A 57,671-nucleotide genomic window follows, 5' to 3' on the forward strand; every position below is an offset into this window, starting at 1 on the left:
ACCCGGCAGACCCTCGGCCACCGCACCCAACCCGGCCAGCACACCCTCACGGTCACCGACCACCACCGCCCGATGCTCGAACGCCGACCGCGTCGCCACCAGTGAGAACGCAGCATCACCCAGCACCAACCCCGGATCGGCACCCACATACGACGCCACCCGCCCCGCCTGCGCCCGCAACGCCTCCGCCGTACGACCCGACACCACCACCGGAACCACCGGCGACCCCAGCGCGACATCCGCCATCTCGGCATCCGGCGTCCGGTCCTGTACGGGCTCTTCGGCCGTGACCCGATCTTCCTCTGGCTCCTGTTCGAGGAGCACGTGCGCGTTGGTGCCGCTGATCCCGAACGACGACACCGCGGCCCGACGCGGACGGTCGGCCTCCGGCCATGACCGTGCCTCGGTCACCAGCTCGACCGCGCCCTCACTCCAGTCCACATGCGAGGACGGCTCGTCCACGTGCAGCGTCTTGGGCAGCGTCCCGTGCCGCATCGCCATGACCATCTTGATCACACCCGCGACACCGGCGGCCGCCTGCGTGTGACCGATGTTCGACTTGATCGACCCCAACAGCAACGGCCGATCCTCCGACCGATCCTGACCGTACGTCGCCAGCAAAGCCTGCGCCTCGATCGGGTCACCCAGCGTCGTCCCCGTACCGTGCGCCTCCACCGCGTCCACCTCGGACGCCGACAACCCAGCGCTCGCCAGCGCCTGACGGATCACCCGCTGCTGCGAGGGACCGTTCGGCGCCGTCAACCCGTTCGACGCACCATCCTGATTCACCGCAGAACCACGCACCACCGCCAGCACCCGATGACCGTTGCGCCGAGCATCCGACAACCGCTCCAGCACGAGGATGCCCACGCCCTCGGCCCACCCCACCCCATCGGCCGACTCCGCGAACGACCGACACCGCCCATCCACCGACAAACCCCGCTGCCGAGCGAACCCGATAAACGTGTTCGGCGTGGCCATCACCGTCACGCCACCGGCCAGCGCCAGTGAACACTCACCACCGCGTAGCGCCTGCGCGGCCAGGTGCAGCGCCACCAGCGACGACGAGCACGCGGTGTCCACCGTCACCGCCGGCCCCTCCAACCCCAGCGTGTACGACACCCGACCCGACGCCACACTCGGCGCCGTCCCCGTACTTTCGTAACCCTCGACGGCATCACGCTGAGCGATGCCCTCATCGGTCTGGTGCACCCGACCGGCCGCGTTGCCCAACGCCAGACCGTAATCGTTGTACATCAAACCGGTGAACACCCCGGTCCGACTCCCCCGCAACGACCCCGGCTCGATCCCGGCCCGCTCGACCGCCTCCCACGACGTCTCCAGCAGCAGTCGCTGCTGCGGATCCATCGCGAGAGCCTCACGCGGCGAGATCCCGAAGAGACTGGGATCAAACTCATCCGCATCATGCAAAAACCCACCATGACGCGTATACGACGTCCCCACCCGACCAGGATCCGGATCATAGATCCCCTCCAGATCCCACCCCCGATTCGTCGGGAACCCAGTGATCGCGTCAGTCTCCTCAACCACCAGACGCCACAAATCCTCCGGAGAAGACACCCCACCCGGATAACGACACGCCATCCCCACGATCACCACCGGATCGTCGGCCACCGACCGCACCACCGGCGAGAGCACATCCGCATCGGCCCGCTCACCGAGCAACTCACCCAGCAGGAACTCCGCCAGCCCAACCGGTGTCGGGTAATCGAAGACCAGCGTCGCCGGCAGGCGCAGCCCGGTCGCCGCGTTCAACCGATTGCGCAACTCCACCGCGGTCAGGCTGTCGAAGCCCAATTCCCGAAACTCCCGCCGAACATCCACCTTCTCTGGCGAGGCATGCCCCAGGACCACCGCCACCTGCGCCCGCACCGTCTCCACCATCAACCGCACCCGATCGGCCTCACCCAACCCGGCCAGCCGCCCCACCAGCGCACCGTCACCGACCATGACCGACGACGCCGCCGACCTGCGCGAGCCCCGCACCAGCCCGCGCAGCAGATGCGGCACCTCACCACCCACCCGCACCGCCGCCAGATCCAACCGCACCGGAACCACGGCAGGCCCGCCGGAACCGATCGCCGCCTCGAACAACACCACACCCTGCTCCGGCGTGATCGCCGACATCCCCGCACGCGTCAACCGACGCGCCTGAACCTCGTCCAACCCACCCGTCATCCCCGCGCCCTGCTCCCACGGACCCCACGCCAACGAACACCCCGCCAACCCCAGCCCCCGCCGATACTCCGCCAACGCGTCCAAGAACGCGTTGCCCGCCGCGTAATTGCCCTGCCCCGCCCCACCGAACGTCCCCGCCACCGACGAGAACACGATGAAACCGGCCAGATCCTCATCCTGGGTCAGCTCATGCAGATGCCACGCCGCATCCACCTTCGGCCGCAACACCACATCCAGATCCTCAGCCGACAACGACGGAATCGTCCCATCGGCCAGCACACCCGCAGTGTGAATCACCGCCGTCAACGGGTGTTCCTCCGGCACTTCGGCCAGCAACGCCGCCACCTGATCCCGATCGGCCACATCACACGCGACGACCTCGACCTCGACCCCATGCGCGATCAACTCCGCCCGCAACTCCACCGCCCCCGGAGCATCCAACCCCCGACGGCTGGTCAGCAGCAGACGACGCACCCCACGCTCGGCCACCACATGCCGCGCGAACAAACCCCCCAGACCACCCGTACCACCAGTGATCAACACCGTCCCCTCGGAATCCCAGACCCGCCCCTCACCCAAGCCGGAGACGGAACCGGACCCGAGATCAACGCCGCGCTCGGAGGCGGGCGTCACCCGCGCCAGGCGCGGCACCCGCACCTCACCCCTGCGCACCGCCACCTGCGGCTCACCCGAGGCCAGCACCCCCGCCAACACAGACGACGACAACTCATCGTCGATATCGACCAGCACGAACCGACCAGGATTCTCCACCTGCGCAGAACGCACCAACCCCCACACCGCCGCAGCCCCCAAATCCGCAACCACCTCACCCTCACCCGCGACCACCGCACCCCGCGACACCACCACCAACCGCGAACCCACACACCGCTCATCGGCCAACCACCCCTGCACCAACCCCAGAACACGAACGGTCAAAGCACGCACCGCCCCCACCACATCCCCGTCAGACCCCACCACGACGGTCACCACCTCCGGCACCACCTCCAGCGCCGCCAACTCCGCCACCGATGCCAGGTCAAAGGTCGGTTCGACCTGGTCAGGCCCGGTACCGGCCGCCGACACCTCAGACGACACCGTCCAGGTCAGCTGGAACAGCGAGTCCCGGTGCGGGGCACTACCGACGGCCGGCTGGCCGCCCGCGATCGGGCGCAGCAACAGTGAGCGCACCGACAGCACCGGCTCCCCTGCCGCGTCCACCGCGCTCAGCGACACCGCGCCGCCATCCGCCAGGACCAGCCGAACCCGTAGCACCGACGCCCCACCCGCGTGCAGACACACCCCACCCCACGAGAACGGCAACCGCACACCCTCTGAACCATCCAGATCGACGAAGGCCACCGCGTGCAACGCCGCATCCAGCAACGCCGGATGCAAGCCGAAGCCACCCGCATCGGCGACCTGCTCGGGCAGGCCGACCTCGGCGAACACCACACCGTCCGCGTCCTGCCAGGCTCCCCGCAACCCCTGGAACACCGGCCCATAACCCAGCCCGCCCTCGGCCAGCCGCTCGTACAACCCGCCCAGCTCGATCACCGACGCGCCCTTCGGCGGCCACACCCCGACGTCGAACCGCTCCCCGGTCTGGCCGTCGGACGCCAGCACACCACTCGCGTGCCGTACCCAGGCATCATGCTCACCGGCCCCCGCAGGCCGAGCATGAACACTCACCTCACGCCGACCCACCCCATCCGCAGCCCCCACCCGCACCTGCACCGCCACCGCATCGTCCTCACCCAGCACCAACGGCGCCACCAACGTCAACTCCTCCACCACCCCACACCCGACCTCATCCCCCGCCCGCACCACCAACTCCAAAAACCCCGTACCCGGGAAAATCACCATCCCGCCCACCACATGATCCGCCAACCACGGATGCGACCCCAACGAGACACGACCCGTCAACAACGCCTCATCACTATCGGCCAACCCCATGACCGCACCCAGCAGCGGGTGTCCCGCCACGACCTGTCCGAGACCTTCGGCGTCTCCGGCCCGTCTGCCACTCGGCCAGTACCACTGACGCTGGAAGGCGTACGTCGGCAGCTCTACCTGGCGGGCACCGGGGAACAAGGTCGGCCAGCTGACCGGCACCCCGCGTACGTGCAGCCCGGCCAGCGCCGCCACGATCGTCGCCTGCTCGCCCTGGCCCCCGCGCAGCGCCGACATCAATACCGGGTCGGAGTCCGAATATCCGTCCATGGTGACGCGACGGGTATCCGACTCCTCGGCGATCGCCCGCGAGCGAACCGTCTCCTCCGCGTCGGCGAGCGCGGTGAGGGTGTCGTCGGCCATCGCGGTGAGCACCCCGTCGGGGCCCAGCTCCAGATACGCCCGCACTCCCTGGCCGTGCAGGGTACGCACGCCGTCGGCGAAGCGGACCGCGCCACGGACCTGCTCCACCCAGTACTCCGGCGAGCACAACTGCTCGGCCGTGGCCTGCTCCCCGGTCAGGGTCGAGACCACCGGAATCCGCGGCGGGTCGTAGGTGAGCGTCCGGGCCAGCGTGCGGAAGTCCTCCAGCATCGGATCCATCAACGGCGAATGGAACGCGTGCGACACCCGCAACCGCTTCGTCCGCACCCCCCGCTCCTCCAGGGCGGCGGCCACCTCCAGCACCGCCTGCTCAACCCCGGAGACCACCACCGAGGACGGGCCGTTCACCGCCGCGACCGACACCTCCTTCTCCCGCCCGGCCAGCAGCTCGACGACCTCCTCCTCGGCGATCTGAACCGACACCATCGCCCCACCGGAGGGCAACCCCTGCATCAACCGCGCCCGACCCGCCACCAACGCACACGCATCCGCCAGCGACAACACCCCCGCCACATGAGCCGCCGCGATCTCCCCAACCGAATGACCGGTCAGCACATCCGGCCGGATTCCCCACGACGACACCAACCGGAACAACGCCGTCTCCACCGCGAACAACGCCGGCTGCGCCCACCCCGTCCGATCCAGCAACTCCGCCTCGACCGACCCCGGCTCGGCGAACAGCACCTCACGCAGCGACCCCTCAAGCAGCGGATCCAGCTCGGCGACCACCTCGTCCAACGCCGCCGCGAACACCGGGAACCGCTCGTACAGCTCCCGGCCCATCCCGGCGCGCTGGCTACCCTGGCCGGTGAACAACACCGCCAGCTTCAGCTCGCCCGCTGCCACGCCGCGCACCACACCCGCACCCGGCAGGTCCTCGGCCAGCGCACCCAACCCGGCGAGCACACCCTCACGGTCACCGACCACCACCGCCCGATGCTCGAACGCCGACCGCGTCGTCGCCAGCGAGAACGCAGCATCGGCCAGCCCCAGACCGGGCTCACCCTCCAGGAACGACGCCAACCGCCCGGCCTGCGCCCGCAACGCCTCCGCCGTACGACCCGACACCACCACCGGAGCCGTCTCAGCACCCGGCACCTGACCCGCTGTGCGAGCTTCGGCGGTTTCCGGGAGCTCCGGCCCCTGCTCGACGATCACGTGCGCGTTGGTGCCGCTGATCCCGAACGACGACACCGCGGCCCGACGTGAGCGGTCGGTCTCGGGCCACTCCGTCGGCTGGGTCAGCAGCTCCACCGCACCCGAGGACCAGTCCACATGCGACGAGGGCGCGTCCACGTGCAGTGTCCTGGGCAGCGTCCCGTGCCGCATCGCCATGACCATCTTGATCACACCCGCGACACCGGCGGCCGCCTGCGTGTGACCGATGTTCGACTTGATCGACCCCAACAGCAACGGCCGATCCTCCGACCGATCCTGACCGTACGTCGCCAGCAAAGCCTGCGCCTCGATCGGGTCACCCAGCGTCGTCCCCGTACCGTGCGCCTCCACCGCGTCCACCTCGGACGCCGACAACCCAGCGCTCGCCAGCGCCTGACGAATCACCCGCTGCTGAGACGGACCGTTCGGCGCCGTCAACCCGTTCGACGCACCATCCTGATTCACCGCAGAACCACGCACCACCGCCAGCACCCGATGACCATTACGCCGAGCATCCGACAACCGCTCCAGCACCAGCATGCCCACGCCCTCGGACCAGCCCGCACCGTCGGCGCTGTCGGAGAACGCCTTGCACCGTCCGTCGGCGGCCAGCCCTCCCTGGGCGCTGAAGTCGATGAACGAGGTCGGCGTGGCCATCACCGTCACGCCACCGGCCAGCGCCAGTGAACACTCACCCGAACGCAGCGCCTGCGCGGCCAGGTGCAGCGCCACCAGCGACGACGAGCACGCGGTGTCCACGGTCACCGCCGGCCCCTCCAGGCCGAGCGTGTAGGACAGGCGGCCGGTCGCGACACTACCGGCGCTACCCGTACCGGAGAAGCTCATCGCCTCCGGTGGCAACTCCACACCGGTCGCGTAGTCGTGGTACATGATCCCGGCGAACACGCCGGTACGGCTGCCGCGCAGCGAGAACGGGTCGATCCCGGCCCGCTCGACCGCCTCCCACGACGTCTCCAGCAACAACCGCTGCTGCGGATCCATCGCGAGAGCCTCACGCGGCGAGATCCCGAAGAACCCGGCATCGAACTCCCCGGCCTCGTGCAGGAACCCACCCTCACGCACATAACTGGTCCCCCGGCTCTCCCGATCCGGGTTGTACAACGTCCCGAGGTCCCAGCCGCGTGACGTCGGGAACCCGGTGATCGCGTCGGTCTCCTCGACCACCAGGCGCCACAAGTCCTCCGGAGAAGACACCCCACCCGGATAACGACACGCCATCCCCACGATCACCACCGGATCGTCGGCCACCGACCGCACCACCGGCGAGAGCACACCCACATCGGCCCGCTCACCGAGCAACTCACCCAGCAGGAACTCCGCCAGCCCAACCGGTGTCGGGTAATCGAAGACCAGCGTCGCCGGCAGGCGCAGCCCGGTCGCCGCGTTCAACCGATTGCGCAACTCCACCGCGGTCAGGCTGTCGAAGCCCAGCTCAAGGAACTCCCGCCGAACATCCACCGCCTCCGGCGAGGCATGCCCCAGGACCACCGCCACCTGCGCCCGCACCGTCTCCACCATCAACCGCACCCGATCGGCCTCACCCAACCCGGCCAGCCGCCCCACCAGCGCACCGTCACCGACCATGACCGACGACGCCGCCGATCTGCGCGAGCCCCGCACCAGCCCGCGCAGCAGATGCGGCACCTCACCACCCACCCGCACCGCCGCCAGATCCAACCGCGCGATCACCAGCGCCGGACGATCCGTCGCACTCACCGCGTCGAAGGACGCCAGTCCCTGCCCAGGCGAGAACGGCGCCATCCCGGAACGCGCCATCCGCCGCAGATCCACCTCATCCAACCCGCCTGTCATCCCCGCGTCCTGCGCCCACGGACCCCATGCCAACGAACGCCCGGCCAGCCCTCGCGCTCGCCGATGCTCCGCCAGCGCGTCCAAGAACGCGTTCGCCGCCGCGTAGTTGCCCTGCCCCGCCCCACCGAACGTCCCCGCCACCGACGAGAACACGATGAAATCGGCCAGATCCTCATCTTGGGTCAGCTCATGCAGATGCCACGCCGCATCCACCTTCGGCCGCAACACCGTGTCCAACCGCTCCGGTGTCAGCGACGGAATCGTCCCGTCATCCAGCACACCCGCGGTATGAATCACCGCCGTCAACGGGTGTTCCTCCGGCACCCCGGCCAGCAACGCCGCCACCTGATCCCGATCGGCCACATCACACGCCGCGATGGTGACCTCGACCCCATGCGCGATCAACTCCGCCCGCAACTCCACCGCACCCGGAGCATCCAACCCCCGACGGCTGGTCAGCAGCAGACGACGCACCCCACGCTCGGCCACCACATGCCGCGCGAACAAACCCCCCAGACCACCCGTACCACCAGTGATCAACACCGTCCCCTCGGAATCCCAGACCCGCCCCTCACCCAAATCAGAGTCAGCCCCGGAGCCGGACGACGCCGCCCGTACCAGCCGGGCAACCCACACCTCACCCCTGCGCACCGCCACCTGCGGCTCACCCGAGGCCAACACCCCCGCCAACACAGACGACGACAACTCATCGTCGATGTCCACCAGCACGAACCGACCAGGATTCTCCACCTGCGCAGAACGCACCAACCCCCACACCGCCGCAGCCCCCAAATCCGCAACCACCTCACCCTCACCCGCGACCACCGCACCCCGCGACACCACCACCAACCGCGAACCCACACACCGCTCATCGGCCAACCACCCCTGCACCAACCCCAGAACACGAACGGTCAAAGCACGCACCGCCCCCACCACATCCCCGTCAGACCCCACCACGACGGTCACCACCTCCGGCACCACCTCCAGCGCCGCCAACTCCGCCACCGGATCCGATGCCGGATCCAGGGACAGCTCGGCCGTACGACTGACGGAGCCGGACACCGAGGAGGTCGCCGTCTCCGGCCTCCGCACCCACTCCTGGTGGAACAGCGCGTCCCGCCCCAGCACCCGACCGTCGGCGACGGGGAGGTCCTCCGTCGATACCGGGCGCAGCAGCAGTGAGCGCACCGAGAGCACCGGCTCCCCGACCACGTCCACCGCGCTCAACGACAGCTCACCATCACCCACCCACGCCAACCGCACCCGCAGCACCGACGCCCCACCCGCGTGCAGACGCACCCCACCCCACGAGAACGGCAACCGCACACCCTCAAAACCATCCAGATCAGCAAAAGCCACCACATGCAACGCCGCGTCCAGCAACGCCGGATGCAAACCGAAACCACCCGCATCGGCAACCCGATCAGGCAACACCACCTCGGCGAACACCACACCGTCCTCGCCACGCCAGGCTCCCCGCAACCCCTGGAACACCGGCCCATAACCCAGCCCGCCCTCGGCCAGTCGCTCGTACAACCCATCCACCTCGAGCACCGACGCACCCTTCGGCGGCCACACCCCACCCTCGAAAGGCTCGAACCGCTCCCCGGCCTGGCCGTCGGACGCCAGCACGCCGATCGCGTGCCGTACCCAGGGTTCCTCGTCTCCGGCCTCCGCAGGGCGGGCGTGAATGCTCACCTCACACCGGCCTGACTCGTCCGGTGTCCTCACCCATACCTGCACCGCCACCGCGTCCCGTTCGCCGAGCACCAGCGGAGCGGTCAGGGTGAGTTCTTCGACCAGGTCACAGCCGACCTCATCACCGGCCCGTACCGCCAACTCCAGGAACCCGGTACCCGGGAAGATCACCGTCCCGCCCACCATGTGATCGGCCAGCCACGGATGCGACGTCAGCGAGACACGGCCGGTCAGCAACACCCCATCCGAACCGGCCACTCCCACAGCGGCTCCCAGCAGCGGATGGCTCGCAGCCGCGAGTCCCGCCGCCGTCACGTCTCCCATCTGCGAGCCGACGCCATCGGGCCAGAACCGTTCGCGCTGGAAGGCGTACGTCGGCAGATCCACTCGGGCGACCCGGGGAAGCGCCGCCGGCCAGTTCACCGGCACCCTGCGCACGTGCAGCGCGGCGAGCGCCATCATGATCGATTTTTGCTCGTCCTGGCCCCTACGCAGGGCCGGTACCAGCAGCACGTCCGGATCCGCCGCCGACCTCGCCTCCGCGCCGCTCGCCGATCCCGCGAACGCAGCCCCACGCGTTATCCCACCGGTGTTCGTGTCAGCGAGCGCGGTGAGGGTGTCGGCGGCCATCGCGGTGAGCACCCCGTCGGGGCCCAACTCCAGGTAGGCCCGAACCCCCTGGCCGTGCAGGGTACGGATGCCGTCGGCGAAGCGAACCGCGCCACGCACCTGTTCCACCCAGTACTCCGGCGAACACAACCGCTCCGCCGTCGCCGACTCCCCGGTCAACGTCGACACGATCGGGATCTCCGGCGGGCTGAAGGAGAGCGACCCGGCCACCGCGCGGAACTCCTCCAGCATCGGGTCCATCAGCGGGGAGTGGAACGCGTGCGACACCCGCAACCGCTTCGCCCTGATACCCCGCTCCTCCAGGGCGGCGGCCACCTCCAGCACCGCCTCCTCAACCCCGGAGACCACCACCGAGGACGGGCCGTTCACCGCCGCGACCGACACCTCCTTCTCCCGACCGGCCAGCAGCTCGACGACCTCCTCCTCAGAAGCCGCCACCGCCACCATCGCCCCACCCACAGGAAGCGCCTGCATCAACCGCGCCCGACCCGCCACCAGCACACACGCATCCGCCAGCGACAACACCCCCGCCACATGAGCCGCCGCGATCTCCCCAACCGAATGACCCGCCAGCACATCCGGCCGCACCCCCCACGACGACACCAACCGGAACAACGCCGTCTCCACCGCGAACAACGCCGGCTGCGCCCACCCCGTCCGATCCAGCAACCCCGCCTCCACCGACCCCGGCTCGGCGAACAACACCTCACGCAGCGACCCCTCAAGCAGCGGATCCAGCTCGGCGAACACCGCGTCCAACGCCGCCGCGAACACCGGGAAACGCTCATACAGCTCCCGGCCCATCCCGGCGCGCTGGCTGCCCTGACCGGTGAACAGGAACGCGACCTTGCCTCCGCTCCGCACCGAACCGGTCACCACGCCCGGATCCACCACCCCCCGCGCCAGCGCCGCCAGGCCTCCCACCAACTCCGCACGCCCGGCACCCACCACCACCGCCCGATGCTCGAACGCCGACCGAACCGTCGCCAGCGACACCCCCACCCCAGCCAACCTCGACCCGGACAAACCCTCCACGTGCGACAGCAACCGCTCCGCCTGCGCCCGCAACGCCACCTCACTACGCCCCGACACCACCCACGCGACAGCCCCGCCGTCGACCTCCTCACCACCGGCATCCACCGGTACCTCCACCGGCACCGGAGACTGCTCCAAGATCACATGCGCGTTGGTGCCGCTGATCCCGAACGACGACACCGCGGCCCGGCGCGACCGCTCCACCCGAGGCCACGCCCGTGCCTCGGTCACCAGTTCGACCGCGCCCTCGCTCCAGTCCACATGCGAGGACGGCTCGTCCGCATGCAGCGTGCGCGGCACCATGCCCTCGCGCATCGCCATGACCATCTTGATGATCCCCGCCACACCGGCGGCCGTCTGGGTGTGACCGATGTTCGACTTGATCGATCCCAGCAGCAGCGGCTCCGCAGTGTCGCGGCCCTGTCCGTAGGTGGACATCAGCGCCCGCGCCTCGATGGGATCGCCCAACCGCGTCCCGGTGCCGTGCGCCTCGACCACGTCGACATCCGACGCCGACAGTCCGGCGCTCGCCAGCGCCTGACGAATCACCCGCTGCTGCGAGGGACCGTTCGGCGCCGTCAACCCGTTCGACGCACCATCCTGATTCACCGCAGAACCACGCACCACCGCCAGCACCCGATGACCGTTGCGCCGAGCATCCGACAACCGCTCCAGCACCACCACCCCGACGCCCTCGGCCCACCCCACCCCATCGGCCGACTCCGCGAACGACCGACACCGCCCATCCACCGACAAACCCCGCTGCCGAGCGAACCCGATGAACGTGTTCGGCGTCGACATCACCGTCGCCCCGCCCGCCAACGCCAGCGAACAATCCCCAGACCGCAACGCCTGCGCCGCCAGGTGCACCGCCACCAGCGAGGAGGAGCACGCGGTGTCCACCGTCACCGCCGGCCCCTCCAACCCCAGCGTGTACGACACCCGACCCGACGCCACACTCGGCGCCGTCCCGGTGCCTTCGTAACCCTCGACGGCATCACGCTGGCCGAGACCTTCGACCACCTCGCCGACGGCCGCCTGGTGCACCCGACCGGCCGCGTTGCCCAACGCCAGACCGTAATCGTTGTACATCAAACCGGTGAACACCCCGGTCCGACTCCCCCGCAACGACCCCGGCTCGATCCCCGCCCGTTCCACCGCCTCCCACGACACCTCCAACAACAACCGCTGCTGCGGATCAACCGCCAACGCCTCACGCGGCGACATCCCAAAAAACCCAGGATCAAACTCATCCGCATCATGCAAAAACCCACCATGACGCGTATACGACGTCCCCACCCGACCAGGATCCGGATCATAGATCCCCTCCAGATCCCACCCCCGATTCGTCGGGAACCCAGTGATCGCGTCAGTCTCCTCAACCACCAGACGCCACAAATCCTCCGGAGAAGACACCCCACCCGGATAACGACACGCCATCCCCACGATCACCACCGGATCGTCGGCCACCGACCGCACCACCGGCGAGAGCACACCCACATCGACCTGCTCGGCGTCCACCGAGCCGAACAGCTCCCCGTGAAGGAACTCCGCCACGCCATACGAGGTCGGGTAGTCGAAGACGAGCGTCGCGGGCAGCGACAGCCCCGTCGCCGTGGCCAGCTGGTTGCGCAGTTCCACCGCGGCGAGCGAATCCAGCCCCATCGCGCTGAACGCCTGATCGGGCTCCACCGCATCCCCCGACGCGTACCCCAGCACCACCGCCACGTGCCGCCGTACCAGCTCCTCCAGCACCCGCCGGCGCTCGGCCGTGTCCAACCCGTCCAGGCGCCGCCGCAAGCCGTCTTCTCCGCCGCCACCTGCGGCCACCCGGATCGGCCGCCTCGCCGGTACCAGCCCGCGCAGCAACGCCGGTACCTCGCCGCCACGGCCCCGCATCACCTCCGTGTCCACCCGCAGCGGTACCGTCAACGCCGCGTCCGTCCGCACGCTCACGTCGAACAGCCGCACGCCCTCGGCCGCGGACAGCACGGGCAGCCCGAGCCTGGCCAGCCGGTCCCGGTCCGCGTCGGACAGCTCGGAGCTCATGCCGGTGGCCACATCCCACAGCCCGTACGCCAGCGACGTCGCCACCAGTCCTCGCGACCGTCGATGGGCCGCCAGCGCGTTCAGGAACACGTTCGCCGCCGCGTAGTTGCCCTGCCCCGCCGCCAGGACCAGCCCGCCGGCCGAGGACACCAGCGCGAACATCTCCAGCGGCAGATCCCTGGTCAGCTCGTGCAGATGCCAGGCGGCGTCCGCCTTCGGCCGCAGCACCGTCTCCAGCCGGTCTCGCGACAGCGCCTCCAGCACGCCGTTGTCCGCCGTTCCGGCCGCGTGCACCACACCCACCAGCGGGGCCGAGTCGGAAATCGACTCCACGACCCGTACCAGCGACTCCCGATCCCCGACGTCACACGCCACCACGCGAACCTCGGCGCCCAGCGCCGTCAGCTCCCGCACCAGCGTCTCGACGCCCTCCGCCGACGGCCCTCGCCGGCTCACCAGCAGCAGGGAACGCACGCCGTGATCGGTCACCAGACGACGAGCCAGCAACGCCCCCAATCCGCTCGTACCTCCCGTCACCAGCACCGTCCCCGCCGCCAACCCGGCGGAGCCGTCGGCCGGCTCGGCGGAGTCCGGGCCCGAGCCGTCGGCGGGCCGCTCAGGCCTGGCCATCCTGACCAGCCGGGGCACCAGGAACGTCTCCGACCGCACCGCGAGTTCCGGCTCGCCGGAGGCCACCGCCGCCCGCACCGCCGCGTCCCGTTCCTGGTCCTCCTGAAGATCCAGCAGCACGAAGCGCCCGGGGTGCTCGGCCTGCGCCGCCCGCACCAGTCCCCATACCGGCGCGACCGTCACATCCACGTCCGCGCCCTCGCTCACCGCCACCGCGCCCCTGGTCACCACCACCAGAGGTGCCGATCCCCGGCTCTCCCGCTCCAGCCACGCCTGCAGCGCCTCAAGCACGTCTCCGGTCACCGAGCGCACCACGTCCGGCGTCTCGCCGGTCGGCGGTGCCGCGCAGTCCACCACCGCGATCGAGTCATCGGCACCGACAGCCAGGCCGGACACGTCGGAGGCCTGGTCGGCGGCGAGCGCGGACCACTCCGTCACCCGCGCCGAACCGGCCGTGGGCATCTCGATCGGGTTCCACTCCACCAGGAACAGGGACCGCTCCCCTGCCGTGCCCAACTGCTCCGCCGACACCGGACGCCCCACCATCGATCCCGCCGACAGCACCGGTCGGCCGTTCTCGTCGGCCACGTCCAGGACCAGCGTGTGCTCGCCCGAATGCCGTACCCGCACCCGCAGCGTCGAGGCGCCCGCCGCGTGCAGCACCACCTGCCGCCACACGAACGGCAACACCGCCCGCCCGCCGCTCGCCACGCCCGAGGGATCGATGAGTGATACGTGCATCGCCGCGTCCAGCAGGGCCGGATGCACACCGAACCGCCCCGCCTCCGTGGCCATCCGCTCACCCAGCACGACCTCGGCGAACAGCTCCTCCCCTCGCCGCCACGCCGCGCGCAACGCCTGAAACGCCGGACCGTAGCCGTAGCCGACCTCGGCCAGCCGTTCGTAGGCCCCCGTCACGTCCACCTCGGCCGCCCCCGCCGGCGGCCACTGCACCAGATCGAATCCCGGCTCCTCCGCTCGCTCTGCGAGCACTCCCTGGGCGTGCAGCGTCCAGTCGCCGCCCTCTCGCCCGTCCGCCCGGGAATACACCCGGACCGCGCGCCTTCCGGCCTCACCGGGGCCGTCGACCACCACCTGGACCCGCACCCCACCGGTCTCCGGAAGCACCAGCGGCGCCTGCAGCGCCAGTTCCTCCAGCACCGCGCAGCCGACCTCGTCGCCCGCGCGGACCACCAGTTCCACGAATCCCGTTCCCGGCAGCAGCACCCGGCCCAGAACCTCGTGGTCGCGAATCCACGGGTGAGTCGACGCCGACATCCGCCCGGTCAGGACCACCCCGTCCGACTCCGGTGACACCATCACCGCTCCCAGCAGCGGGTGGAGCGCCGTCTCAAGCCCCAGACCCCGCGCGTCCCCGCCTCGCCTGCCGCTCGGCCAGAACCGCTCCTTCTGGAAGGCGTAGGTGGGCAACTGCACCCGGCGGGCGTCGGGGAGCACGGCCGGCCAGCTCACCGGTACTCCACGCACGTACAACCCGGCCAGCGCCGTCACGATCGTCTTCTGCTCGTCCTGGCCTCCGCGCAGTACCGACGCCAGCAGCGCGTCCGGACCGGAAGCGGTTCCGGCCTCCACGTCGGCGAGCGCTGCGAGGGTGTCGGACGCCATCGCGGTGAGCACACCATCGGGGCCGAGTTCCAGGTACGCCCGCACACCCTGCTCGTGCAGGGTACGGACGGCGTCGGCGAAGCGGACCGCGCCACGGACCTGCTCCACCCAGTACTCCGGCGAGCACAACTGCTCGGCCGTGGCCTGCTCCCCGGTCAGGGTCGAGACCACCGGAATCCGCGGCGGATCGTAGGTGAGCGACCCCGCCACCACCCGGAACTCCTCCAGCATCGGGTCCATCAACGGCGAGTGGAACGCGTGCGACACCCGCAACCGCTTCGCCCGGATCCCCCGCTCCTCCAGAGCGGCGGCCACCTCCAGCACCGCCTCCTCAACACCGGAGATCACCACCGAGAACGGGCCGTTCACGGCCGCGACCGACACCTCACCCTCGCGCCCGGCGAGCAACTCGGCGACCTGCTCCTCGGAGGCCCGCACCGAGACCATCGCCCCACCCGCGGGCAACGCCTGCATCAACCGCGCCCGGGCCGCCACCAGCGCACACGCGTCGGCGAGCGACAACACACCGGCCACATGGGCCGCAGTGATCTCCCCGACCGAATGCCCCGCCAGCACACCCGGCCGCACCCCCCACGAGGACACCAGCCGGAACAACGCGGTCTCCACCGCGAACAGCGCCGGCTGCGCCCACCCGGTCCGATCCAGCGCCTCAGCCTCAGCCGACCCCGGCTCGGCGAACAACACCTCACGCAACGACCGGCCACCCAGCCCTCCGGCCGATCCACGCTCCACCCCCTCAAGCAACGGATCCAGCTCCGCGATCACCGCGTCCAATGCCTGCGCGAACACCGGGAAACGGTCATACAGCTCCCGGCCCATCCCCGCCCGCTGACTGCCCTGGCCGGTGAACAGGAACGCCGGCTTCGGCTCCGGCCCGGCCACCCCGCGCACCACACCCGCACCCGGCAGGTCCTCGGCCAGCGCACCCAACCCGGCGAGCACGCCGTCACGGTCACCGACCACCACCGCCCGATGCTCGAACGCCGACCGCGTCGTCGCCAGCGAGAACGCCACATCGGCCAGGCCAAGATCAGGCTCACCCTCCAGGAACGACGCCAACCGCCCGGCCTGCGCCCGCAACGCCCCCGCAGAACGACCCGACACCAGCACCGGCACCGGCACCGCGCCCGGTTCGACCTCGCCTCGCGGAGCCTCCGGCTCCCGCCGCGCCTCGTCGGTTTCGGACTCGGGGAACTGCTCGATGATCACGTGCGCGTTGGTGCCACTGATCCCGAACGACGACACCGCGGCCCGGCGCGGACGGCCCGTCCGCGGCCATTCCACCGGCTCGGTCAGCAGCTGCACCGCGCCCGAGGCCCAGTCCACGTGCGAGGAAGGCTCGTCCACATGCAACGTCCGGGGCAGCACCCCGTGCCGCATCGCGAGCACCATCTTCATCACACCGGCCACGCCGGCCGCCGCCTGCGTGTGACCGATGTTCGACTTGATCGACCCCAGCAGCGCCGGCCGGTCCTCCGGCCGGTCCTGGCCGTAGGTCGCCAGCAGCGCCTGCGCCTCGATCGGGTCACCCAGCGTCGTACCGGTCCCGTGCCCCTCCACCGCGTCGACATCCGACGTCGAGAGCCCCGCTCCGGCCAGGGCCTGACGGATCACCCGCTGCTGAGACGGACCGTTCGGCGCGGTCAGACCGTTGGACGCGCCGTCCTGGTTCACCGCAGAGCCGCGCACCACCGCGAGCACCTCGTGGCCGTTGCGGCGCGCGTCCGACAGCCGCTCCAGCACCAGCACCCCGACACCCTCCGACCAGCCGACCCCGTCGGCCGAGTCGGCGAACGACCGGCACCGCCCGTCAGAGCTCAGACCGCCCTGGCGGGAGAAGTCGACGAAGGTGTCCGGGGTCGCCATCACCGTCACCCCACCGGCCAGCGCCAGCGAGCACTCACCCGAGCGCAGTGCCTGAGCCGCCAGATGCAACGCCACCAGCGACGACGAGCACGCGGTGTCCACCGTGACCGCCGGACCCTCCAGACCCAGCGTGTACGACACCCGCCCGGAGGTCACGCTGCCCGTGGTCCCGTTGACCACGATCCCGCGCAGTTCCTCCGGTGCGCCGTCTCCCGTCGACGGATAGTCGTGGTACATCATCCCGGCGAAGACACCGGCTCGACTGCCCTTCAGGGTGAGCGGGTCGATGCCCGCCCGTTCGACGGCCTCCCAGGAGGTCTCGAGCAGCAGTCGTTGCTGGGCGTCGATCGCCAGCGCCTCGCGCGGCGAGATCCCGAAGAACGGCGCGTCGAACTCGGCCGCGTCGTACAGGAATCCGCCCGCGCGGGCGAAGGACGTGTCGGGAAGCTCCCAGCCTCGGTCGGCGGGGAAGTCCGAGATGACGTCCCTGCCCTCGGTGACCAGTTCCCAGAGCTGTTCCGGAGAGGTGACGCCGCCCGGATAGCGGCAGGCCATGCCGACGATGACGATCGGGTCCCCGGTGAGGGGGGCCGTGACCTGCGCGGAGGGCGTGGGGGCCGCCTCGACGCCGTCGAGGCGCTCGCGGATGAAGCCGGTCACCGCCGTCGGGGTGGGCTGGTCGAACACCAGCGTGGCGGGCAGCCGGATGCCGGTCGCCTCGGTCAACCGGTTGCGCAGTTCCACCGAGGTGAGGGAGTCCAGGCCGAGGTCCTGGAAGGTGAGATGCGGCGAGATCGCGTCCGCCGAGGCGTGCCCCAGCACGGCGGCCACCTGACCGAGCACCAGCGTGGAGACGGCCTCGCCGAGTTCCTCTCCCGACAGGGCGCCGAGGGCGTCGGAGCCGGTGGAGGCGACGGCGGCCCGCCGGATGGGAGCGGGCACCAGGGCGCGGAAGACCTCCGGCACATGGCTCCGCGCCCGTAGTGCGGCCCGGTCCAACCGCGCCGCCACCGGCGCCGGCTCCGGGCTCGCCAGCGCGGCGTCGAGGAAGGCGAGCCCCTGCTCGCCGGACAGGGGGCGCAGTCCGACCCGTGCCATGCGCCGCATGTCCGTCTCGGTGAGGGCGGCGGTCATGCCAATGTCCTGCCGCCACGGCCCCCACCCGATCGACAGGCCCGCCAGTCCTCGGGCGGTGCGCTGCCGCACGAGGGCGTCGAGGAAGGCGTTCGCCGCGGTGTAGCTCGCCTGGCCTCCGTTGCCGAGCGTCCCGAACACCGAGGAGAACAGCACGAAGGCGGTCAGATCGAGATCGCGGGTGAGCTCGTGCAGGTGCCAGGCGCCGTCCGCCTTCGGCCGCAGCACGGTGTCCATCCGCTCGGGTGTCAGTGCCTCGACCAGCCCGTCGTCGAGCACGCCCGCGGCGTGGACCACCCCGGTGAGCGGGTGCTCCGGGGAGATCCCGGCGATCAGTTCGGCGAGGGCTTCGCGGTCGGACACGTCACAGGCGACGGCCGTGACCTCGGCCCCCAGGACGGTCAGCTCCGAGGTCAGTTCCGCGGCGCCCTCGGTGTCCATGCCGCGACGACCGACCAGTGTCAGGTGACGTACGCCGTGCTCGGTCACCAGGTGGCGGGCGACGAGCGCGCCCAGCCCGCTCAGGCCACCGGTGACGAGGACGGTGCCCCCGGTACGGAAGGTGGCCGGTGTGAGAGAGGCGGCGGCGCCGACCTCGACGAGTCTCGGCACCCGGAGCAGGCCGTCGCGTACCGCGATCTGCGGCTCGGTGGAGTCGAGCGCCGCGACCAGCGTCTCACCGGTCACCCGCTCGACGTCGAGGTCGAGCAGGAGGAACCGCCCCGGGTTCTCCGCCTGCGCCGAGCGCACCAGACCCCAGGCCGCCGCGGCGACGGGATCGGGCTCGGCCTCGGCGTCGACGGCAACCGCCCCACGCGTCACGAAGATCACGGGAGTGTCGGTGTGCTCGTCGCGCCCGCTCTCCCGCAGCCGGGCCAGGACCGCCGAGGTCACCGACCGTACGGCGGCCGGAACGTCGTCTTCGGCCGGTGTGATGACTTCGACCAGCGTCACGTCCGCGGCCGGGTCGGGCTCGTGTACGAGGTCCGCCGTCTGCCCGGCCGCGCGCAGGGCGGCGACGAGACCGCGTTCGTCGGAGCCGAGCACCGACCAGCGCCTCGCCGGATGGTCCTCGCTCCCGGATTCCGGTGCGAGCGGCCAGTCCAGTCGCAGCAGAGGTCCGCCGGTGCGCGTCGCGGGCCGCGCATCGTTCGGCCGGAGCGCGAGGGATCGTACCGAGGCGACCAGGCCGCCCTCGGCGTCGGCCACGACCAGCGTGATGGCGTCCGTACCGGTTCCGCTCATCCGGACGCGGAGCGTCGAGGCGCCGGACGCGTGCAGGGACACCCCGGCCCAGGCGAACGGGAGCAGCCCACCGTTCGCCTCGTCGATCCCGGTGAGGGACGCCACGTGCAGCGCGGCGTCGAGCAGGGCCGGGTGCAGCCCGTAAGAGCCCGCGTCGGCGGCGGGGCCTTCCGGCAGGGCGACCTCGGCGAACACGTCCCGGCCGGTACGCCAGACGGCGCGCACCCCCTGGAACGCGGGGCCGTAGGAGAAGCCCGCCTCCGCCCGCCGCTCGTAGAAACCGTCGAGGTCCATCGGGACGGCGTCGGCGGGGGGCCATTCACCCATGCCGGGGTCGGGGACGCCCGGCACGCCGGGAGTGAGCACGCCGGTGGCGTGCCGGGTCCAGGGTGCCTCCGGCTCGTCCACCGCCTGGGAGTACACGCCGATCGTCCGGGCTCCGTCGCCGTCGGCGGCGCTGAGCGCGACCTGCAGCCGCACGTCGCCCCGTTCGGGCAGCGTGAGTGGCGCGGTGAGGGTGAGTTCCTCCACCAGGCCGCATCCGACCTCGGCGGCCGCCCGCGTGGCCAACTCGACGAAGGCCGTGCCGGGGAACAGCACCCGTCCTGCCACCACGTGGTCGGACAGCCACGGGTGCGCGGCCGTCGAGACCAGACCGGTGAACAGGAACCCGCCGGTGTCGGGCAGTTCCACCGCCGCGCCGAGCAGCGGGTGTCGCGGCCGGTCCAACCCCGCCGAGGTGACGTCGCCCACGGTCGCCGAGGGGTCCGGCCAGTACCGCTCCCGCTGGAACGCGTACGTCGGCAGGTCCACCCGGCGAGCCGCGGTACCTGAGAACAGCTCCGGCCAGCGCACCGGCGTCCCGCGCACGTACAGCCGGGCGGCCGCCGCCAGTGCGGCGGCGGCCTCGCCGCGGTCCCTGCGCAGGATGGGGAACGCCTGCGGTTCCGGCGTCCCCGCAGGGTTCCGGCCGGTCTCCGGAGACGGGTTCCGGCCGGTGGCCGGGGCGAGGTTACGGCCGGCCTCCGGGGCGAGGTTCTGGTGGACGAGCGCCGACAGCCCGCCGTCGGGGCCGAGCTCCAGGAAGACCGTGGCCCCCGCCGCCGCGGCGGCGCGGATCGCGTCGGCGAAGCGCACCGGACGCGTGACGTGGTCCACCCAGTACTGCGGCGAGCACAGGTACGCGGCGTCGATGGGAGCGCCGGTCACGGTGGAGACGATGGCCCTCTTCGGCGGGTGGAAGGTCAGCTCTTCGGCGACCTCCCTGAACTCCGCCAGCATGGGCTCCATCAGCGGCGAGTGGAAGGCGTGGCTCACCCGCAGGCGCCTGGCCCCGTCGAAGCGCGCGGCGACGCGCAGGACGGCCTCCTCGGCTCCGGCGATCACGACGGAGGAGGGGCCGTTCACCGCGCCGATGACGGCCCCGTCCTCCAGCGCCGCCTCGACCTGCGCCTCGCCGGCCTGGACGGACACCATCGCCCCGCCTTCGGGCAGGCGCTGCATCAGCCGGCCCCTGGCGGCGACGAGCGTGCAGGCGTCGTCCAGCGACAGCACGCCTGCCACGTGGGCCACGGCGATCTCGCCGATCGAGTGCCCCACCAGCAGGTCGGGGGTCACGCCCCAGGACTCGACCAGGCGGAAGAGCGCCACCTCGATCGCGAAGAGCGCCGGTTGGGCGTACTCGGTGCGGTCCAGCGGCCCGGCGTCCGCGCCGAACATCACCTCGACAGGGGATCTCTCCAGCCTGCCGGCGAGCCGCGCGAACACCTCGTTGAGCGCGCGGGCGAAGACCGGGAAGCGGGCGGCGAGTTCGCGGCCCATTCCGATCCGCTGCGCACCCTGTCCCGCGAACAGCATCGCGAGCGAGCCGGGCGTGCCGGCGACGCCGCGGGCCACCTCGGTCACGCCGTCGGCTCCGGACAGCAGTACCGCCCGGTGGGCAAACTCCGAGCGGCCCGTCACCAGCGAGTACCCGATGTCGGCCGGATCGGCTCCGCTCTCGGCGGCGAAGGACGCCAGCCGGTCGATCTGGGCGCCGAGCGCGGCCTCGGTCTTGCCGGAGACCACCCAGGGCACCGGCGCGGGTGCCCCCGGTGTCGTGCTCGGTGTCGTGCTCGGTGTCGCGGCGGGCTCGGAGGGATCGGCCTGCCCGGGCGATCGCTCGGCGGAGGGGTCCGGCACCTGTTCGACGATCACGTGCGCGTTGGTGCCGCTGATACCGAACGACGACACCCCGGCCCGGCGGGGCCGCCCGGCCTCCGGCCATCCGGCGCGGTCGGTCACCAGCCCGACCGCGCCGGCCGACCAGTCCACGCGCGAGGTGGGGGCGTCGACGTGCAGCGTCCGCGGCACGATTCCCTGCCGCATGGCCATCACCATCTTGATCACGCCCGCGACCCCCGCGGCCGCCTGGGTGTGACCGATGTTCGACTTGATCGACCCGAGCAGCAGCGGCCGTTCCCTGTCCTGCCCGTACGTCGCCAGCAGGGCCTGCAGCTCGATCGGGTCGCCCAGTCTGGTGCCCGTGCCGTGCGCCTCCACCACGTCCACATCCGACGGGGAGAGCCCGGCGCCGGTGAGGGCCTGGCGGATCACCCGCTGCTGGGAGACACCGCTGGGAGCGGTCAGGCCGTTGGAGGCGCCGTCGGAGTTCACCGCGGATCCGCGGAGTACGGCGAGCACCCGGTGGCCGTTGCGGCGGGCGTCCGACAGGCGTTCCAGCACCAGCACGCCGGCGCCCTCGGCCCAGCCCGTGCCGTCCGCGGCGTCGGCGAACGCCTTGCACCGCCCGTCCGGGGAGAGGCCGCCCTGCTTGGCGAACTCCAGGAAGATGCCGGGCGTCGACATCACGGTGACTCCGCCCGCCAGCGCGAGCGAGCACTCCCCCGACCGCAGCCCCTGCGCGGCCAGGTGCAGGCCGACCAGCGACGACGAGCACGCGGTGTCCACCGTGATCGCGGGGCCCTCCAGCCCCAGGGTGTAGGCGACCCGGCCGGACAGGACGCTGGGCGAGGTGCCCGTCAGCGTGTAGCCTTCGGCGTCTCCTGACGCTTCGTGCATCCGGGCGCCGTAGTCCTGCGCCATCGCGCCGAGATACACGCCGGTGCGGGTGCCGTCCAGCGACGAGGGCGAGATCCCGGCACGCTCCACCGCCTCCCAGGTCACCTCCAGCGCCAGCCGCTGCTGCGGGTCCATCGCGAGCGCCTCGCGCGGCGAGATCCCGAAGAATCCGGCGTCGAAGTCTCCCGCGGCGTGGAGGAAGCCTCCGGGATGGTCCGCGGCGAGGGTTCCCATCCGCCAGCCGCGGTCGGCGGGCAGCGCGGACACGGCGTCCTCGCCGGTGTCGACGAGCCGCCACAGGCTTTCCGGGGAGTCGATACCGCCCGGGTAGCGGCAGGCCATCCCGATGATCGCGATGGGCTCACCGGCCGCGGGAGTTGAGGCCACCGGTTCCGGAGGCGGAGGTTCGGAACCGGTGGCGGCTGTGGACCCCAGGAACGCGGCGAGTCTCGCCGGCGTGGGGTGGTCGAAGAGGGCGGTGGCGGTCAGCGCCGGCCCGCCGTTCGTGTCGAGCCGGGTCGTGAGCTCGACGAGCATCGCGGAGTCGAAGCCGAGCTCCTTGAACGGCAGGCCGAGGTCGATCCCGTCGGGGTCGTAGGTGCCGAGGACCGCCGCGCAGGCGTCGCGGACCAGGTCCAGCGGGCCGCCGGAGCCGGGCCGCCGAACGGTGTCCGACTCCTTTGGCCCGTCCGAGTCGTCCGGCCTCGCGTCGTCCGTCGCCGCCGATCCCGCCCGCGGTGCCGTCCACTCCCGTTCCCTGCCGGACTCCTCCAGCCAGTGGCGGTCCCGCTGGAAGGCGTACGTCGGCAGCTCGACCCGGGAGGCGGCGGGCAGGAACCTCTCCCACTCGACCTCCACCCCGTTCGCGTAGAGCTCGGCGATCGAGGTCAGCACGCGGGAGATCCCCGCGTTGTGCCTCTGAAGGGTGCAGACGGCCACCGCCGGACGGCCGACGGCCCGCGCGCTCTCGTGGATGCTGCCGACCAGCACGGGGTTCGGGCTCACCTCGACGAAGAGACCGAACCCGTCGGCGAGCAGCCGCTCCACCGCGCCCTGGAAGTCGACCGGCCTGCGCAGGTTGCGGTACCAGTAGTCGCCGTCGAGCTCGGCGGTGTCGAGGGGGGCACCGGTCACCGTCGAGTAGAAGGCGATCGCCGAGCCGCGCGGCCGGATCGGCGCCAGCAGCGGTGCCAGGCGCTCCTCGATCTGCTCGACGACGGAGGAGTGCGAGGCGTAGTCGATGTTGACCCGGCCCATCCGCACCGTGTCCGCCCACTCGGCCGTCATCTCGGCCAGCGCCTCGTTGTCCCCGGACACCACCACGGAGGACGGGCTGTTCACGGCGCCGATGGACAGGCGGCCCGCCCAGCGGGCCAGCCGCTCCTCCACGACCTCCAGGGGAAGTCCCACCGAGACCATGCCGCTTCTGCCGGAGAGGACCTCGGTGATCAGCTTCGATCTGGCGGTCACGAGGTACGCGCCGTCCTCCAGTGACAGCGCGCCCGCGACGCACGCGGCGGCGACCTCCCCCTGCGAGTGGCCCACCACCGCGGCCGGTTCCACACCGTACGACCGCCACAGTGCCGCGAGGGAGACCATGATCGCCCACAGCACGGGCTGGATCACGTCGGCGCGCTCCCTGGGCGGGCCACCGGGCTCCCCCCGTACGACGCTCGTCAGCGACCAGTCGACGAACGGCGCCAGCGCCGCCTCGCATTCCGCCATGGCGGCGGCGAACGCCGGGGAGGAGTCGAGCAGCTCCGCCCCCATCCCGGCCCACTGCGATCCCTGACCGGGAAAGACGAAGACCTGCTGGCCGGGGCGTTGCCACACGCCGGCCAGCGGCGCGGTGTGCTGACCGAGGCCGAGGACGAGACGCATCTGATCGAGGCGCTCCACCCGGTCGGACAGCACGCCACCGGAAGCGGACTCGACCTCGGTCCTGCCGCGCACCACTCCCGGCGCGGAGCGCCCCTCCGACAGTGCGTCCAGCGCGTGGAGCAGCTGCTCGCGTCCGTCGCCGACGACGACCGCTCGATGGCGCAGACCGGCCCGCGTCGTGGCCAGCGAGAAGGCCACGTCGCCGGTCGAGAGGTCCTCCCGTTCCCTGACGTGGCGGGCGAGCCGCGCCGCCTGCGCCCGCAGCGCGCCCTCGGTGTGGCCGGACAGCGGCCAGGTCACCGGGGCCGGCGCCTCGGCGCCCTCGGGTACGGCGATCCCGCCCGCGGCCACCGGGGCCGGCGAGGTGCGCTCGGGGGCGGAGGTCAGCACGACGTGGCAGTTGGTGCCGCCGATACCGAACGAGGAGACGCCCGCGATGATCCGCCCGTCACCGTCACCGTCGTTCACCGGCCACGGCGTCGGAGAGCCCACCACCCGCAGGTTCCACTCGTCGAAGCGGATCGCGGGGTTCGGCCGCTCGAAGTTCAGGCTCGGCGGCAGCAGCCGGTGCTCGATGGCCAGCACGGTCTTGAGCAGCCCGACGATGCCGGCGGCGCCCTCCAGATGGCCGACGTTGGTCTTGGCCGATCCCACCCACAACGGCGCGTCCGAGCGGCCGGTACCGTGCACCGCGCCGAGCGCCGCGGCCTCGACGGGGTCGCCCACCCTGGTGCCGGTGCCGTGCAGCTCGACGTAGCCGACGCTCGCCGGGTCCACACCGGCGCGCCGGTACGCGGAGCGCAGCACCCGCTCCTGCGCCCGAGGGCTCGGGGTGGTGAGCGTCTCGCCGGAACCGTCGTTGTTCACCGCGCTGCCCGAGATGACGCAGTACACGTGGTCGCCGTCCGCGAGGGCGCGCGACAGCGGCTTGAGGAGGACGACGGCGCCGCCCTCGCCGCGGACGTAACCGTTCGCCCGCTCGTCGAAGGTGAAACACCTGCCGTCGGGGGACAGCGCGCCGAGTTCCGCGGCCGCCAGGGCGCTCTCCGCGGCGAGGTTGAGCTGGACCCCGCCCGCGAGGGCCATGTCCGACTCGCCGCTGCGGATGCTCTCGCAGGCGAGGTGCACCGCGACCAGCGATGACGACTGGCCGGTATCCACGGCCATGCTCGGGCCCGTCAGGGCGAGGAAGTGCGACACCCGGTTGGCGAGGATGCTGCGGTTGACGCCCGTGAGCGAGTGGTGGCCGATTCCCGCCGCGCCGTTCTGGCGGCTCAGCAACGCGTAGTCGTCGGCCATCACGCCGATGAACACGCCGACGTCGGTGCCGCGCAGGAGCGCGGGCGCGACACGCGCGTTCTCCAGCGCCTCCCAGCCGAGTTCCAGCATCAGCCGCTGCTGGGGGTCCATCGCACGGGCCTCACGGGGGGAGATCCCGAAGAATCCGGCGTCGAACCGGTCGACCGCGTCCAGGAAGGCACCGTGCTCGCCGGGACCCGGCTCGGTGTTCGCGCTCCAGCGGCCGGGTGGCACCGTGGACACGGCGCTCACTCCGTCGCGCAGCAGCCGCCAGAACTCCGCCGGACCTGGCGCGGAGGGCAACCGGCAGGACACTCCGACGATCGCGATGCGATCGTCCTCCGTGCCGGAGTCATGGTCAGGCATGAACTCGGGTCGATTCACGCACCGCTCCCCATACACGTCGTCATGCCGATACGCGGAGACTCGATTCGCCGCCCGGCGAGGGTGGGCGCTCGGATCACCGCGTTCGGCTCGTGGCCTCACGGCCAGCACGAACTATGCCGAGCACGGGCTGCGCGTTTCACTAGTTGTGCGGCCACCGCAGGTCAGGCGGCGCGAGAAGCCGGTGTGGGACGGACCGGCGCGGATCCTAGTGTTTTCACGAGTGCCGTCCGGGTTCTTCTTTGGTTGGCCCGGCACGTGCCCGGAGAGTCCCGCGTCGCGGCGGGGAAGGCGGGATTTTCTGAGCGCCTCCTATCGTCCCGTGCCAACGAGCCCGGCCGGCTGATGAGTGAGGAACCCCATGGCGTTCAGATATCAGGTTTCGAGACCGTACCTCGCAGGACGAGAGATGGAGTACCTCACCGAGGCCGTCAGCTCCGGCTGGATATCCTCGCAGGGCCCCTTCGTCAGGCGCTTCGAGGAGGAGTTCGCCCAGTACAACGGCGTCTCGTACGGCGTCGCGTGCTCCTCGGGAACGACCGCTCTCACCCTCGCGCTGCGGGCGCTCGGGATCGGCCCCGGCGACGAGGTCCTGGTGCCCGAGTTCACCATGGTGGCCACCGCGTGGGCGGTCACCTACACCGGCGCGGTGCCGGTGTTCGTGGACTGCGGCGACGACCTCAACATCGACGTCTCGCTGATCGAGTCCCGGATCACCCCCCGTACCAAGGTCATCATGCCGGTGCACGTCTACGGCCGGCGATGCGACATGGACGCGATCATGAAGCTGGCGCACGAGTACAACCTGAGGGTGGTGGAGGATTCGGCGGAGGCGCACGGCGTGCGTCCCGTGGGTGACATCGCATGCTTCTCGCTGTTCGCCAACAAGATCATCAGTGCCGGTGAGGGGGGTGTCTGCGTCACCAACAGCGAGCATCTCGCCCAGCAGATGGCCCACCTGCGCAGCATGGCCTTCAGCAAGGAACACGACTTCATCCACAAGAAGCTGGCCTACAACTTCCGCATGACGAACATGCAGGCCGCGGTCGCCCTCGCCCAGCTGGAGCAGATCGACGAGATCCTCGCCATCCGCAAGCGGATCGAGAACCACTACGACAGCGGGCTCGAAGGCATCGAGGGGCTCACCCTCATGCCGCCCCGCGACGTCCTGTGGATGTACGACATCCGGGCGGAGCGGCGGCAGGAGCTGCGGGAGTTCCTCACCGACGCGGGGATCGAGACCCGGCTGTTCTTCCAGCCCATGAGCCGTCAGCCGATGTACTTCAACCCCGACTGGCCGACGCTGAACGCCGCCCGTTTCGCGGCCGACGGGCTCTACCTGCCCACCGACCCCGGGCTGTCCGAGGCCGACCAGGACTTCGTGATCGAGAAGGTGCGAGAGTTCCATCTGGAGGGTCGGCACACGCGCATGTGACCCGTAGGCCGGTACGTCTCCGGGCCTTTGTCCGCCGGTCGCTCCGGACGTCGTCCGTCCCTGCGTCACCGCTCGTCCGTCCGTGCGTACACGTCACCGCTCGTCCGTCCGGCTCGTGCGTCCGCTCGTGTGTCGCCTCAGATGGCCGTCCGCCGGAACTCCGGCCACAGCTGCGGCCACGGGGCCCGCGGATCGTCGCACCGCCAGATGGGCGTGCCGCGCTCCAGGCCGAGACCGGTGTCCACGGTGCCCACCTGCCGCACGTCGCCGAAGTACGTTCGCAGCCGCTCGCCCTCGTCGCCGACGTACAGCACCGTACGGGTCCCCTCGGGAGGCATCCCGAAGTACCAGTAGCCACGGCTGCCGCTGTACGTTTTCGGCAGCCCACGCTCACCGCCGTAAAACTCGAGGGCGGCGGCCTGCCAGTAGACCCTGGTGATCACCACGGCGTCCCGCCGCTCGTCCGGCGGCAGTGTCCGGTACGCCCGGCTGACCGTGTCGGCGAACTCCGGCCAGCCGAACTGGCCGATCGTGATGAGGTCGACCCCGAGGTTCTCGCCGGCCTTGGGCTGCCGCACCCACTCCGCCGGCAGCACCGGTAGCCAGTAGAGGGACGGCAGCACCGACAGCGCGACGACCGGCCAGGTGGGCACCCAACGCCACCAGCGCGCCGGCCGGCGCCGCTGCAACTCGACCGCGGCCGCGGACCACAGCACGGGGAAGAGCCCGATCACGTAGTACCACCGGCCACCGGCCAGCCAGAAGACCAGGATCACCGTGACGGCGGCCACACCGTAGAACCGGTAGGGCCTGAGCAGCGGGGAGCGCAGGAGCCGCCACAGGCCGTACCAGGCGAGCACGGCCCCGACCAGCAGGCCGGGCTGGGCGAGCACGAGCGGGAGGAACAGCGCGCGGCCACCGTTCAGGCTCACCTCCTCCGACACCGTCCGGACCATCTCGAACTGCGGCCATCCGTTGGCGGCCTGCCACGCGAGTCCGGGAAGCATCGTGAGCAGGGTGATCGCGGCACCGGCCCACAGCAGCGGTCTGCGCGGCAGGTCCCGTGGCCCCACCGCGAGCGCGGCCACCGCCAGCGCGAGCCACAGCAGCGGGATGAGGAACTTGACCTGCAGGGCGACGGCCGTGGCGAGACCCGCCCACAGCAGCGGGCGGTCGTCGGACCGCCCCTCCTCACGCAGCCGGACCCAGCGGATCACCAGCCATGAGACCACCGCCCACAGGAAGCCGTCGAAGGCGTTCGTCGCGAGGAGGTGGCCGTTGACGACCATGCCGATGGCGGACACCGCGGCGGTCATCACCTGTGCCCGGCGCCGGCCGCCCAGCTCCCTCGCGATCTGGGTGGCGACGACGACCCCCAACGCCGTGATCACCGTCGCCGGAAGCCGCAGTGCGACCAGGGATCCGGGAAACAGCGTGTCCATCACGTGCGCGATCAGCGGGAGCAGCGGTGGCTGGTCGGCGTATCCCCAGCTCAGGCGCTCACCGGCCGCCATGAAGTACAGCTCGTCGGCGAAGTAGCCGTATCGGCCACTCGTCGCCAGCAGCAGCACCGCGACCGCCCCGGCGATGACCGACACGGGACCCCGGGCGAGAGGTGCGATCGTGTCCGGAGGCCGGGCGGCCTTCACTGTCGCCGCCCGCGCCCTCATCACCGGCTCGCCCATCCCTCACCCGTCCTGTTCTTCCTTGAACTACAACGCCCCACCGGGAAACGGTCAGGAAAGGGCGAACTCGGGCGAGTAGATGTCAAGCCAGCAATGCATGTCGACTATCTTGTCGAGCAGAAGCTTGTCCCCGTGCGATATCTTCGCCGAGTCCATTTCGACAATGGACTTCAGCCATTCTCGGTTGAACAGCGTGAACAGCGGGCTGTGGACGTCCGACAGCACCTCTTTGGCCTGAATCTGCAAAGTGCTCGAATAGCGGACGTCATGCATCATCGTCGGGTAACCACTCTTCACCCGATTGGCCACCGACGGCGGAAGCAGATCCTTCACGGCGTGCCTCAGCAGGCTCTTCTCCCTGCCGTCGAACGACTTGAGCTTCCAGGGCGTGTTGTAGACGTACTCGACGAGACGGTGATCACAGTAAGGAACCCGCACCTCAAGGCCGACCGCCATGGACAGACGGTCCTTACGGTCGAGCAGCATCCGCAGGAACCGGGTCAGATGCATGTGGAACATGACGCGCATCTGGCGCTCGACCCGCGAGGCGCTGTCGAGGTGATCGACGGCCGCCACCGCCGTCGAGTACTGATCCCCGAGGTAGCCTTCCAATCCCATGGCCTGCAGTGCCTCCGCCGTAAAAGGCATGACGGCAGAAGCACTGGGCTGCGAGTTGAGCACCGCTGCCATCCAGGGAAAGATGGGAAGTGCGCGCATGTCGTCGTGGAACCACCGGTAGCCGCCGAAGTTTTCGTCCGCCGCCTCGCCGGACAGGGCCACCGTCGATTCATTGCGTATTTCTCGAAACAGTCTGTACATCGAGATGTCCGACTCACCGAACGCGTTCGGCGTGTCCCGTGCCGTGATCACGGAGCGGCGAATGGTCGGATCGGCCAGATCATCCGCGCTCAGCACCACCTGCTGGTGTACCGGCTTGATCAGGTCGACCATGTCCTTGACGAACGGCGCGTCCGGGGTGCTCCGAAACACATCCGCCTTGAAACGGTCGACGTGATCGACGAAGTCGACCGAGAACGTACGTAGCCGATCACCGCTCGCGGCCAGCCTGGGCGACGCGAGACTGGCGATCGCGCTGGAGTCCAGCCCACCGGAGAGCAGAACGCACTGGGGCACGTCGGAGATCAGCTGTCGGCTGACGGTGTCGTTGAGCAACTGCCGCACTCGTTCGACCGTCTTCTTCTGGTCGTCGGTGTGCGGCGCCGTCTGGAGTCTCCAGTACGTCCTGTTGCGGATTCCGCTCGCCTGGACGGTGACGATCGTGCCCGGCTCGACCTCGTGCATCCCCTTCCAGATCGCCTGGCCCTGCCCGATTCCGGTCACCGCGGTGCGGATTCCGTCGAGGTCGATGGCCTTGCGAGCGAGCGGGTTGGCCAGAATCGCCTTCGGTTCCGATCCGAACAGCACACCGTCGCGAGTCGGGTAGTAGTAGAGCGGCTTCACCCCCAGCCGGTCACGGATCATGACGAGCTTCTGGTCACGGGAATCCCAGACGGCGAATGCGAACATCCCGTTGAGGTGGTCGGCGACGCCTTCCCCCCATTCGAGATAACCGTGCAACACGACCTCGGTGTCGCTCGCGGTGAGGAACCGGTGCCCTTTGGCCTGCAGTTCCTTGCGCAGCTCGATGAAGTTGTAGGCCTCGCCGCTGTACACCAGGACCACGGGACCGTTCGGCGTGGCGAACTCCATCGGCTGCACGCCACCGTCCAGGTCGATGACCGCCAATCTTCGATGACCGAGCGCGACGTGTCGTTGAAGCCATGTTCCGGAGGCGTCGGGCCCGCGCAGCGCCATGGTGGCGGTCATCGCGTCGATCGTGGGCTGCCGTTCGGTCAGATCCGCGTCATAGGACACCCAGCCGGTGATCCCGCACATAAAGGGTTCTCTCCTTGTCCGTCGAAGAAATCGACCGCGACTCTCATGAGCGGCCTGCCCGGTCCGGATCCCGGCAGATCACCGATGAAGGTCGAGGGAATGCCGGACACCTGGTCTTTTATCGGGGGCGGCCCATACCCGACACTTATTCTGTCGACTGGAGACCTGGGGCGACATCGGAGAGACATCATCGTCCACTTCCGCCCCGGTAATGCAGGTACCGGCTCCGGCACTCTACACAAACCTGATGCTATGAACGTTCGACTAGGAAAACGCCTAATGAACCCGAAAATTCGCCGCCACCTGTAATACGCCCCCGACCTGGGAGGACAGCGGCATTCTGGACCCGCGGACACGCCGACCCCAGGAAACGGACACCGCGCCACAGAAGGGTCGGGCGGGCCGTTAACATCCGACCACACACCGGAGGCAGGCGGCAGCGAGCATCCGCATCGACTTCACAAATCTAATGATTTCCGGGAATCGGCCACACCAGGATGTGCCGGACAGGAAATTCAAGATCGCTGCTCGGATCCGTCACACATGTCACCTCGGCAGCCGATCCAGGGAGGCAACCAAGGGTGAATCCGACTTCGACCGCCACCGGCCCGGCCCTTGAACGTCCGACTGTGACGCGATGCGCGCCCTCATAGCGACCGTCGGCTCCGAGGGGGACGTCCAGCCTTTTCTCGCCCTCGGAAAGCGCCTGCTCGCCGAGGGTCACGACGTCGTGTTCTCGGCCTCCGACAGCTACACCGCACGCGCCGACGTCGTCGGCGTTCCTTTCGTCGGCAGGCCGACCTGGAACGAGACGGAATTCCAGGCGAACTACCTCCGCATCATCAGCGAGAAGAACAAGCTGCGGCAACTGACCGTCGTGATCGAATTTCTGGCGCAGGAGCAGCGTGCCGCGATACCTCAGCTGATGGCGCTGGCCCGTGAGGCAGATGTCGTCATCCACTCACCGCTGGCCATCGGCGCGGTCGCCGCGGCACGCGCGGTCGGCACGCCCCACGTGAGCGTGCACCACACCTGGCCGCTGCGCCGAGCACGCGGGCACGGCCCGACCAATGTCGATCTCGGCCCCGTCGGCAACGCCCTCGCCTGGGCGGTCACCGGCGCAGGAGTCAGGCTCGCGACCGACAAGCTCCTCAACCACGTCGTCGCCGCGGCCGGCCTTCCCCCCTGGCGCGACATCCTCTTCGACGCGAGCCATTCGCGCCTGCTCAACCTCATCGCCATCAGCCCGCACACCCTTGAGCACGATCCGCTCTTCGGTCCCGCCTACCTCAACACGGGGTACTGGTTTCTCGACGAGCCGGACTACGTGCCCCCGGACGACCTCGCGGCGTTCGTGGCCGACGAGCCGCCGGTCGTGATCGGCTTCGGCTCGAACAACGGGTTCGACGCCAACGCGGTCACCGAGCAGCTGCTCGACGCGGTTCGCGGCCTGGGCCGGCGCGTCGTCCTGCTGTCCGGCTGGGCAGGGCTCGGAGACCAGGAGCTCCCGCCCCACGTCTTCTTGGCGGGCTTCGTCCCGCACGGGTGGCTCTATGCCCGCGCCGCGTGCGTCATCCATCACGGGGGTGCCGGCACGACCGCGGCGGCGTTCCGCGCCGGTATCCCGCAGGCGGTCGTGTGGCTTCAAGGCGATCAGCTCCACTGGGGAAGAAGGATCGCGCAGCTCGGCGTCGGGCCGTCTCCTCGTTCCCAGCACGCCCTCAAGGCCGGCTGGTTGCGGGGCGCGCTCGACAGCCTGCTCAACAACGGCGATATGGCCGCCCGTGCCCGGGCGCTGGGCACCGCGATCCGTGAGGAGGACGGAACGGGTATGGCGGTTCGCGCGATCGAGAAGGTGTTCGCGGCCGGGTGAGGATGGCCCCGGTGGCAGTCGCATCGCACCCGAAACCCGCGCGGCGAGGCGCATGACCTGGGCGCGGCCGTGCCGTCGGGGTGTTGCCGGGGTGCGGCGATCGAAGGCGTCGAGGGTGTCCGTGCGGCGGGCCGTCGGAGATCGCGTCACCGCGCGGGCTGGCCCTCACACCAACCCGCGAAGCGTCACCGGGACCTCCGGTCGCGATCCCTACGCGTCAAGGGACTCCCACCAGGATCGGTTCTCCTGGTACCAGGTAACGGCGTCCGCGAGGCCCTCCTTGAAATCGATCACGGGTTCGTACCCGATCTCCTCGGTGATCTTCCCGTGGTCCAGCGAGTACCGGTAGTCCTGGACGCGCCGGTCCGGCACGTAACGAACCCGGTCCCAGTCGGCACCTGACAGTTCGAGCAGAAGGCCGGTCAGTTCGCGGTTGGTGAGTTCGATCCCGCCGCCGATGTTGTAGATCTCACCGGCGCGGCCCTTGTCGAGGACCATGGAGATGCCGCGGCAGTGGTCGTCGACGTGCAGCCACTCGCGGACGGCGCTGCCGTCGCCGTGCAGGGTGAGGTCACGCCCCTGGAGCAGGCGGGTGACGAAGCGAGGGATGATCTTCTCCGGATACTGCCGGGGCCCGTAGTTGTTGGAGCATCGGGTGATCGAGAGGTCCAGCCCGTAGGTGCGCCAGTGCGATCGGGCGAGGCAGTCACTGGCCGCCTTCGACGCCGAGTACGGGTTGTTGGGCTCAAGCCGGAACCGTTCCGTCCACGACCCCTGCTCGATCGACCCGTACACCTCGTCGGTGGACACGTGCACGACCCGCTGGATCCCGTTCATCCCGCACTGTTCGAGAAGCCGGTGGGTGCCCATCACGTTGGCCCAGACGAACGGCTCCGCGTCGTCCACCGCCCTGTCGACGTGCGACTCGGCGGCGAAATGCACGACCGCGTCGTGCCCCGGCACGAGATCGGCGAGCAGTTCCCGATCGCAGATGTCACCGCGTACGAAGGTCAGCCTCGGATGTTCCTCGGGCAGGTTCTCCCTCCTGCCGGCGTAGGTCAGCTTGTCCAGAACGGTGATTCGGGTGTCCTCGTGGCCGGGATATCGGCCTTCCAGCATTGACCGAACGAAATGGGATCCGATGAACCCAGCTCCGCCAGTGACCAGGATTCGCATCTGATACTCCTTCATCCGCGTTACCTGCCTCGCCTCTGGCGGACAACTCGGACGGAAACACGGTGTCGGCGATCATGTGATTCCCCCAGATCAAGGGGTTTCGTTCAGGTGATTGTGCCTCAGCCGATCAGGTAATTCCCCTAGTGTTGTCGGACGTAGGCTCCGACCGCCGGCCGATCGAGGACTGGTCGTGAGCTGTCGAAACGCCTTCCGGTAGATCGAGCGCGGTGGCCACGGCGGCCGGGCGACCCGACAGCTGGAGGGAGAGAACGTTGATGGACACCACCAGCCGGTGCCTGGTGTGCGGGGCCGACCGCCTGGAGGAGGTGGTCTCGCTCACCCCGACTCCGCCCGCCAACGACATCGCGCCCACGGCCGAGCTGGCCCGATCCCAGGACCGATACCCGCTGGACCTCGTGCGCTGCGCCGGATGCGGTCTGGTCCAGCTGGTGGACGTCATTCCCCGGTCGGTGCTGTTCGCCGACTACCGGTACGCCACGGGTGCCGCTCCCGCCCTCGTCGACCACTGCCGTGCGCTGGCCACCCTGGTCACGGATCGGCTGGGGCTCGCCGCCGGGGCGAAGGTTCTGGAGATCGGCTCGAACGACGGCACGCAACTGAGCTTCTTCGGCGAGCGCGGCATGCGGGTGCTCGGCGTCGACCCGGCGGTAGAGGTGGGAACCTACGCCCAGGAGCACGGGGTTCCGACGCTGACCACCCATTTCGGTGTGGAGACGGTCGAGAGGATACTGGACGACATCGGACCCGTCGACGCGGTGCTGGGCAGTAACGTGCTCGCCCACGTCAACGACGTGAACGGAGTCCTCCGCGCGATCCGCATGCTCCTCAAACCGGGGGGCTGCGCCGTCATCGAGGTCGCGCACGTCCTGCCGATGGTCCAGCACGGTATCTTCGAGTTCGTCTACCACGAGCACCTTTCCTACTTCTCCCTGCACGTGCTGGCCCAGGCGGCCGAGGCGAACGGCCTCGCGGTGTTCGACGCCGAGCTCATCTCGACCCAGGGAGGCTCGCTGCGCTGCTGGATAGGCCGCGACGACGACGGCCGCTCCCCGAGCGCCGAGTTCGACCGGATCCTGTGGGCCGAGGTCGACGCGGGGGTGCCCGACGGCGGTTTCCTCGACGGCTTCGCGAACCGCGTCGACCGGGTCTGCACGACCCTCAACGACGTGCTGGGCGGCCTGTCGAAAACCGGCCGGCGGATCAGCGGGTACGGCGCGTCGGCGCGGGCCGTCACCCTCCTCTCCCAGGCGGGAGTGGGCGGCGAGATCGACTGGATCGTCGACGACAACCCGCGCAAGGTGGGCAAGTTCACGCCGGGCGACGGTATCCCCATCGTGGGCTCCGAGCGGCTCGTCGCGGGCTCGACCGACTACTGCGTGCTGTTCGCCTGGAACTTCGAGGCCAGTATCCGCGCACGGTCGGCGGCGTTCTCCGCGGCCGGCGGCTCGTTCGTCGTGCCGTTCCCCGAACTGTCCATCAGGTGAGGCCGATCCTGCTGGTCCGGCACATCGCATGACGATCGTCTGGAGGAGTTGACGTGCACGTCCTGGTCACCGGAGGTCTGGGCTATCTCGGCCGTGCGCTCACCCCCGGGCTTCTCGCCGCCGGTCACCAGGTCACCGTCCTGACCAGGGGCCACCCGGACGCGGAGCGGCCCGCCGACGTCGGCCTGGTGCAAGGCGATGTCCGCGACCGCGGCCGCATCCGGGAGATCGTCGCCGCCGGACGCTTCGACGCGGTGTGCCACCTCGCCGCGGTGTCCCGGGGGCGGGACTCGTTCGCCGACCCGCTGACGTATTACGACGTGAACGTGGCCGGTACCCTCAACCTCCTCATGGCGCTCGACGACATCCGCGAATCGGTGCCGCCGGTTCGTTTCGTGTTCGCGTCGACCGACAAGGTCTACGGTTCGCGGCACGTCGGCGCCCTGGGCGAGGATGTGGAGCCCCATCCGGAAAGTCCCTACGCGGCATCGAAGGTCGGGGCGGAGCAGCTCGTCGCGGCGTACGCCGCCACCGGAGCGATCGGCGCGGTCACGCTGCGGTGCTTCAACATCGCCGGAGCGGCCGACGGGCGCGCCGACACCGACACCGCGCGCATCATCCCGAACATATTCCGCGCGCTCACCGGCGAGTCGCCGTACGTCACCCTCAACGGCGACGGGTCCGCGGTCCGCGACTTCGTCCACATCCTCGACGTGGCGGCGGCGGTACGGCTCTCCCTCGCCGCCGTGAAGGCGGGCGAGCACCGCGTCTACAACATAGGGAGCGGCACCGCGTCCAGCATGGCGCAGGTCGTGGCGACGGCGGAAGCCGTGACCGGGCTTCCGGTACCGGTCAGAAAGGCGCCGCCCAAGCCGGAACCGCAGATCCTCACGGCCGACAACGGCCGCGCCGTGAAAGAGCTCGGATGGCTTCCCGAGCGATCGGGCCTTACCGAGATGGTCGCCGAGGCGTGGAGCGCCTGGAACGCCTGACGATCGGCTGCGCGGTCGAGGCCCGCCGTTCGCGACGGGCCGACGCGGCTACGCCCCGAGTTCCCTGGCGATCTCCTCGTTCACCGCCTGCTGGTGCCTGGTGAGGAAGAAGTGACCGCCGGAGAACACCCTGATACGGAAACGCCCCGAGGTGTGCCGGCTCCAGGACTCCGCCTCCTCGACGGTCGTCCTCGGGTCGGCGTCACCGGTCAGCACGGTGATCGAACCACTCATGCTCTGCTCCGGATCTCCGCGATAGGTCTCGATCGCGCGGTAGTCACCTCGCAGCGCGGGCAATGCCATCCGCAGGATCTCCTCGTCGCCGAGCAGCCCGGCGTCCGTGCCGTTCAGCAGCTTGAGCTCGGCGATGATGCCGTCGTCGTCGCGCCGGTGCACCGACTCGTCCCGATAGGTGGACGGTCCTCGGCGCCCCGAGGCGATCAGCGTGTGGGGCGCGTTGACACCCTTGCGCTCCAGCCGGCAGGCCACCTCGAAGCCGATCACCGACCCCATGCTGTGGCCGAAGAAGACCGTCGGCTTCTCCGACAGTGTGATCAGCTCGTCGACGATCCGATCCGCCAGGGTGCCGATGTCGGTGATGCACGGCTCCCGCAACCGATCCTGCCGCCCGGGGTACTGGATGGCCACCACATCGGCACCCGGCGAGAACCTGGCCGAGGCCGGACGGAAGAAGCTGGCCGATCCGCCCGCGTGCGGGAAGAACACCAGGCGCTTACCCGCCCCCGCTGCCGGATGGTAGCGACGGACCCATGCGGTGCTGACGTCGTCCGCGATACTCACGATCCGTTGACCCCTTCATCTCGCCGAATAGCACTCGGACCAGTGAAGCCCATCGCGACTCACAAAAACACTAGAAGCCGGGCCGGTGGGTCTCGCCCCGAGGCCGCCGACCTGTCTTCAGGCCACGAACTCCGGTGATTTCCTGGTCTTTCGACATTTACTCTCACCACTGGCCGTCGCTGCGCGCCGCCGCCGAGTCGCGCCGCCAGGTCGATCGGCTGGCCACCGTCCGGGTGCGCCGGGTACGCGCCGTACAGAGGATGTCATGGACGCAGACAGCGGAGACCCTCGGGGTCAGCAGGCAGGCGGCATACCAGCGCCTCGGATGGAGAAGGTACTGCGCGGGCGGGTGCGCCTCGGCAGCCTGGGCAGGTGGAACGCGTGGCGGCCGCTGTTCGACCTGGTCCGGCCGCACAAACGCGTGCTGCTGCTGGGTGGCGTGTTCACCCTGGTGGGGAGCTCCGCCGGGCTGGCGATGCCGATCCTCGCCAAGAGCGTGATCGACGCTTTCGGAGAGGGTGGCGACCTCGCCGGCCCGATCCTCTGGCTGTCGGTGGCGGTCCTGCTGGCGGCCCTGCTCCTGGGGGCGGGTCGCTTCCTGCTCGAGCGGATGGGCGAGGGAATCGTGCTGACCTCGCGCATGAGCCTCGTCGACCGCATCCTGCGGCTCAGAGTGGCCGACGTGGACCGGCTCAAGCCGGGAGACCTGCTCTCCCGGGTCAACTCCGACACCACGCTGCTGCGCGCCGTCTGCACGGACGCGCTGGCCAGCTCGGTGAACGCGATCTTCATGTTCCTGGGCGCGGTGGTGCTGATGGCCGTCATCGACGGCCTGCTCCTCATGGTCACGCTCGCGGTGGTCGCCCTGATCGGCCTCATAGCGGCGTCGATCGTGCCGCGCATCGGCCGGGCGTCGCTTCAGGCCCAGGTCGCCCTGGGCGAGATGAGCTCCATACTCGACCGCGCGCTCCAGGCGTTCCGCACGGTCAAGGCCAGCGGGGCCGAGGCACGCGAGATCGCGGTGGTGGGCGTCGCGGCCTCCGAGGCACGTGACCGCGGTGTGGCCGCCGCCGCGTGGACCTCGGTCACGAGCGTCGGCACCTGGATGGCCACCCAGCTGGCGTTCCTCGCCGTGCTCGGAGTGGGCGGCGCGCGCGTCGCCGGCGGGGCGTTGGAGATCTCTTCGCTGGTCGCGTTCCTTCTCTACATGTTCTACCTGGTCTCCCCGATCGGGACGCTGATCGAGAACCTCACCCAGATGCAGAACGGCCTGGCCGCGATAATCCGTATCCGGGAGATCTCCGAGCTTCCGTCCGAGCCGCCCGTCCCCGAGACGCGGGAGCCGGAGAGCACCGACCCCGTCGGCCTCGTCTTCAGCGGCGTGGTCTTCCGGTACGGCGAAAACCGGTCGATCGTCCACGACCAGGTGGACTTCGAGGTGCCCGCGGGTGGCATGACCGCCCTGGTCGGCCCATCGGGAGCCGGCAAGTCCACGGTGTTCGGGCTCATCGAACGGTTCTACGAACCACAGGCCGGGAGGATCCTCATCGACGGCCGGGACATCCGCGAATGGCCACTGAGCGAGCTGCGCGCCTCGCTCGGCTACGTGGAGCAGGACGCCCCCGTCCTCGCCGGCACGTTCCGGGAGAACCTCGTCTTCGGAGCGCCCGGCGCCACCGAGGAGGAGATCGCCCACGCCGTGGCCCGCACCCGCCTGGACGATCTGGTCGCCCGCCTGCCCGAAGGCCTCGACACACCTGTCGGCCACCGCGGCGTCCTGCTCTCCGGCGGGGAACGCCAGCGAGTGGCCATCGCGAGGGCGCTGCTTCGCAAACCCCGTTTGCTGCTGCTCGACGAGGCCACCTCGCAGCTCGACGCCGTGAACGAGCTGCGCCTGCGCGAGGTGGTGGCCGAGGTGGCGCGGGAGACCACGGTCCTGGTCATCGCCCATCGGCTCTCCACCGTCACCGGCGCCAACCGGATCATCCTCATGGAGGCGGGCCGGGTCCGCGCCTACGGCACCCATGACGAGTTGGTCGACGCCGACGACCTCTACCGTGAGCTCGCCGCGACCCAGTTCCTCGTCACGTCCTGATGCTCCGGGCAGCCGGCGCGGCATTCGTGGCGACAGCCGTGAGGTCGCTCCGGTGGGGCGCTCGAACCTTCGATCGTGAGATCCGCCGACCGTGCTCTCCCCGTCGCGACGGGGAGAGCACGGATCATGACGGTGTCGGCCCGTGCGCGGGAACGTTCATGTCGAGCGCGGTGCCCTCGGTCCAGGGTTCCGGCCGGGTCAGGAACACCGAGTCGCCGTCAGTGCCCTCCTGCATCCGCACCCACCGCCGCATGGCGGCCTGGGTGACCGGTGACGACATGCTCATCAACGCGGCGACGGCCTCCTGGTTGAGACTGGCCCGGGCCGAGAGGGAAGGGGCGTCATTGAAGATCCGCTTCTGCAGGGCCACGGCCTTCCGCGGTCGCCTGGCATAGCGTTCCGCCATCCGCTGTACCGTGTCCAGCAGGTCCTCGGCCGGCACCACCCGGTTCACCAGGCCCAGCTCCAGAGCCTCCTGCGGCGTGTAGAAACGCGCTTCGAGCATCATCTCCAGAGCCCGGGACGGCCCGACGAGCTGGACGAGCCGCTGCCCGCCCAGGGAGGTGTTCAGCCCCAGCGACAGTTCGGGCAGGCTGAAACCGGCACCGCGGTCAGCGGACACGCGCATGTCGAAGAAGACCGACATCTCCAGGCCACCGCCGCCGCACGGCCCGTTCACCGCGGCGATCCACACCGCCGGGGAGTGCATCAGTCGCAGCGCCATGTCATGGAACCGGGTCACCGCGAGCAGTCCTTTGAGCGAGGAACGGGCGATCAGACGTTCACCCGCCCGGCCCGTCATGGCCCGCACACTCCGGTACAGGTTCTGAGCGACCGCGCGGGAGATCTCCGGCGTGCCGTCCGCCTGCGAAGAGATGTCGGCTATGTCGAAGTGCGTGATGAACCGGCCGGGGCGCGCGCCGGTGACGACGACCGCGCCGACCGAGACGTCGTGCTCCACCGCCTCGACGAGCCGGATGAAGTCCCGTTGCATCGGCAGGGTCATGTAGTTGAACGGCGGAGCGTCCACCCGCGCCGTCAGCACCCGACCCGACTGCTCAAGCCGCAACGTGGACAGTTCGAGACCTACCGCGCCTTCCACAGGCCCCCGATCCGTCTGTTCTTCACCGGACATCCCTCAACCTGCCCATCGGAGCCAGCCGTCGACCAGGCGGGCCGTGTCCTCCGCCTTCTCGGCGAGCATCGAGAAGTGGTTCGCCTCGATCGTCCGTACGGTGTGCGACGGGTCGAACGGTGTCGCCCGCCAGTAATCCGATTCAGGTTCGACCTCGGAGAACGGCTCCGTGCACTGCACGAACAGCACGGGCGCTCTCACATCGGCCAGTTCGATACCGTGCGTAATGGCAGACCAGTGCCCCATCGCGGAAAGTCGCGCGGTGTTGAACCCGCCGAAAACCGTCTCCATCTGCATGATGTACTGCAGCACCTGCTCGGACAGCATCTGCGAATCGCCACCCGCGCGGGGATGGAAGGAGTCCATCATCACCACCGCCTCCGGGGAGATCCCCGACTTCTCCAGCACACCGGCCGCGCCGTAAGCGAGGATGCCGCCGGCCGAATGACCGACGAGCACGAACGGTTCCCCCTCACTGGCCTGCACGATGCTTTCCGCGATACTCCCGAGGGCGACATCGATCGTGGCGGGAAGGCCCTCACCGAGGGCGTAGCCGAGCAGGGGAAGCGCCGAGACGTGCCTTTCCCCGCGGAAGTGCGCGGCGAACCGCGCGTACTGGTGAACGCCACCGGTCACCGTGGACGAACTCACGCAGATCAAGCGGGGCGGCGCCGCACCACCGGCCAACGTCACCGGCCGGGGTGTTTCCTTCGGGTCGACAGGCGCCTCGTACGTGGGCCGGGCCCTCGCCACGGCATACAGCAGTCCGAACGCCTCCTGCGTCTTCCCGGAGCGGAAGGCGCCGCGGAACAACTCCGCCAAGGTGTCGTTCACCTGGCCCGTCGTCGAGGTGGTGGTCGCCGTACCGTCGTTCGTCCGGTTGAGGAGCTCATGCCGCAGCCAGTGGGCGAGACCGGCGGAGTTCTTGTTCTCGAACACCGCCATCAACGGGAATTCCCAGCCGATCGCCCTGACAAGGGAGTTACGCAATTCGGTCGCGCTGAACGAGTCGAAGCCCAGCTCGAAGAAATCACGTTCGAGATCGACGGCCGCGGAGTCGCCGTGGCCGAGAACGGCGGCCGCGTGGCGCTGCACCAGTTCCCGCAACACCTCGTGCTGCTGCGCTTCTCCAAGCCCCCGCAACCGCTCCCGGGCGGTGTCCGCCTCGGGGGTCGACTCGGAATCGGCCGGCCCCATCACCGCGGCCAGCCCTGTCTCCGCCAGGTTCCCGGTGGGCGAACCGGTTCCGCCGAGCCAGTAACGCCGTCGCTGGAAGGCATAGGTGGGCAGGTCGATCCGGCGCCCGCCAGGCGGCAGCACCGAGCGCCAGTCGACGGGAACCCCGCGCACGTACAGCTCGGCCAGCGCAACCGTGGCCGCCATATGCTCGTCCCGGTCCTTACGCAGCACCGGCACCAGCACCGTGTCCGACCGATGCCGGTTGGCGGGCGAGTCGGCGAGCGCGGCGAGGGTCTCGCCGGCCATCGCGGCCAGCACCCCGTCGGGGCCCAGTTCCAGATACGCCCGCACGCCCTGGTGGTGCAGGGCTCGCACGCCGTCGGCGAAACGAACCGCGCCGCGGACCTGGTCGACCCAGTAGTCGGGCGAGCACAGCTGCTCGGCCGTGGCCACCTCGCCGGTCACGTTCGAGACGACCGGGATTCGCGGCGCGCTGTAGGTCAGCGTGCGGGCCAGGGCACGGAAGTCCTCCAGCATCGGATCCATCAACGGTGAATGGAACGCGTGCGACACCCGCAACCGCTTCGTCCGCACCCCCCGATCCTCCAGCACCGCGGCGATCCCGAGAACCGGCTCCTCCGCGCCGGAGATCACCACCGAGGCGGGACCGTTCACCGCCGCGATCGACACCTCACCCTCATGTCCCACCAGCAGAGCGGCGACCTCCTCCTCGGAGGTCCTCACCGACACCATCGCCCCACCGGCAGGAAGTGCCTGCATCAACCGAGCCCGGCCCGCCACCAGCGCACACGCGTCGGCGAGCGACAGCACCCCGGCCACATGCGCCGCCGCGATCTCCCCGATCGAATGCCCCGCCAGCACACCTGGCCGCAGCCCCCAGGACTCCACCAACCGGAACAGTGCCGTCTCCACCGCGAACAACGCGGGCTGCGCCCACCCCGTCCGATCCAGCAACTCCGCCTCGGCCGACCCCGGCTCGGCGAACAGCACCTCCCGCAACGAACAACCCCGGTGGTGCCCCGCCCGCTCAGCCTGCTCGCGTTCCCGGTCGAACCTCTCCAGCAGCGGCTCCAGCTCGGTGAACACCTCGTCCAGCGCCTGCGCGAACACCGGGAACCGCCCATACAGCTCCCGGCCCATCCCCGCCCGCTGACTCCCCTGACCGGTGAACAACACCGCCAGCCTCGGCTCCACCCCCGCCACCCCGCGCACCACACCCGCACCCGGCAGATCCTCGGCGACAGCCCGCAGGCCGGCCAGCGCACCATCACGACTCTCGGCCAGCACCACCGCCCGATGCTCGAACGCCGACCGCGTCGCCACCAGCGAGAAACCCATGTCCACCTGGTCCAGCTCGCGGTGCGCACTCACCTGCGCCGCCAGCCGTCGCGCCTGCTCACGCAGCGCCTCGTCACTTCTGGCCGACACCACCCAGGGCACCACACCCGTCGGCGTCCGGTCCCGCACCCCCGGCTCTGCCTGCGGCACCTCCGGCTCCTGCTCGATGATCAGGTGAACGTTGGTGCCGCTGATCCCGAACGACGACACACCCGCCCGGCGCGGACGACCCGTCTTCGGCCACTCGACCTGCTCGGTCAGCAGCTCCACCGCGCCCGCCGACCAGTCCACGTGCGACGACGGCGCGTCCACGTGCAACGTTCTGGGAAGCACCCCGTGCCGCATCGCGAGCACCATCTTGATCACACCGGCCACACCCGCCGCGCCCTGCGTGTGGCCGATGTTCGACTTGATCGATCCCAGCAGCAGCGGACGACCGGCTTCACGGTTCTGGCCGTAGGTGGCGAGCAGCGCCTGCGCCTCGATCGGGTCACCCAGCCTGGTACCGGTCCCGTGCGCCTCCACCGCGTCCACCTCGGCGGCGGTCAGCCCGGCACCGGCCAGTGCCTGGCGGATCACCCGCTGCTGCGAAGGGCCGTTCGGCGCGGTCAGACCGTTGGAGGCGCCGTCCTGGTTGATCGCCGACCCGCGCACCACCGCGAGCACCTGATGACCGTTGCGGCGCGCGTCCGACAACCGCTCCAGCAACAGCACACCGACACCCTCGGACCAGCCGGTGCCGTCCGCGCTGTCGGAGAACGCCTTGCACCGCCCGTCGGGCGCCATCCCGCCGTCCACTCCGAAGCCAAGGAACCCGAGCGGGGTGGCTATCACCTTGACACCGCCTGCCAGCGCCAGGCTGCACTCGCCCGAGCGCAACGCCTGCGCCGCCAGGTGTATGGCGACCAGGGACGACGAGCACGCGGTGTCGATCGTCATCGTCGGGCCCTCCAGGCCCAGGACGTAGGACAGGCGGCCCGACAGCACACTGGCCGCCGTACCGGTGAGAATGTAGTTCCGCACCTCTTCCCCGGCTTCCAGGCACAGGTTCCCGTAGTCCTGGCCGTTGGTGCCCACGAAGACGCCGGTGGAGCTGCCCTTGAGCGAGGCCGGGTCGATCCCGGCCCGCTCGACCGCCTCCCACGTCGTCTCCAGCAGCAGCCGCTGCTGCGGGTCCATCGCGAGCGCCTCACGCGGCGTGATCCTGAAGAATCCAGGATCGAACTCCGTCACATCCGACAGGAACCCGCCCTGACACTCCGCGCCCAGCATCGATATCGTCTCCACATCCCAGCCCCGATCGACCGGGTGTGTAGAGATCGCGTCCTGCCCCTCGGACAGCAACCGCCACAGATCCTCAGGAGAGGCGACTTCACCTGGAAAGCGGCACGCCATCGACACGACCGCTATCGGCTCGTGCCTGCCCGACTCCACCTCTTCGAGCCGCCGGCGGGTCTCGTGCAAATCGGCGGTGACCCACTTCAGGTACTCGACGAGCTTTCGGTCTTCGGACATGAGAGTGGCCCTTCACATTGTTCAGACGAGGGCTCGGATCACAGATCTTTCGAGCGCCCCAGTTCGTTGTCGATGAAGCTGAGGATTTCCTCGGTACTCGCCGATTCGAGCATGTCGGCGACGGCGACTTCGCCGTTTTCCGTGCCGCTCTCGCTCACCCTCGCCAGCAGGTGCCGCAGCCGGGTCGAGATGCCGTTCCTGGTGCGATCGTCGAGTGCGTTGCCGGGAAGACCGGAAAGAGAGGTCTCGAACCGGTCGAGGTCGGCCAGCAACGACAGTTCTACCGCGGCGTTCGCTCCGGGCGCGATCTCCTCCAGGAGGTGTTCGGCGAGGCTGGCCGGGGTCGGGTAGTCGAAGATGAGGGTCGCGGTCAGCCGCAGCCCGGTGGCCACGTTGAGCCGGTTGCGCAGTTCCATGGTGGTGAGGGAGTCGAAGCCCAGCTCGCGGAACTCTCGTCCGGGCTGGATCGCGTCCACCGACTCGTGTCCCAGCACCACCGCCGCCTGCGTCCGCACCAGGTCCATCATCAGTCGTACCTGCTCGGTGTGCTCCAGGCCGGCGAGCCGCTTCACCAGCTCCGCTTCCCCGCCCGCCACAGCCGAGACCGCCGAACGACGCCCCGCGCGGACCAGGCCCCGCATCAGATGCGGCACCTCGCCCACCGCCCGCAGCACCGGCAGCTCCAACCGCACCGGCACCACCATCGCCCGGCCCGACGCGGTGGCGGCCTCGAACGCCGCGAGGCCCTGCTCGGCCGAGAGCGCCGGCATCCCCGGCCGGTTGATCCGCCGCATCTCGACCGCACTCAACGTGCCGGTCATTCCCGCGTCCTGAGCCCACGCGCCCCACGCCAGCGACAACCCCGCCAGTCCTTCGGCCCGGCGCACCTGAGCCAGCGCGTCCAAGAACACATTGCCCGCCGCGTAGTTGCCCTGACCAGGCGCTCCCAGCACACCGGCGAACGAGGAGAACAGGACGAACGCCGCGAGGTTCGTGTTCCGAGTGAGTTCGTGCAGATGCCAGGCCGCGTCGACCTTCGGCCGCAGCACCGCCCCCAGCCCCTCGGCCGTCAGCGACGGAATCGTGCCGTCGGCCAGCACACCGGCGGTGTGAATCACCGCGGTCAGCGGGTGCTCGGCATCGATCCCGGCCAGCAGCTCCGCCACCTGATCCCGGTCGGCCACGTCACAGGCGGCGACCGTGACCTCGACTCCATGCGCGATCAACTCCGCCTGCAACTCCACCGCGCCCGGAGCATCCAGGCCCCTGCGGCTGGTCAGCAGCAGATGACGCACCCCACGCTCGGCCACCACATGCCACGCGAACAACGCACCCAGACCACCGGTACCACCGGTGATCAACACCGTCCCCTGCGGGTCCCAGACCCGGCTCGCCGCTCCCTCCGTGTCAGAGCCGGGCACCACCCGCGCCAGGCGCGGTACCCACACCTCACCATCGCGCACCACCGCCTGCGATTCACCCGAGGAAAACGCCTCGGCCAGCACCGCCGGCAATCCGGACAGCGAGGATTCCCGGTCATCGACGTCGACCAGCGCGAACCGGCCCGGTTCCTCAGACTGCGCGCTGCGGACCAGACCCCACGTCCCAGCAGCCGGAAGATCGGCCACCACCTCACCGTCGGTCGCGACCGCGCCCCGGGTGAGGAACACCAGGCGCGAATCGGCGAACCGCTCATCGGCCAACCACTGCTGCAGCAGGTGCAGCACGTGAGTCGTCAGCGCATGCGCCGACTCCACCATCCCGACCGCCGGATCCGAGAGCGCCTCCACCATCACCACGGCCGGGACCGGCCCCGCCTCGGCCAGCGCGGACAGATCCGCATACACCGGCACCGCGTCCCCGGCCTCGCGCAACGCCGCCGCCACACCCAGCGCGTCCACGCCGAGCACCGCCACCGACATCGACGCCTGCTCCGCCTGCGCCACAGCACCCACCGGCGCCCACTCCACCCCGAACAACGACTCCCAGCCCGCACCCACACCCTCGGAGAGACCCAGCTGCTCGATCGCGACCGGCCGCAACACCACGTTGCGCGCCGACACCACCGGCCCACCGGCAACATCCACCGCGCTCAACGACACCGCATCCGGCCCCGTCTTGACCAACCGCACCCGCAACACCGACGCCCCACCCGCGTGCAAACACACCTGCTCCCACGCAGACGGCAGCACACCACTCTCGGAACCGTCCAGATCAGCGAAGGCCACCGCGTGCAGCGCCGCGTCCAGCAGCGCCGGATGCATCCCGAACGAGCCCGCGCTCGGGGCCGCCTGTTCGGGCAGCCTCACCTCGGCGAACACCTCACCGTCGGCACCGCGCCAAAGCTCGCGCAACCCCTGGAATGCCGGACCGTAGGCGAAACCGTCCTCGGCCAGTTCCTCGTACAGCCCCTCCAGCTCGATCGCGGACGCCCCCGCAGGCGGCCACTCCGCCGCCTCGAACGGCACGACCTCCGCCACTCCGGTCGCGAGCGTGCCGGTGGCGTACCGCGTCCACGCCACCTCCTCGGCCGCCCCCGCCGAACGGGCATACACGCTCACACTCCGACGATCCGACTCCTCCTTGGCCTCCACCCATACCTGCACCATGACCGCGTCCCGCTCGTCCAGCACCAATGGCGCGTCCAGGGTCAGCTCCTCGACCACCTCGCAGCCGACCTGGTCCCCGGCACGTACCGCCAGCTCCACGAACGCCGAACCCGGCACCACCACCGAACCCGCCACCACGTGATCGGCCAGCCACGGATGCGACGAGAGCGACAACCGACCCGTCAGCACCACCCCGTCGGAGTTGGCCAGCGGCATCGCGGCGCCCAGCAACGGGTGATCCGTCGCGGCCAGACCCGCCGCCGCCACATTCCCTATGTCGGAACCGAGGTTGTCGGGCCAGAACCGCTGGTGCTCGAAGGGATAGGTCGGCAGGTCGACCCGGCGCCCACCCGGCAGCACCGAGCGCCAGTCCACCGGCACCCCGTGCACATGCAACTCGGCCAGCGCCGCCATCACCGCCACATGCTCATCGCGGCCCTTGCGCAGCACCGGCACCAGCACCGTGGGCAACTCATGCGCATGCGTCTCCGGTTCGGTCGCGATGATGTCCTGGGCCATAGCGGTCAGCGCCCCGTCGGGGCCCAGCTCCAGATACGCCCGCACGCCCTGCGCGCGCAGAGTGCTCACGCCGTCGGCGAAGCGAACCGCGCCACGGACCTGGTCCACCCAGTAGTCCGGCGAGCACAACTGCTCGGCCGTGGCCGCCCGCCCGGTCAGGGTCGACACGATCGGAGTCCTCGGCGCCCCGTAGGTGAGCCCGCTCGCCAGCGTGCGGAAGTCCTCCAGCATCGGATCCATCAACGGCGAATGGAACGCATGCGACACCCGCAACCGCTTCGTCCGCACCCCCCGCTCCTCCAGGGCAGCGGCGATGTCGAGGACCGGCTGCTCAGCACCGGAGATCACCACCGATGCCGGGCCGTTCACCGCCGCGACCGAGACCTCCTTCTCCCGCCCGGCGAGCAGCTCGGCGACCGCCTCCTCGGAGGTCTGCACCGCCACCATCGCCCCACCGGCAGGAAGCGCCTGCATCAACCGCGCCCGGCCCGCCACCAGCGCGCACGCGTCCTTCAAGGACAGCACCCCCGCCACATGAGCAGCGGTGATCTCCCCGATCGAATGACCGGCCAGCACATCCGGCCGGATTCCCCACGAGGAGACCAGCCGGAACAGCGCCGTCTCCACCGCGAACAGCGCCGGCTGCGCCCACCCGGTCCGATCCAGCGCCTCCGCCTCCGCCGACCCCGGCTCGGCGAACAACACCTCACGCAACGACCCCTCAAGCAGCGGATCCAGCTCCGCGATCACCTCGTCCAACGCCGTCGCGAACACCGGGAAACGGTCATACAACTCCCGGCCCATCCCCGCCCGCTGGCTACCCTGACCGGTGAACAACACCGCCAACTGCGGCTCGCCCACGGCCACCCCGCGCACCACGCCCGCACCCGCACGGTCCTCGGCCAGCCCTGCCAGCCCAGCCAGCACACCCTCACGACCATCGGCCAGCACCACCGCCCGATGCTCGAACGCCGACCGCGTCGTCGCCAGCGAGAACGCCGCATCCGCCAGCCCCAGACCAGGCTCACCCCCCAAGAGGGACACCAACCGCCCGGCCTGCGCCCGCAACGCCTGCCCCGTCTTCGCCGACACCAACACCGGCACCACACCCGCGACTACCTCGCCCTGCGAAACCTCTCCGGACTCCGGCACCTCCGGCCCCTGTTCGAGGATCACGTGCGCGTTGGTGCCACTGATCCCGAACGACGACACACCCGCCCGGCGCGGACGACCCGTCTTCGGCCACTCGGCCGACTCGGTCAGCAGCTTCACCGCACCCGCCGACCAGTCCACATGCGAGGAAGGAGTATCGATATGGAGCGTCTTGGGCAGCACACCGTGCCGCATCGCGAGCACCATCTTGATCACACCGACCACACCCGACGCCGCCTGCGCGTGACCAAGGTTCGACTTGATCGCACCTATCAGCAGCGGCCGGTCCTCGTCCCGGTCCTGGCCGTACGTCGCGAGCAGCGCCTGTGCCTCGATCGGGTCACCCAGAACCGTGCCGGTCCCGTGCGCCTCCACCGCGTCCACCTCGGACGCCGACAAACCGGCGCTGATCAGCGCCTGGCGGATCACCCGTCGCTGCGAGGGACCGTTCGGCGCGGTCAGACCGTTGGACGCACCGTCCTGGTTCACCGCAGAGCCACGCATCACCGCGAGCACCTGGTGGCCGTTGCGGCGCGCGTCCGACAACCGCTCAAGCACCAGCATGCCCACACCCTCGGACCAGCTGGTGCCGTCCGCACTGTCGGAGAACGCCTTGCACCGACCATCGGGCGCCACCCCGCTGCCTTGCATGCCGAAGCCGACCAGCACCATCGGCGACGTCATCACCGTGATACCGCCGGCCAGCGCGAGCGAGCACTCCCCCGACCGCAGCGCCTGCGCCGCAAGGTGCAATGTCACCAGCGACGACGAACACGCGGTGTCCACCGACACCGCAGGACCCTCCAGGCCCAGCGTGTACGACAGGCGGCCCGACAGCACACTGGCCGCCACACCGGTGACGCCGTTGCCCTGCGCGTCCGCCGGAGAACTCATGATCACGCTCATGTAGTCCTGACCGTTGGTGCCCACGAACACCCCGGTGGAACTGCCCTTCAGCGAGGCCGGGTCGATCCCGGCCCGCTCGACCGCCTCCCACGTCGTCTCCAGCAGCAGCCGCTGCTGCGGGTCCATCGCGAGCGCCTCACGCGGCGAGATCCCGAAGAACCCCGCGTCGAACCCCGCCACATCCGACAGGAACCCACCCTCGGACCCGACACCCACCGCTGACATCGACTCCAGGTCCCAACCCCGATCAGCCGGGACCTGCGAGATCGCGTCCTCGCCCTCGACCAGCAACCGCCACAGATCCTCGGGAGAGTCGACCCCACCTGGGTAACGGCACGCCATCGACACGATCGCGATCGGTTCCTGCCTGCCCGACTCCACCTCTTCGAGCCGCCGACGGGTCTCATGCAAATCGGCGGTGACCCATTTCAAGTACTCGACGAGCTTCCGGTCTTCGGACATGAGAGTGGCCCTTCACATTGTTCAGACGCGGGCTCGAATCACAGATCTTTCGAGCGGCCCAGTTCGTTGTCGATGAAGCTGAGGATTTCCTCGGTACTCGCCGATTCGAGCATGCCGGCGACAGCGATTTCACTAGTTTCCGTACCGCTCTCGCTCACCTTCACCAGCAGGTGCCGCAACCGGGTCGAGATACCGTTCCGGGCGAGATCGTCGAGTGTGTAGCCGGAAAGAGAGGTCTCGAACCGGTCGAGATCGGCCAGCAACGACAGCTCTACCGCGGTGTTCGTTCCGGGCGCGATTTCCGCCAAAAGGTGTTCGGCGAGGCTCACGGGGGTGGGGCAATCGAAGATGAGGGTGGCGGGCAGCCGCAGTCCGGTAGCGGCGTTGAGGCGGTTGCGCAGCTCCACCGCGGTGAGGGAGTCGAAGCCCAGCTCACGGAACTCCCGCCGCGCCTGGACGGTCTCCGCCGACTCGTGCCCCAGCACCGCCGCCGCCTGCGCCCGCACCAACTCCACCACCAGCCGAACCTGCTCGGCCTCACCCAACCCCGCCAACCGCCGCAACAGCTCCGAATCCTTACCCGCGAGGACGGAAACCGCCGACCGACGGCCCGCACGAACCAGACCACGCATCAGATGCGGCACCTCTGGGAACGTGCGCAGCACCGAGAGATCCAGTCGCACCGCCACCACCGCCGTCCGACCCGACGCGGTGGCCGCCTCGAACGCCGCGAGTCCCTGCTCGGCCGAGAGCGCCGGCATCCCCGCCCGCGCCATCCTGCGCAGGTCGACCGCGCCCAGCGTGCCGGTCATCCCGGTCTCCTGCTCCCACAGGCCCCACGCCAGCGACAACCCCGCCAGCCCCTCGGCCCGACGCGCCTGGGCCAGCGCGTCGAGGAACGCGTTCGCCGCCGCGTAGTTACCCTGACCCGCGTTGCCCATCACTCCGGCGAACGAAGAGAACATCACAAATCCGGCCAGGTCCAGGCCCTGGGTGAACTCGTGTAGATACCAGGCGGCGTCGACCTTGGGCCGCAGCACCGCATCCAGACCCTCCGAAGTGAGCGACGGAATCGTCCCGTCATCCAGCACACCGGCGGTGTGAATCACCGCGGTCAGCGGATGATCGGCATCCACCCCGGCCAGCAGGGCCGCCACCGCGTCCCGATCGGCCATGTCGCACGCCGCGACCGTGACCTCGACACCGTGCGCGATCAACTCCGCCTGCAACTCCACCGCACCCGGAGCGTCCAACCCCCGACGGCTGGTCAGCAGCAGATGACGCACCCCACGCTCGGCCACCACATGCCGGGCGAACAACGCACCCAGACCACCGGTACCACCGGTGACCAGGACGGTTCCCTCCGGATCCCAGACCCGGCCCACCTCGTCGCCAACGTCAGATCCTGGCGCCACCCGCGCCAGGCGCGGAACCCGCACCTCACCCTCGCGCACCGCCACCTGCGGCTCACCCGAGGCCAACACCCCGGGCAGTGCATCGAGCAGGACCGACAGCGAGGACTCCTGATCATCCACGTCGACCAGCGAGAACCGGCCCGGGTTCTCCGACTGAGCACTGCGGACAAGGCCCCACACCCCAGCGGCCGAGAGATCGGCCACCACTTCGCCATCGTCGGTCGCGACCGCGCCCCTGGTGACGAAAACCAGGCGCGAGTCGGCGTACCGGTCCTCGGCCAGCCACCGCTGCAGCAGGTCCAGAACATGGGCGGTCAGTGCATGCGCCGACTCCACCACCCCTGCCGCCGGGTCGGAGGCCACTTCCATCAGCACCACACTCGGCACCGGGCCCGCCTGGGCCAGCGCGGGCAGATCCGCATGCACCGGCACCACGTCCCCGACCGCCCGCAAGGCGGGGGCAAGACCCAGGACGTCCAAGCCGAGCACCGCCACCGGTATCGACACCGGCACCTCGTCGGTCTGCGACAGGCCGCTCGCGGCAGGCCACTCCACCCGGAACAGCGCGTCCTGCCTGACTCCGCGAGGGTCGGAGCCGGCCAAGTGCTCGGCGGCCATCGGCCGGAGTACCACCGACCGAGCCGACAGCACCGGCGCTCCGGTCGCATCCATCGCGTTCAGCGAGACCGCATCGCCGCCCGTCCTGGCCAGCCGCACCCGCAGCACCGAGGCACCGGCCGCGTGCAGGCACACCCCACCCCATGACAACGGCAGGCGGCCACCCGCGACATCATCCAACCCCGCGAACGGCACAATATGCAGCGACGCGTCCAGCAGCGCCGGATGCAACCCGAACGAATCCGCATCACCGGCCTGCTCAGGCAATCTCACCTCGGCGAACAGCTCGTCATCGCGTCGCCAGGCCGCCCGCAGCCCCTGGAACACCGGGCCATAGCCCAAGCCCTCCCCCGCCAGCTCTTCATACAGCCCCGCCAGCTCGATCACAGCCGCGTCGGCCGGCGGCCACACCGCCACATCGAACGGCTCGGCAGGCGAAGCATCCGTGGCAAGCGTGCCAGTGGCGTGCCGCACCCACGGCACCTCCTCGGCCGCGTCCGCCGACCGCGAGTACACACTCACCGACCGGCTGCCCGACTCCTCCGCAGCCCCCACCCACACCTGCACCGCCACCGCGTCGTCCTCGCCCAGCACCAGCGGCGCGGTCAGCGTCAACTCCTCGACCACCTCGCAGCCGACCTGGTCACCGGCCCGCACCGCCAGCTCCACGAACGCGGTGCCCGGTACCACCACTGAGCCCGCCACCATGTAGTCGGCCAGCCACGGCTGCGCACTCACCGACAACCGCCCGGTCAGCACCACCCCGTCCGAGTCGGCCCGAGGCATCACCGCACCCAGCAACGGATGATCCGTAGCGGCCAGGCCCAGCACGCGGGCATCACCGCTCTGCTTGGCGTTCGGCCAGAACCGCTGGTGCTGGAAGGCGTAGGTGGGCAGATCCACCCGCCGACCACCGGGCAGCACCTGCTGCCAGTCCACCTTCACGCCCCGGACGAACAGCTCCGCGGCCGACGTCAGCACCCGGTCCAAGCCGCCGTCCTCGCGGCGCAACGTCCCGGCGATCACGGTGACGCTGTCGGTCTCGTCCACACACTCGCCGATACCGACCGTCAGCACCGGATGCGGACTCACCTCCACGAACACCCGATACCGCTGCTCCAGCAACTCTCCTATCGCCGGAGCGAAGCCCACCGTGCGCCGCAGATTCTCACACCAGTACCCGGCCTCCAGCTCCGGACCCTCCAGCCACTGACCGGTCACCGTCGACAGCATCGGCACCCGCACCGACTGCGGCACCACCCCCGCCAGAACCTGCGCCAGCTCCTCGCCGATCAAATCGACCTGCGCCGAATGCGAGGCGTAATCCACCGCGATCCGCCGCACCCGCACATCCTCAGCAGCCAACCGCTCGACCAGCCCTTCGACCGCCGCGACCTCACCGGCCACCACCACCGAGTTCGGACCGTTCACCGCCGCCACCGAGATCCGCCCGTCCCACGCCGCCACCCGCTCCGCGACCTGCTCGACCGGCAGCGCGACCGACGCCATCGCCCCCAACCCCGCCAACCGCTCACCGATCAAACGACTACGCAACGCCACCACCCGCGCGCCGTCGGACAACGACAACCCACCCGCCACCACCGCCGCCGCGATCTCACCCTGCGAATGACCCACCACCGCATCCGCACGAACCCCCAACGACTCCCACACCGCCGCCAACGACACCATCACCGCAAACGACACCGGCTGCACCACATCCACCCGATCCAGCGACGGAGCCCCCTCCACCTGCCGCACCACATCCAGCAACGACCACTCCACGAACGGCTCCAACGCCGCCGCACACTCGGCCATCCGAGCCGCGAACACCCCCGACTCCTCCAACAACCGCGCACCCATGCCCACCCACTGCGCCCCCTGACCCGGGAACACCCACACCGACTTCCCAACCACATCGGCCACACCGGACACCACACCCGCCGTGGGCTCACCGGAAGCCACCGCACCCAACCCCGCCAGCAGACCCTTGCGATCCTCACCCACCACCACCGCACGGTGCTCGAACACCGACCGCGACCCCACCAGCGACGACCCCACATCCACCGGGTCAAGCTCACCGGCCGCCCGCACGTGCGTCAGCAATCGCCCGGCCTGCGCCCGCAGTGCCTCCTCGGTCTTCGCCGACACCACCCACGGCACCACGCCCGCTGCCGGAGCTCGATCCTTGCCACGCGACTCCGTTTCAGGAGCCTCCGGCCCCTGCTCCAAGATCACGTGCGCGTTGGTGCCGCTGATCCCGAACGACGACACACCAGCCCGACGCGGACGACCCGTCTGCGGCCACTCCACCTGCTCGGTCAGCAGCTCCACCGCGCCCGCCGACCAGTCCACATGCGACGACGGCTCGTCCACGTGCAACGTCCGAGGCAGCACCCCATGACGCAGAGCCATCACCATCTTGATCACACCGGCCACACCCGCAGCCGCCTGCGTGTGACCGAGGTTCGACTTGATCGACCCCAGCAGCAGCGGCCGGTCCTCGTCCCGATCCTGACCATAGGTCGCCAGCAACGCCTGCGCCTCGATCGGGTCGCCCAGCGTCGTCCCCGTACCGTGGCCCTCGACCGCGTCCACCTCGGACACCGAGAGCCCGGCCCCGGCCAACGCCTGACGGATCACCCGCTGCTGGGAGGGACCGTTCGGCGCCGTCAACCCGTTCGACGCACCGTCCTGGTTCACCGCAGAACCACGCACCACCGCGAGCACCCGGTGGCCGTTGCGGCGCGCGTCCGACAGCCGCTCCAGCACCAGCATGCCCACACCCTCGGAGTAGTTGGTGCCGTCCGCGGTGTCGGCGAAGGACTTGCACCGCCCATCTCCTGCCAGTCCACCCTGCGCACTGAAGCCGATGAACACCGCAGGGGTGGCCATCACCGTCACACCACCGGCAAGCGCCAGGTCGCAGTCACCCGAGCGCAGCGCCTGCGCCGCCATGTGCATCGCCACCAGCGACGACGAACACGCCGTGTCCACCGTCACCGCCGGACCCTCCAGGCCCAGCGCGTACGAGATCCGGCCGGTCGCGACGCTGCCCGCCGTACCGGTACTGATGAAGCCCATCGCCTCCGGCGGGAGTGCGGCGCTCATCCCGTAGTCGTGATACATCACCCCGGCGAACACGCCGGTACGGCTGCCGCGCAACGAGGTCGGGTCCACGCCCGTCCGCTCGATCGCCTCCCACGACGTCTCCAGCAACAACCGCTGCTGCGGGTCCATCGCGAGCGCCTCACGCGGCGAGATCCCGAAGAACCCCGGATCGAACTGCGTGGCACTCTCCAGGAAGCCACCCTCGCGCACATAGTCCGAGCTGTACGAGGTCCCCAGATCCCAGCCTCGCGTGGTCGGAAACTCGGAGATCCCGTCCCCGCCCTCGGCCACCAGCCGCCACAGATCCTCCGGAGAGGCGACCTCACCCGGGAAACGGCACGCCATGCCCACGATCACGACCGGATCGTTCGTTACCGGCACCAGCATCGCGGGAACCGTCACATCGGCGTCCTCGCCGAACAGTTCGGCCAGCAGGAAGTCCGCCAGTACGGTCGGTGTCGGGTAGTCGAACACCAGCGTGGACGGCAACCGCAAACCCGTCGCGGCGTTCAGCCGGTTGCGCAACTCGACCGCGGTAAGGGAGTCGAAGCCCAGCTCGCGGAACTCCCGACGCACCTCCACCATGTCGGACGAAGCATGACCCAGCACCATCGCCGCCTCGACACGCACCAGGTCCACCAGAACCTCGGCCCGCTCGGCCGCCCCCAACGGAGCCAACCGCTGCAACAACGTCGCAGCCACCACCGAACCCGACGCCGCCAACCGCCGACCACCCCGCACCAAACCCCGCAACAACGCCGGCACCTCACCATAGGTGCGCATCGAAGGAAGATCCAGCCGAACCGGAACCAGCACCGCGTGCTTCAGCGCGGTAGCGGCCTCGAACAGCGCCATGCCCTGCTCCACCGAGAGCGGCGGCATACCCGTACGGGTGATCCGCTGCATATCGATATCGCCCAGCGTTCCGGTCAATCCGGTGTCCTGGGTCCAGGGCCCCCAGGCCAGCGACAACGCGGGCAGTCCCTCGGCCCGGCGGACCTGCGCCAAGGCGTCCAAGAACGTGTTCGCGGCCGCGTAGTTGCCCTGCCCGGCGGAGCCCATCACGCCCGACAGGGACGAGTAGATGATGAACGCCGCCAGATCCAGATCCCGGGTCAGCTCGTGCAGATGCCAGACCGCGTCGACCTTCGGCCGAAGGACCGTCTCCAGCCGCTCAGGCGTGAGCGACGGGATCGTGCCGTCGGCCAGCACACCGGCGGTGTGAATGACCGCGGTCAGCGGGTGCTCGTCGTCCACCTGCGCCAGCAGGGCCGCGACCTGGTCGCGGTCGGCCATGTCACAGGCCGCGACCGTGACCTCCACCCCATGCGCGATCAACTCGGCCCGCAACTCCACCGCACCCGGAGCAGCCAACCCCCGACGGCTGGTCAACACCAGATGACGCACCCCACGCTCGGCCACCACATGCCGAGCCAAACTCCCTCCCAGACCACCGGTACCACCAGTGATCAACACCGTCCCCTCCGGATCCCACGACCCACCCACCTCCTCCGCAGGCGCCACCCGCACCAAACGCGGCACCAACACCCCACCCTCACGCACCGCCACCTGCGGCTCACCCGAAACCAACACCCCCGCCAACACCGACGACGACAACCCACCATCACCATCACCATCGACATCGACCAGCACGAACCGGCCCGGATTCTCCCACTGCGCCGACCGCACCAACCCCCACACCGCCGCACCCGCCAAATCCCCGACCACATCACCATCCCGCGCCTCGACCGCACCCCGGGTCACGAACACCAACCGCGAGCCGACGAACCGCTCATCGGCCAACCACTCCTGCAGCAGTTCCAACACCTGCGCGACCACCGCGTGCGTCGACTCCACCACGTCCTCGGCAACGGCCGACCCCACCGAGACCATGACCACATCCGGCACCGACTCCAGCAGGGCCAGGTCAGAAAGGGCTTCTCCGGCGAGTTCGACCACGTCCGGTTCGGCGTCGGATACCGGCATCTGAGCCGAGGGCGTCCACTCCAGCCTGAACAACGCGTCCCGCTCCACCGCTGGGGTGCTACCGACGGCGACGAGCTGGTCGGCCGAGACCGGGCGCAGCACCAGGGAACGCGCCGACACCACCGGCTCCCCGGCGGAGTCCACCGCGCTCAGCGACACCGCGTCCTC

14 protein-coding genes (1 of these 14 running past the window's edge) are annotated in these 57,671 nt (G+C 70.0%); 5 read left to right on the forward strand and 9 right to left on the reverse strand.

Annotated features, from left to right (window positions below; translation table 11 throughout):
• The coding region (locus ACIBH4_RS37080; protein ID WP_399173710.1) for an SDR family NAD(P)-dependent oxidoreductase at positions 1–26,082 on the reverse strand (26,082 nt) is incomplete at its 3' end.
• A gap of 409 nt (positions 26,083–26,491) precedes the next feature.
• Here ACIBH4_RS37080 and ACIBH4_RS37085 point away from each other — a divergent pair.
• A complete protein-coding gene (locus ACIBH4_RS37085) occupies positions 26,492–27,517 on the forward strand; it encodes a DegT/DnrJ/EryC1/StrS family aminotransferase (RefSeq protein WP_362521624.1) in 1,026 nt (341 codons plus the stop codon).
• A gap of 137 nt (positions 27,518–27,654) precedes the next feature.
• Here ACIBH4_RS37085 and ACIBH4_RS37090 read toward each other — a convergent pair whose 3' ends face one another.
• Positions 27,655–29,202: a glycosyltransferase family 39 protein gene (locus ACIBH4_RS37090; protein ID WP_362521627.1), complete on the reverse strand. Its 1,548-nt coding sequence runs from the start codon at positions 29,200–29,202 to the stop codon at positions 27,655–27,657.
• A 51-nt stretch (positions 29,203–29,253) separates the two neighbouring features.
• A complete protein-coding gene (gene asnB / locus ACIBH4_RS37095) occupies positions 29,254–31,098 on the reverse strand; it encodes an asparagine synthase (glutamine-hydrolyzing) (RefSeq protein WP_362769810.1) in 1,845 nt (614 codons plus the stop codon).
• A gap of 637 nt (positions 31,099–31,735) precedes the next feature.
• Here asnB and ACIBH4_RS37100 point away from each other — a divergent pair.
• On the forward strand, positions 31,736–32,971 hold the full coding sequence (locus tag ACIBH4_RS37100) for a glycosyltransferase (RefSeq protein ID WP_362769812.1): 1,236 nt from the start codon (positions 31,736–31,738) through the stop codon (positions 32,969–32,971).
• Positions 32,972–33,181: 210 nt separating this feature from the next.
• Here the strand turns inward: ACIBH4_RS37100 and rfbB are convergent, their stop codons facing one another.
• Entirely contained in the window at positions 33,182–34,162 is a 981-nt protein-coding gene (rfbB, locus tag ACIBH4_RS37105) for a dTDP-glucose 4,6-dehydratase (protein WP_399173713.1), read from the reverse strand.
• Between the two features lie 260 nt (positions 34,163–34,422).
• Between rfbB and ACIBH4_RS37110 the strand changes: the two genes are divergently transcribed.
• Together ACIBH4_RS37110 and ACIBH4_RS37115 are read left to right on the forward strand one after the other, a co-directional pair.
• Positions 34,423–35,652 carry a class I SAM-dependent methyltransferase gene (locus tag ACIBH4_RS37110; protein ID WP_362521637.1) on the forward strand — a complete coding sequence of 410 codons (1,230 nt, stop codon included), beginning with the start codon at positions 34,423–34,425 and terminating at the stop codon, positions 35,650–35,652.
• 53 nt (positions 35,653–35,705) lie between these two features.
• Entirely contained in the window at positions 35,706–36,644 is a 939-nt protein-coding gene (locus ACIBH4_RS37115; protein WP_362521639.1) for an NAD-dependent epimerase/dehydratase family protein, read from the forward strand.
• Positions 36,645–36,692: 48 nt separating this feature from the next.
• Here ACIBH4_RS37115 and ACIBH4_RS37120 read toward each other — a convergent pair whose 3' ends face one another.
• Positions 36,693–37,445: an alpha/beta fold hydrolase gene (locus tag ACIBH4_RS37120; RefSeq protein WP_362769814.1), complete on the reverse strand. Its 753-nt coding sequence runs from the start codon at positions 37,443–37,445 to the stop codon at positions 36,693–36,695.
• A gap of 325 nt (positions 37,446–37,770) precedes the next feature.
• On the opposite strand from ACIBH4_RS37120, the gene ACIBH4_RS37125 reads away from it, so the two are divergent.
• Positions 37,771–39,540: an ABC transporter ATP-binding protein gene (locus tag ACIBH4_RS37125; protein WP_362521643.1), complete on the forward strand. Its 1,770-nt coding sequence runs from the start codon at positions 37,771–37,773 to the stop codon at positions 39,538–39,540.
• 124 nt (positions 39,541–39,664) lie between these two features.
• On the opposite strand, the gene ACIBH4_RS37130 is transcribed toward ACIBH4_RS37125, so the two are convergent.
• The 4 genes in view from ACIBH4_RS37130 to ACIBH4_RS37145 are tightly spaced (at most 38 nt apart) and all read right to left on the reverse strand, a layout consistent with a single transcriptional unit that may run on beyond the window.
• Positions 39,665–40,642 (reverse strand): enoyl-CoA hydratase/isomerase family protein, encoded by a 978-nt coding sequence (locus ACIBH4_RS37130; protein ID WP_362521645.1) that lies wholly within the window; start codon positions 40,640–40,642, stop codon positions 39,665–39,667.
• A gap of 36 nt (positions 40,643–40,678) precedes the next feature.
• Positions 40,679–44,728: a beta-ketoacyl synthase N-terminal-like domain-containing protein gene (locus tag ACIBH4_RS37135; RefSeq protein WP_362769816.1), complete on the reverse strand. Its 4,050-nt coding sequence runs from the start codon at positions 44,726–44,728 to the stop codon at positions 40,679–40,681.
• 38 nt (positions 44,729–44,766) lie between these two features.
• The gene (locus tag ACIBH4_RS37140) at positions 44,767–50,376 is read right to left on the reverse strand and encodes a type I polyketide synthase (protein ID WP_362769818.1); all 5,610 of its coding nucleotides are present in this window, start codon (positions 50,374–50,376) and stop codon (positions 44,767–44,769) included.
• Positions 50,377–50,414: 38 nt separating this feature from the next.
• Positions 50,415–57,671 carry the 3' portion of an SDR family NAD(P)-dependent oxidoreductase gene (locus ACIBH4_RS37145; RefSeq protein WP_399173717.1) on the reverse strand. The gene runs 9,720 nt beyond the window's last position, so 7,257 of the gene's 16,977 nt are visible here — the last part of the coding sequence; its start codon lies beyond the right edge, outside the window — the gene reads right to left on this strand; it ends in the stop codon at positions 50,415–50,417.

It is taken from the genome of Streptosporangium sp. NPDC050284, assembly GCF_044459525.1.
Classification (GTDB): Bacteria; Actinomycetota; Actinomycetes; order Streptosporangiales; family Streptosporangiaceae; genus Streptosporangium.

What these genes read in the sequence shown, in the direction of transcription:
- ACIBH4_RS37085 (WP_362521624.1), top strand. Translation starts at nt 26,492, where the DNA reads ATGGAGTACCTCACCGAGGCCGTCAGCTCCGGCTGGATATCCTCGCAG.
- ACIBH4_RS37090 (WP_362521627.1), bottom strand. Translation starts at nt 29,202, where the DNA reads ATGGGCGAGCCGGTGATGAGGGCGCGGGCGGCGACAGTGAAGGCCGCC.
- asnB (WP_362769810.1), bottom strand. Translation starts at nt 31,098, where the DNA reads ATGTGCGGGATCACCGGCTGGGTGTCCTATGACGCGGATCTGACCGAA.
- ACIBH4_RS37100 (WP_362769812.1), top strand. Translation starts at nt 31,736, where the DNA reads ATGCGCGCCCTCATAGCGACCGTCGGCTCCGAGGGGGACGTCCAGCCT.
- rfbB (WP_399173713.1), bottom strand. Translation starts at nt 34,162, where the DNA reads ATGAAGGAGTATCAGATGCGAATCCTGGTCACTGGCGGAGCTGGGTTC.
- ACIBH4_RS37110 (WP_362521637.1), top strand. Translation starts at nt 34,423, where the DNA reads ATGGACACCACCAGCCGGTGCCTGGTGTGCGGGGCCGACCGCCTGGAG.
- ACIBH4_RS37125 (WP_362521643.1), top strand. Translation starts at nt 37,771, where the DNA reads ATGGAGAAGGTACTGCGCGGGCGGGTGCGCCTCGGCAGCCTGGGCAGG.
- ACIBH4_RS37135 (WP_362769816.1), bottom strand. Translation starts at nt 44,728, where the DNA reads ATGTCCGAAGACCGAAAGCTCGTCGAGTACCTGAAGTGGGTCACCGCC.
- ACIBH4_RS37140 (WP_362769818.1), bottom strand. Translation starts at nt 50,376, where the DNA reads ATGTCCGAAGACCGGAAGCTCGTCGAGTACTTGAAATGGGTCACCGCC.